Genomic DNA, 57,671 nt, shown 5'->3' on the forward strand with positions numbered 1-57,671 from the left:
CTGACGTCAGGGGAGCAAGCTCCCCATCAGTCCGCTCGACTTGCATGTATTAGGCACGCCGCCAGCGTTCGTCCTGAGCCAGGATCAAACTCTCCATAGAAAGTTTGATGTCTCTGACATCATTTAATTCATTCATTGACGGGATAATTTGTCATTATCCCACGTTTCGCTTGGCTTTTTGTTTAGTTTTCAAAGGTCAAAATGTTTTACTGTGTCGTTTTTCGGCGACTTAACTAATATATCATGTTGTTAAGATCACGTCAACACTTTATTCAAATCTTTTTTAAAGCTGTCTTGCTTGTCACTACGTCAACCGTTGTTGTGTCAGCGACGAATAATAATATACCACGGTTTGTTCAGTATGCGCAACCCTATATTTCAAATTGCAACAAAAATATTTTCACCCATTGTCAGGATCCATATTCAATCATTTTGAAAGGGCTTTACAAATACGTTTAAACAACCTGATTGAGTATATAACGGTCACCGCCAAAGTGCAATATTCTTTTTCGTCTTCTATTTAGAGGCACCGATTAAAAATGAACGCTATCCTCCGTCTGCCGCCCAGGCTGCGCTATTCTCCCAAAAGAAGCAGAGGCGTTCTATCATATAAGCTTCCCTCCCAACCCAGGCCGGAATAGACAGAACCATATTGAGCTGAGCCCGCCTATTCCCGCCCACGGCACTTCTTTCCTTCACTGAGAATGCAAAAAACACCTCCCGCTTTATAACGCGGGAGGTGCCTGCTTTATTATTCTTCTTCAGAAGATTGATGACGCATTTGCGGGAATAATAGAACGTCACGGATGGATTGGGCGTTGGTAAGGAGCATAACCAGACGGTCGATTCCAATCCCGAGACCGCCTGTTGGTGGCATACCGTACTCGAGAGATTCAACAAAGTCATCATCCATCATATGGGCTTCGTCGTCTCCCTGCTCACGCTCTACAAGCTGAGCCTCAAAACGCTCACGCTGATCAATCGGGTCATTCAGCTCTGTAAAGGCATTCGCGTGCTCGCGCCCTACAATAAAGAGCTCAAACCGGTCCGTAAAGCGAGGGTCCTCAGGATTCTTCTTCGCCAGTGGAGAAATGTCCAGCGGGTGACCGTATACGAATGTCGGCTGAATGAGCTTGTCTTCCACAAATGTTTCAAAGAACTCATTTACAACGTGGCCGTATTTCATTGTATCTTTCACAGGAACATTATGTTCTTTAGCCAATGCACGGGCTTCTTCATCGCTCATCTTTTTCCAGAAATCCACACCGGTGTGCTCTTTTACAGCATCGACCATGTGTACTCTTGTCCACTCAGGCTTGAGGTTAATCTCCTGATCGCCGTATTTTACAGTTGTGGAGCCGAGAACATCTTCAGCAATGTGCGCAACAAGATTCTCTGTAAGAGACATGATATCTTTATAGTCTGCGTATGCTTCGTACAGTTCGATCATTGTAAACTCAGGGTTGTGTCGCGTAGATACCCCTTCGTTACGGAATACACGGCCGATTTCATATACTTTCTCCAGGCCGCCTACAATAAGCCGCTTTAAGTGGAGCTCAATGGCAATACGCATATACAGTGTCATATCAAGTGTGTTGTGGTGCGTAATGAACGGTCTTGCCGATGCACCCCCTGCAATAGAATGAAGCATTGGCGTCTCAACCTCAAGGTAGCCATTGTTATCAAGGTAACGGCGCATAGACTGGATGATGCGGCTGCGAAGAACAAATGTGTCCCGCACTTCCGGATTTACGATAAGATCCAGGTAGCGCTGGCGGTACCGTTGTTCAACGTCTTTTAATCCGTGATATTTATCCGGCAGTGGTCGAAGTGCTTTTGACAGAAGTTGAAATTCGTTTACTTTAACAGAGAGCTCTCCAACTTTTGTTTTGAACGCCACACCTGAAATACCGACAATGTCGCCGATATCTACTTTCTTAAAGTGTTCGTACTGCTCCTCTCCCACGGCATCTTTACGGACATAGATCTGCACCTGGCCGGAAAGGTCCTGTACATGGGCAAAGCCCGCTTTTCCTTTTCCACGTTTGGTCATAATACGACCCGCCAGTGTTATTGGGAAACTCTTTTCCTCAAGTTCTTCTTTTGAATACTTATCGTAGGCTTCCTGCATTTCTGCTGCTGTGTGCGTTCGCTCGAAGCGTTGACCGAATGGATCAAACCCAAGGTCGATCATTTCCTTCATTTTTTCCCGGCGGACTTGCAGTTGGTCGTTCAGCTCTAGCTCTTGACTCACCGTTACCATCTCCTGTTTCTATAATTTGCATTTCTGTTCATCTATGTGAAAGTGTAAAAATGAATAATGAAGAAAAGAGGCTGGGACAGAAGTGTTTTAGTCAACGGGAATCCGAACGAATCAAAGCGGCGCTAATAAATCGCTCCTGACATATACTTCGCTTTCCGCAGGAAGCGGGTTACCCTCCTCGTGCTACGCACTGCGGGGTCTCACCTTTGCTTTTCATCCCGCAGGAGTCTACGTATATTTCATCCGCCAGGTTCGCGCAATGTTCGGATTCTCAGCTATACACTTTCTTTATGTCCCAGCCTCTTCCGTTTATCTAAAGAGGTATTATAGGAGATTGCTCCTGTAATGTCAACTTAACCCGCCTGTCCCTCAGCGATTTTTGCAAGGCGTTCTCTTTCTTTTGCTTCTACAGCTTCAACGACGCCGTCGAGCGCTTCTGTAAGATCATCGCGCTTGGTTACCTGGTTGATTTTATCCCGCATACGGGCAGCACCGCGAAGTCCTTTAATGTACCAGGAAGCGTGTTTGCGCATTTCACGAACAGCTACTTCTTCTCCTTTAAGGTCAATGAGTCTGTCCATATGAAGGATTGCAACATCCATCTTCTCTCTCGGGGTTGGTTCAGGAATGTTTTCCCCCGTCTCAAGGTAATGAATGGTACGGTACAGCATCCAAGGGTTTCCAAGTGCTGCGCGCCCGATCATAACCCCGTCCACACCGGTTGTGTCGAGCATCCGGCGGGCATCCTCAGGAGTCTTGACATCACCATTTCCGATAACAGGGATATTAACAGCATCTTTTACATCTTTAATGATATCCCAGTTGGCTGTTCCTTCATACATCTGTACACGTGTACGGCCGTGCAGTGCCACGGCACTTCCGCCTGCGCGCTCAATCATTTTTGCATTTTCAACAGCATAAATGTGATCTTCATCCCAGCCCATACGCATTTTTACTGTAACAGGCTTATCTACAGCTTCTACTACGCAGGAGACCATGTCGTAGATTTTGTTTGGATCGAGGAGCCACCTGGCACCGGCATCACACTTCGTAATCTTCGGTACAGGGCAGCCCATGTTGATGTCAATAATGTCTGCGTTTGTCTGTTTGTCTACGACCTTAGCCGCATCCACAAGGGTCGATTTGTCCCCTCCGAAAATTTGAAGGCTCAACGGTTTTTCCCGCTCATCTACGTAAAGCATCTGAAGGGACCGTTCGTTTTTATGGAGAATCGCTTTATCACTTACCATTTCAGCACAGACAAGGCCTGCTCCGAAATCTTTTGCGATCAGACGAAAAGCAGGGTTGCAGACGCCGGCCATTGGTGCTAAAACAACCTGGTTTTTCATCGTAATATCGCCAATCTTAAGCATGGTGTTCACCTCAATTAATCGATGTTAAATCGTCTATTGTTACTCCGAGTGTGCTCGCTACAGAAGCAATCAATTCGTCGGAAGGTTTACGGTTTCCCCGCTCAATTTCGCCGAGAACAGACACAGAGATGTCCAGTTCTTTAGCGAAACCTTCCTGCGTGTATCCTTTTAACTTCCGAAAGGCGCGGATTCGTCGGCCCCAGATGATTCCTTCCATTTTCGCACACCCTCTTTATCAGTTAAGTCATGTACACATTGTTCAATATGACGCCCGTCCGGAAACCGGAGATCCGGTTCAATTTCACAGAGCGGAACTAAAACAAAACCTCGTTCATACATTCTTGGGTGAGGAACGGATAACCGTTCCAACTTAATATTTTCATCATTATAGAGCAAAATGTCAAGATCTATTGTTCTCGGTCCCCAATGGATGTCTCTCGTTCTCCCGAGGGTGGATTCAATCTTTTGCAATTTATCCAGTAGTGCAAGAGGGGACAGGGAAGTGGCCACCTTGACCACCATGTTTAAGAAAGGCGGCTGATCTGTATATCCGACAGGGTCTGTTTCATAAATTGAAGATTTTTTCTCAATGGTAATATCCGGGTTATCCTCCAGGGTGTCAACGGCTCCCTCTAAATACACGTGTCTTTCCCCGATATTGGACCCGAGTGCAATGTAGGCTTTTTGTCTGTTCATCAGGACCGCTCCCTGGTAATCTCCACAGCTACACTGTCGTAATGCCCGGGAATCGGTGGATCTGGTTTCATTACTTTAACCGTGCACAATTCGACTATTTCAAAAGATTCCAGAATTTTTGCTGCAATCCGCTCACAAAGAGTTTCCACGAGCTTAACAGGCTCGTGTTCCATCACTGCCTTAACCTCGTTATACACATCTGCGTAATTGACCGTTTTCTCCAGGTCGTCCGAAACACCTGCAGGTTTTGCGTCCATTCCGAGCGTCACATCCACATACCATCGCTGGCCCAGTTTGTTCTCTTCAGGAAAAGCCCCGTGATAAGCGTAAAACTCCATGCCCGTTACATAAATGTTATCCATTGTATCCTCCTTTTCCGATCATCGCATCCATCATCTTCACCATTCTGCTAATCGGTTTTACATCATGAACCCGAACAATATCGCATCCTTTTTCAATTCCGTAGCACACTGTAGCCCCCGTCCCTTCCATCCGCTCTTCTACAGGAAGGTTAAGGGTTTTCGCAATAAGGGACTTTCTCGAAGTACCGAGCAGAACCGGAAAGCCCATTTCTGTTATTTTTCCAACATGACGCATGACGAGAAGGTTTTCCTCATAGGTTTTTGCAAAACCAATGCCCGGGTCAAGAATAATCCGCTCTTCTTTTACTCCGGCACTCAGACAGATGTCGATGCTTTCATTGAGGTCGTCTTTAATATCGTTCATCAGGTCGTTATAGTGAGGTGTTTCCCTGTTGTGCATGAGAATAATCGGGACATCGTATTCAGCTGCCACTCTGGCCATATCCGGATCATACTTCGCTCCCCACACATCGTTGATAATATCAGCACCGGCTTCAATGGCAGCTCTGGCTACATCAGCCTTATATGTATCAATGGAAATCGGAACATTCACGTGGGTCCTTACGTCCTTTAACGGCTCAATTACGCGGCGCAGTTCTTCATCTGCCGGTACCATAGTGGCGCCGGGTCTGGTAGATTCACCGCCAACATCAATGATATCCGCTCCTTCTTCAATCATCTGAAGAGCATGTGCCACTGCTTCACTCTTTTGGCCGTGCTTTCCTCCATCTGAAAAGGAATCCGGAGTCAGGTTAAGAATCCCCATTACATACGATTTTTTTGAAAAGTCCAGTGTATGCTGGTTCCACTCCATCCGGTCAATGTTTTTTCTCATGGTTCCTTCACCTTTCTTCCCATTCTTTGCCCGACCAGAGTCGTTCTTCTCTTGTTGCCCGGCCATACAGGGATGTTAATGCTTCGTACAGCTCTCCCCTCACGCCAGGGAACATTTGTTCGCCAACTGATGAAACAGCGACTATTTCCTGAATGGAGTTGGTAATCACAGCTTCATCAGCCTCAAGTAAGGCGTTGAGCATATAGTGTCCTTCATGTACTTTAAAACCTTTTGAACGAGCCAGTCTGATCACAAACTGGCGGGTAACGCCGTTTAATATGCCGCAATCCGGGTCTGGTGTATAAACATTCATGCCCTTTCTCCAAAAAACATTCGAAACGACCCCTTCAGCCACGTGTCCTCTGCCGGTCAGGAAAAGACCCTCCCCTTTCTGGTCAGGGGACATTTCGTATTTACCGAGAATACTGTTCAAATAGTGATGGGATTTTAACCTCTCCGGTCCTTCAGGTGTGTTCCTCTTCTGCTTGAGAACATGGAGTTTTTTTTCCCGGACCCCGTTCTCAGGCAGCCCTTTAACAAAAACCATCGTGTTTGGATTCTTGTATGGTGATGTCCTTAACCCCACAGGCGCATTGCCGGCGGAGACGTTCCACCTGAAGTAGGCATCATCCATATTGTTTGCATCGAGCAGGCTGGCAATGATACGAGCTGTTTCCTGGCGGTCGTACCGGGCATTTTCGATACGCATCTGGTCAAGTCCGCGATGCAGCCTATCAAAATGGTCATCCAGTAGAAATGGATGACCATTGTAGGTGCGAAACGTTTCAAACAAACCCAAACCATACATGAACCCATGATCAAACGGTGATATTACCGCTTCTTCTTCTCGTATGATTTGGCCGTTCAAGTACATCAGCATGAGTACTCATACTCCTTGTATTGTTCAATAAAGTTCTTCAGCAGCTTTTTTCCTTCCGCTGTCATGATTGATTCAGGGTGAAACTGAACCCCCTCAACAGGAAGCGTTTTGTGACGGATAGCCATAATTTCCCCTTCCTCTGTCTGGGCGCTGATGGTAAAACAGTCCGGCAGTGACTTACGCTCCACAATAAGGGAGTGGTACCGGGTAGCCACCATCGGTGAAGGCAGACCTTTGAACACACTTTTTTCGTCGTGGTAAATTTCAGAAGTCTTCCCGTGCATCAGCCTGTCTGCACGAATCACGTTTCCTCCAAACACCTGGGCGATGGACTGGTGCCCAAGACAAACACCGAAGATGGGAATCCTGCCTGCGAAGTGTCTGATCACATCCATACTGATCCCGGCTTCATTTGGAGAGCATGGCCCTGGTGAAACCATAATAAATGCAGGGGCCAGCTCTTCTATTTCCTCTATCGTTATTTTGTCGTTTCGTTTTACTATCAGCTCTTCTCCGAGCTCACCTAAATATTGAACAAGGTTGTACGTAAACGAATCGTAGTTATCTATCATTAAAATCATACTTTTCTCCTCCTCAGCTCAAACTCAGTTTCTCTCTCAGCTCATCTTCGCTCATCTCTTTTGCTTTCCATAAAGCTCTGGCTTTTTTCAGTGATTCCTTGTACTCAGCAGCGGGGTCTGAATCAATGACGATTCCGGCTCCGGCCTGTACGTGTGCCGTTTCATTTTCCACGATCATCGTCCGGATTGAAATGTTCAGTTCCATATCTCCATTATACCCAACCCACCCGAGTGATCCTGTATAAATCCCGCGGCGCACCGGCTCCAGTTCTTCAATGATTTCCATCGTCCGGATTTTCGGTGCTCCTGTAATTGTTCCACCCGGGAAGGTGGCTGCAATCACATCAAAAACAGAATGCCCGGCTGCAAGTTCTCCCCGTACGTTCGAAACGATATGCATCACGTGGGAGTATTTTTCGATTACCATAAGTTCGTCTACTTCTACCGTTCCGTAGTTGCATACCCTGCCCAGGTCATTTCGCTCGAGATCGACGAGCATCACATGTTCAGCCCGTTCTTTCTCGTTGTTTATCAGCGTTTCAGCAAGTTCCTGATCTTCCACCGCGTCTTTTCCCCGCGAGCGGGTTCCTGCGATGGGACGTGTACTTACCTCTTCTCCTTTTACCTTGACTAAAAGTTCCGGAGAAGCGCTGACCAGCTGCATACTCCCGGCCTGGAAGTAGCCCATGTAAGGAGAAGGATTAATTCCCCTTAAGCAGTCATACACATGCAGAGGGTGTGAAGCAAGAGGCTGCGACTCCCTTACACTCAAGTTTACTTGGAATACGTCTCCTTGTGCAATGTACTCCTGAACTTTTTGAACAGCTTCCATAAAAGCGGGCTGGGAAAAGCTCCTTACCGTTGAAGATTCAGATTTCTTTTCACGCCATTCCTTATACCAGTCTTCGGAGTCCGCTGACTGCTCCGCCTTTTCCCATTCCTGTTCAAGGCGGTCAAGGTTTTCGTCTTCCTGTTCCTTGGTTCCGTTTTCGTCAAGGTGGGTAAGGATCCAGAATTTCTTTTCCTCCTTATCGATGACGTAAAGATCGTCAAAAGCAAGGAAGTGAATATCATCGGTGAGAAGGTCGTCTTCTGATTCAGCCGGGATCGACTCAATCTGACGGATCAGATCATAGCTTACATACCCAAACAGTCCTCCCTGACAGTCGGGCAGGTCCGCCACTTTCTCTGTTTTATATTGCTCAAGCCATTCTTCGAGGCTTTTCAGGATAGGTCCTTGATAGACCTTTTCACCCTCTCTTCCACTTACCGTTAACCTGTCGTCTTTCCCCCTGACATCGGCCCAGGGGTTCATTCCGATAATCGTAAACCGGCCGCCCCTGCCGCTTTCAAGAAGAATATATTCATTACTCGTCTCAGCGAGTGTGGTAAAGGTTTTAAACCAGTTTTGTTTAATAGGAGTGAGCTCCCGGGATCTCCCCGCTGCTCTTCGTTTTATCGTCACTGCCGCATCACTCATTTCCGAAACTATAGTACCTGTCATAATTATACGTAGCCTGTCCGGTAACTGCAATCTTCGGGATTATTTTGCCTTGATGTGCTGTATGTATGTGAGCGGGAATAGCAGGGTTTCCATCAACCATGGATCGGTTCATGTGGCATTGTCGTTCTTTGTTCTTTGTGCCCCCGGCTCTGTTCAGGAAGCCCACAAGCACCTCCGCACAAAATAAAGTACAAGCAGGCTGCGCCTGTACCTCCCGAACTGCATCAACATATAAAAAAAGAGCTGCAGACTGTTGCTTGCAGCTCTTTTACATAATGATTTATTCCTGTTCTTCAAACTGATACAAAGGGGTACTGAGGTAGCGCTCCCCGTTACTGGGAATAACCGCAACGACTTTCTTTCCTTTGCCTAGTTTCTTCGCAACTTCCAAAGCTGCATAGATAGCTGCACCGGAGGAAATACCTCCAAGAATGCCTTCTTCACGGGCTGCACGGCGTGCATACTCAAACGCATCTTCCGAAGATACGGTTATGACCTCATCGTAAAGCTTCGTATCAAGAATATCGGGAACAAACCCTGCTCCGATTCCCTGGATTTTATGAGGTCCGCCTTTTCCACCTGACAATACAGGTGAATCCTGTGGTTCAAGTGCTACGAGGTGCAGGTCCGGGAATTTCTCTTTCAGTACTTTACCTGCTCCTGTAATCGTACCTCCTGTACCGATCCCGGATATAAATGCATCAAGCTGATCCCCTGCTTGTTCCAGAAGTTCTTTCCCTGTTGTTTCACGATGAACTTTAGGGTTGGCTTCATTCTGGAATTGCTGAGGCATATAGTAATTATTCTCTCTGGCAAGTTCTGTTGCTTTTCGGATCGCTCCACCCATACCTTCAGGCCCTGGTGTAAGCACAAGCTCAGCTCCGTATGCCCTGAGAAGGTTTCGGCGTTCCATACTCATGGTTTCAGGCATAACAAGAACGGTACGGTACCCTTTGGCAGCAGCAACCATCGCAAGTCCGATCCCCGTATTACCACTGGTCGGCTCAATAATGGTGTCTCCTTCTTTAAGACGGCCCTTTTGTTCCGCATCTTCAATCATGGATAAGGCGATCCGGTCTTTCACACTGCTTCCAGGATTCATAAATTCAAGCTTCAAGTACACATCTGCATGCTCTTCGCTGACGAGTCTGTTCAACTTTACAAGTGGCGTTTCTCCAATAAGTTCAGTAATCGAATTCACTACCTTTGCCATCTGTGATTCCTCCTCCGTTTTGTTCAATACCCGAGTATTTCTCTATGTTTTATTGTATTAAAAACAATCTTAGCAAAACTCAGACAATACGGCAATAGTGATGTTGGCTTATATTCCCTAACGTGGTTTTTTGAAAAATATTTGCTGATTATTACTTCTTTGGCTCGGTTAATCTCCGTTGTTGATTTACGCTCATTGCACTTTTCGCGGGGGCGCCGGTGAGCCTCAAGGAGGTTTATGTCTGTTTCTTCCTCTACCAGTATCGCTACGCAGATATGTGCGTCGAAGCAATTCGCAGCATATTCGTGGCGTACCCGCGTTGCTCCCGCAGGAGTGTACGCATTCGCTGCAATCAACATTTTTTATAAAAAATCAACAATGCTTTTTAATAAAGCCACTTCTTTCTTTAATACAACCCTTACGCTAACTTACTGAGGTTCGTTACCGGCACGTTTTTCGTCTAAAATCTCCTGAAGTTCCCCTTTATCGAATACATACTTTTCGTTACAGAAATGACATTGTGTTTCTGCCCCGCCGTCTTCTTCGATCATGGCGCTGATGTCTTCTTCATTCAGACCCATAATGGCATTGGATATTCTCTCTTTTGAACACTGGCACTGAAAGGCGACGCCCATCTGGTCAAGAATACGAACATTCTCTTCTCCCAAAATCGTATGAAGAAGTTCTTCAGGAGTAAGTCCACTCTGGATTAACTTCGAGATGGGTTCCATGGCATTGAGCTTGTTTTCAATTTCATCGATCACATCATCTGTAATACCCGGCATGAGCTGAATGATAAACCCACCTGACGCAGCGACCGATTCATCCTTGTCGATAATGACACCAAGACCGACGGATGTCGGCGTCTGTTCAGACTTGGCAAAGTAATAGGTGAAATCTTCTCCCAGTTCACCCGAAACGAGAGGCACACTTCCTGTGAAGTTGTCTTTTAACCCGAGATATTTGACGACTGACAGGGATCCGTTTCTCCCTACAGCTTCTGCTACATTTAACTTCCCTTCTTTGTTTCTATCCGGGTCCACATGAGGGTTTGAAACATATCCGCGGACTTCACCGGTGGCATTGGCATCGACAATAATAGGGGTCGCCGGGCCGTCAGCTTCAATTTTCACTGTGATCTTTTCTTCTCCTTTAAGCATGGCACCCATCATTGTTGCAGCAGATAAAGATCTGCCGAGGGCGGCTGTGACTGTTCTCCACGTGTCATGGCGTCTTGCTGCCTCCTGAACCATTGCTGTTGATCGTACTGCATACGCCCGTACTTTCCCGTCATAAGCAAGTGCTTTCACTAAGTAATCTGACATATCAACATACTCCTTCCAAACGTTAATCATTCCCTGTGGGATGTGTTAATGTGTATTGTTTTTTTCGTATATTTCACGAAGCCCCTTAAGAGAAAGGAGAGGATCTACATGATCGATAACCGGTGTCTCATGAGCAATAAGTTCACAGAGTCCCCCGGTAGCTACCACCTTCACACCCGGCTTTGCCTGCTTTTTCATCTGGCTGACAATTCCTTCAACCTGGCCTGTATAGCCGTAGATAATACCCGCCTGCATTGCATGAACCGTATTTTTCCCAATAATGCCGTTCGGTTTGCTAAGTTCTATTCTCGGTAATTTCGAGGCATGGGTATATAGAGCTTCCGTTGCAATTTTTATTCCCGGTGCAATCGCGCCACCTACATAATGAGCATGTTCATTTACATAGCAGAATGTTGTTGCCGTGCCGAAGTCCACGATGATGAGAGGACTTCCATATTCCATCATTCCCCCCACAGCATTGGCAATACGGTCAGAGCCGACTTCTCTGGGGTTATCATATTTTATGTTTAATCCCGTTTTAATCCCCGGGCCGATCACCTGAGGCGTGACATTAATGTAATCCCGGCACATCTGGTTGATCGCATACATGACTGTAGGGGCTACGGAACTCATCATTGCACCGGTGATATCCTTAAACGCCAGACCAGCCTGGGCAAAAAGGGCGCCCGTAAGCATCGCGTATTCATCAGAAGTTTTCCCCGGGTCAGTCCCGATTCGCCAGTGGTGCTTAAGCTCACGGTTATCGTACACACCGATAGCAACGTTCGTATTTCCAACATCGAGTATAAGAAGCACGTTGACACTCCCTCCTTTCAGTCATTCACAACAGACGAAAAGGGTCTCCTGAAAGGTCTTCTCGACTACCTTTCAGGACACCCCCTTTAAAAACAATTACTTGTTATCTTTATCGTCTTTTTCTTTATTGTCATCAAAAGGTTTTTCAACCTGGTCGTCAAGGTAACTGCGTCGAGGAGCTTCCTCGTTGCTATCTTCACGATCCGGATTTTCTTCACCTTTTTTACTTTGAATGTTCACTTTCGGCTCATCGTCTGATTCACCGTTAAGTTTTTTTGCCATGTGGTGACCTTCCGGCATTTTCCCTTCTTCAACAAGGGACTTGATTTGCTCTGCATCAAGTGTTTCATACTCAAGAAGCATTTGGGCAACAAGCTCAAGTTTATCCTTATTGTCAACAAGGATTTGACGGCAACGCTCATAGGATTCCTTGATGATGCGCTGAATTTCCATGTCAATCTCATGGGCAATGGCGTCACTGTAGTTCGGCTCATTGTTAATGTCTTTGCCAAGGAATACTTCACCTTGAGGCTGACCGAACTGAAGCGGTCCGAGCTTTTCACTCATACCGTATTCAGTAACCATTTTGCGGGCAATAGCTGTGGCACGCTGGAAGTCATTATGCGCTCCGGTACTTACTTCTCCGAACATCACTTCCTCTGCCACACGTCCGCCTAAAAGACCAACAATCTTATCAAGAAGCTCAGGCTTCGTCATAAAGTAACGGTCTTCTTTCGGAAGCATCATCGCATATCCGCCCGCCTGACCACGAGGTACAATTGTAACCTTGTGGACCATGTCGGCACTTTCAAGCTTCACACCGACAACCGTATGGCCGGCTTCGTGGTGAGCTACAATACCACGTTCTTTTTTGGAAATAACACGGCTCTTCTTCGAGGGACCGGCAATAACACGGTCAATCGCTTCTTCAACCGATTCCATATCAATTTTCTCTTTATCCGAACGGGCAGCAACGAGGGCCGCTTCGTTCAGCAGGTTCTCCAAATCTGCTCCGGAGAAGCCTGGAGTACGGTAGGCAATCGTCTTAAGATTTACGTCATCAGCCAGCGGCTTATTTCTGGCATGAACCTCAAGAACCTGCTCACGCCCGATAACATCCGGACGCCCTACCATGATCTGACGGTCAAAACGTCCCGGACGAAGAAGGGCTGGATCCAGAATATCCGCACGGTTCGTTGCAGCAATAAGGATAATTCCTTCGTTCGCACCAAATCCGTCCATTTCAACGAGAAGTTGGTTAAGCGTCTGCTCACGCTCATCGTGCCCGCCGCCAAGACCAGCTCCACGACGTCGTCCCACTGCATCAATCTCATCAATGAAGATGATACACGGAGAATTTTTCTTCGCATTTTCAAACAGGTCACGTACACGGGATGCACCGACACCGACAAACATCTCAACAAAGTCGGAACCACTGATCGAGAAGAATGGCACGCCGGCCTCTCCTGCAACAGCACGGGCAAGTAACGTTTTACCGGTACCCGGTGGTCCCACTAAGAGAACACCTTTTGGAATTCTGGCACCGATTTGAGAGAATTTGCGAGGGTCTTTAAGGAAGTCAACAACTTCGACAAGCTCCTGCTTTTCCTCTTCAGCACCGGCTACATCTTTAAAGCGGGCTTTCTTTTTATCTTCACTGTACAGCTTCGCCTTACTTTTACCAAAGTTCATCACTCGGCTGCCGCCGCCCTGTGCCTGGCTCAGTAAAAAGAAGAACAGGATAAAGATAATGATAAACGGAATAATGGCCGTAAAGACCGTCACCCATCCACTCGGCTCTTCAGCCTCCTGGAACTGAACAGAGTCTGCCTGGTTTACAAGGGTCACTACCTGACCGATCATCTCCGGTGTATCAGGAACATTAACGATAAATGAAGCACCTTCCTCAGGCTCTTCTTCGTCGTCCGTTGCACCAGGGACTAAATTCCCACGCAGAATATATACGTCTCCCCCCGGCTGGGCAGTGACATTTTCAATTTGACCATTTTCTAAGTACTCCTGGAACTCATTAAACGTAATCTCTTCGGTGCCATCAGGCTCACCATTAAAGAGGCTTACAATTCCTACAATGACCAGGAAAATCAATAAATAAAAGATCGTATTACGAAAAATCCGATTCATTGTTTACCTCCTCCCGCGTACAAGTACACTTAAAATATAGTACCATACAACCATCCTTCATCACAATGAATTAACCCTGGTATATTTCCGGCTTCAAAATGCCGATAAACGGGAGGTTGCGGTAGCGTTCTGCATAGTCCAGGCCGTATCCGACTACAAATTCGTCGGGCACTGAAAATCCTGCTACGTCCGGCACAAGATCCACTTTACGCCCTTCAGGCTTATCCAGAAGCGTGACAATCTTAACTGTTTTTGCTTTACGGTATTTAAACAGCTCAACAAGGTAGCTGAGAGTCAGCCCGCTGTCGATAATATCTTCAAGGATCAGAACGTCACGGCCTTCTACAGAAGTATTAAGGTCCTTTACAATCTTAACTTCCCCTGATGAGACCATTTCATTACCGTAACTTGAAACGTCCATCAGATCGAGCTCTACATGTGTGTCGATCTTTTTAATGAGGTCTCCCATAAATGGAAGGGATCCTTTAAGAACACCTACGACAAGAGGAAAACGCCCCTCATATTCTTCTGTTAACTGCCTGCCAAGCTCTGCTACTTTTTCCTGAATCTCTTCCTCGGAAATCAAAACTGACTGAATATCATCTCTCATAATGTACGATAAGCCTCCTAGAGTATAGTCCGAACTTTTTCCATATCACAGACAACGATTATGTACCCCAAGTAAAAGAAAAGGGATATCCCTTCATTACTTATGTCACTTCCCTAAAAGAATCGTCGTCTAACTCGCATTCCAAATAAAGCATCTTATCTTTTTTTGGCAGTGCACTCCCGGTTTCCGTATGCACAATGCCGGGAACCCAGATAATCCGGTCCTCCCTGTCCGTAACAACCGGCCAGCTGTCGCGAAGATGGCGGGGGACTTTTTTATTAATAAAGAGGTCCTTCAGCTTTTTTGTTCCTGTCATCCCTTTTGGAACCACACGGTCACCGTTTTTTCTTGTACGTACCGTCAAGGGCAGTGGAAGGTGGCCCGGGTCGCTTTTAAATACCCAGAGACTCCCGGATCCGGCTCTGTCGTTTTCTTGAACAGACGCCTTTATCTTGCCCCTTTTGAAGGTAACCATGCCCGGAACAGGCAATTGTTCATCAACTTTATCCCCCTCTGTTTCCTTCGTATCTCTTTCTGTTGAAAAAAGACATACATCGTAGGATCTCTCAACAAAAAGATCCCCCGGAAAGTCAAGGTGACCGGAAGGGTTTGCCTGTACAAGCAGATCAATAAACACCTTTCTATGTATACTCAATGCCTGTACGCGAATATTGTCAATGGAAAGATAGTTTAATATTAGATGAAAGGCCCTTCTTTGTAAAGGGATGGGCATGTCCAGAAATGCTTTCACAGATATCATGATGCTCTTTTTTGTCCGTTCGGTAATCACGCCGGAAAGTTTCTCTTCCGCAAGTCCCGTTAAATAGGAATCATCTTCATGAAGCCACTCACTTTGACTCTGAAAACGCTGGTGAACATTTGGATTTTCCTCCTTAAAGAAAGGAAGAACCTGCTTTCTGAACCGGTTCCTTGTATACTTATCCTCCTCATTGCTATGATCTGTACGGTATGGAATCCCGTTTTCTTCACAATAAAGAAGGATATCGTCTTTACTTACATTTAGAAAAGGCCGGATCAGCTTCCCTCCTCCAAGACTGCGGGTGACTGGGATTCCGCCGAGTCCCGAACCAGCTCCCCGGACCTGCCTCATTACCATCGTTTCGATCTGGTCATCGCCATGGTGTCCCGTTGCCAGCACATCGGCCTTAAAGCGTGCGATCATCCGCTCAAAAAAATAATAACGGCACTCCCTCGCAGCTTCCTGCACGGAGCAGCTGTGTTCATCTATATAATTTTTTACATTCAGCTTTTCAGTAACGCACTCAATCCCAAACTCGACGCACATCGCTTTTACAAAAGTCATATCCTCTACGGAGTCGGAGCCCCTCAGGCCATGTTCACCATGAAGAGCAACGAGACGAAGATTCCACACCCTTCTTTTTTCAAGTAAATAATGAAGGAGTGCGATGCTGTCAGGACCGCCGGATACAGCAATAAGCACAGTGTTTCCCTCTTGAATCAGACGGTGCCTCTGGATAAATTGATCAACGGTTCGTTTCATAACGGTGACCAATCCCCTTTCCAAATGAAAATACGGCAAGAGCAAAAACAAGCCCTGCTGCAATGGCACCTGCTCTCAGCATTGTTTCAACTCCGTACTCAAGCCCTGTGAGATACTCACCATCTACAAACGCAAGCATGGTGAAATACGCACGGCTTCCCGGTACGAGAGGAAGAATACCTGGAATAGCAAGGGTTGTAACAGGAATCCTCACATAACGCGCAAGGAAATGGGAGATTAATGCGGCTGTTAAAGATGCCAGAGCCGTTGAAAATACAGGAGACGCATCAAAATAAAGGCCGGCACTTAAAATCGTATAAGCAACCACTCCGATCCCCCCGCCTAACAAAAGGGCCCGTTTAGGTACGCTGAAAATAACGCCGAAACCGATCGTTGCAATAAAACAAATAATAAGTTCAATAATAAACAAAAGTCCCGCCCCTTTCGTCAGAGAAATAAGGAGATTGCAAATGCGACACCGCTCGCAATGGATAACGATGTGAGCAGAGCCTCAGATCCTCTGCTCACCCCGGCAACCAGGTCACCGGACATCAGGTCCCTTACGGCGTTGGTCAATGGAACCCCTGGAACAAGGGGCATCAGTGAGCCGATCACAATTTGATTGATATTATCTCCCACTCCGAAAAAAACAAGGGCAATGGCGGCCGTTCCGCCAATAAAGGCAGCCATAAACTCAGCGGCAAACCTCACTTTTAAATACCGTTCAAATTCTACAACCGTCACACTTGTGAGGATTGCAGCAATAAATGCAGGAAGCAGATCGGGCCAGTCCCCTCCAAATAAAAATGAAAAACCGCTGCCGGCTATCCCTGCACTCAGATGGATAAGCCATAACGGGTAAGGAACCGGTGCTTTGGCAATCTCAATAAGTTTCACCTCTGCTGTCTCCACATCGAGTTGTCCGTTAACAAACTCTCTCGAGACCTGGTTCACTTCGGTCACTTTGTTTAAGTCCTGAAGCCTGTCGTCAACACGGACCATCTGCATATGGTCGTCTTTCCCCTCTTCCTCAAAAGAAAGAAAAATACCAGTAGTGGTGGCAAAACAGTGCACATTTTTCATTGTCGCTGCCTTTGCCATCCGCTCTAACGTTTCTTCTACCCGGTATGTCTCTGCACCGTACGTGAGCATGATTTCACCGGCCAAAAGGCAGATATCCATGACCTTGTCCGATTTCCCCATGGTTTGCCTCCTCGTCCTTACGCCTTCACTTCGTTCTCCGCTACATCATTTGTCCAAATAAGTATAGAACATAAGCGAGAAGAAGGAAAGAGGCTACAAGGACCGTTTCCAATACACCTGAGGAGCGCTTTTTCTCTTTTTGTACCTGTCGTTTATATGACTTGCGGTTCACGAGCGGTTTTCTTACAGACGGCGCAATTACTTTCCCTGAGCCGGGATGTACTTCCTGCCTGGTGGAAAAATGTGTTCGGCCGATCACCTCCGCAAGCTCCCTTCGCATATGAAGAGCATCCCGGTAGTGTCCGCCAAGGGCCTTTGTAATAATCGGCACATAAGGTTTGAGCCCCGGCTTCTGCTCAGCCCTGCTCACAAGAAGCTTGAGGTTATCCTTATCTGACCGTTCAAACCTTGAAGGATAGCCAGAGTTGATCATGATCATTCCTACGGAGAACAGGTCATAGGATGGCTCCGCTTTTCTGCTGCCCAGTCCCCAGTAGCCACGGTCAAAAAACTCCGTATACTCCTTGACTGACCGTCCCATCTTGGTAGTTCCTCCTACATCAAACCACCTTACTCTTAGGGGTGGACCTGTAACGAGAAGGTTCTCCGGTTTTAAGTCTCCAAACGTCCACCCTGCACGGTGGAGGCGGTCTAGATCACCAAGAAGCTGGACTCCGATGATCCCGGTCCATTCTCCTCCTCTGTTCCTTAAAAAGGGAAGCACCTCTTCTCCTTTCAGGTACTCCATTACATAAAAAGGGTACGTACCTGAAGGTGTAACAACATCATCCACATCGATGAGAGAAGGCCCAAGGTGATCTCCTTGGACCTTTGAAAAGTGCTTTAATACATTTACTTCCGACGTAATGGACATGGCATCCCGCCCCACCTTAAGTGCGGCCGGCCCCTCTTTTGTCTCGGTCAGATAAACTGTCCCTGTGGCGCCCCATCCCAGTTCTCTTATAATCTTATACCGGTTTTTGTGCCACCTTCCGTTCACGTTCTGTTCCGGATACAGTTTACATCCCTGTTTCTTCGAGATCGGTTCTCTCATCTCGTTCGACCTCACTTCTGTCCATACGCTTATAGAAGATATGAAGAGCTTCCTGAAGCGCCGGTCCTGTCGGTGTCAGTCCGCCAGGCGTAAGCTTTTTAAACACACCTGAAAGGGAGTCCAGGTGCGGGGTCCACCCTAACCGTTTCTCTACGTCTTTTCGTTTTCCCGGGAACGAATAGAGAGAAAATTGGTTAGCCCCTGTACGGGACCGTAAACTTACGCTCAAGTCAATTAACGCTTCCTGCACCATCGGCAGCTTCTTTGTCATACTTGCACTCGTATCGACTAATATCAGCACTTCAAGGTCCATCGTTTCACCAAGGTCATCAACCACTTCAACTACCTGTCCCCTCTTGGCAGGCGATAAGTCTTCCAATTCATGTGCTTCACCAAGAATCTGCTGAAGCTCTTTATTTACCACCCCTTGTATCGTCTGTGTCATTGCTTTTCTCGTAACCATCTGTACCGTCTGGGAGAGCTGCTTTGCATACACAATCTGGCTGATCCCTCCACCGGAGGAAGCGATCTGCTCGACTTCATTTAAACCGTGCTCACCGCTTCGGGATTCTTCCACAATCCCGATTACATTAATGGTAATGCCCTGCTCCTTAGCCAGAGCAGCAATCGCAACAGGGTCTTCACCTGCATTTGAGCATCCGTCCGTTAACAACAATACCTGCCTGAGCGTACCTTTCTTCATTTCTTTCCCCTCCAAATGATAAAACTAGTATCATCATTTACAAGATTGAAAGAGAATATACAAAGAAAGGCGGAATCGAGCGGTCAGACCTGTCATGCGTTGTATTGGGGCCGTCTCCCCTCAATGCCTTAACCGATTACACTCGCCAGATAGATCAGGGGGATTACTCTCACTGTCCCTATTACCAGTTCCCCGGGTGGTCCGACCGGCCAAATCACAAAAAGGCGGTACGTTCCTGATGCAATCAGCTGAATGAACCTGGACTTTACATTCAGGAAGTTATCCTTCACAGACAAAGCACTCTCCCACCCGGGGTAAACCGAAAGTGATTTTTTGCCCGCAGTCGAAACACTTAAACTTTTCGCAGGAGCAGCGTTGGCAAACACCGCATACGTCCGGAAAGCAAACACCCTGATCAACCATTCTCGCAAAGTTAGGAACATGTTGGATTTATCCATACTTTCTTCCACCTCCGAAGGTTTGTCCGCCTTTTGACGGTAAAGCCGTTTGCTTACTTACGATTATCCTTTCTGAATTAATACGGGATACCATGAATCCTCAGGGACTTATCATTGATTTTTCCGGTATATCATGAATCCCCAGTGACTTATCATGATTCTCCCGATTTATTTCCAAAGCATTTATCATGAATCCTGATACATATCTATGAAGTTTTCGTCTTGCTTTTCGGGAGTGATTTCTTCAAAATCATTCTGTGCTCCTGGGTCAGCCGGCTGCCCCCGGCTCCCTTGGGACCTTAATTTGAAAGACTCTCTCCCTTATAAACGTGAACGGGGATGATCCAGCTAGCCTTTATCCAGCCTTTTCTCCATGTACACGCCTCACCTCCCGTTTAGAATGTACCCCCTTTTTTCGCTTACTCTTTATTGGCTCGCATCCGATCATCCGGATGATTTAGCGAACGCCTTTTCTTCAAAGGCGACCGGAATGGTTGCCCATTTTGGCAAGTGGTGGTCAATGCGGGCAACAACCACCGTCATGTCGTCATGAATCCCTCCTCCTTCGCGAATGACCCGTTCCATCAGGAGATCCGCCACCTCTTGGGGATCATTCGTCTTCATTTCGTTAATAACGCGCTTCATCCACACCTCCCTGTTTTCAATGTTAGCCGGGCCGTCAAAGATCCCGTCGCTCATCATGATGAGAAGATCCCCGCTCTTTAACTGCTCATTGACCACATCTACTTCCACATCTGTGATCATTCCAATTGGCAAATTACCCGATTCAATCATCTTCACCTGCCTTCCACGCTTTAAAAAGCTTGGTATCGACCCTACTTTCAAAAACTTGGCCGACGCATCCTGCATATCAATCATCACCAGATCCAGAGTTGAGAACATTTCTTCTTCGGACCTGAGTGCTAAAACGGAGTTTATGGACTTAATAGCTACTGTTTCTTCAATTCCGGAGCGGAGAATATTCTTAAGGAGCTCGATTGTATCGTTACTCTCCAAGTGTGCCCGCTTTCCGTTCCCCATTCCATCACTGATGGCCAAGGCATATTTACCGGCACCTAGCTCCATCGTTGAATAACTGTCACCTGAAATCCATTTGCCCCCCTTAGCTGTCTGGGAAGCTCCGGTTGAAACAACGTATTGCTTTGCCGAACCGAATACGAGTCTTTCCGCCCCTCCTGCAAGAGAAGCCTTCTCAGTATGTTTGACCACGATGGTTTCCTTCAATATATGTGAAAGGAGTGGTGCGATCACCTTTTCTCCTTCGTTGTATTCATTGTGGGAAATGATCATCTCAATATCCACATTACCGTTATCAAGGGAGTACACCTCAACCTGTTCCACCGGAATTCCCGCCTTCAGAAGTGACTCACTGATCTGATCTTCCTGAAGCTCATGAGTCTTTTGTTCCCGCTGAATATCCTTTGCGAAGTCCTCCATGACTTTTGAGACTCCCCTGAGCTGATCGGCAACCAGGCGACGGCTCTCCATGATCTGTTTTCTGAGCTGCTTGTTGGCATGAATCTGGCCGATTTCATCCTTTACCGCCCTGATCACCTTATCGTGCTTAATACAGTGGGCGTGAAGGTCACTCATTAACCGCCTGTCATAAACATCTTTATTGTCTTCAATCTCCTGCATTGTCCGCTCCATGATGTTATAGGTTTCCGAGAACTTTCTCGTCCAGCACTGATGTTTTTTCATACATGTCTGGCACGTTTTTTCCGTGATTTTGCTTAAAAACAAATCCACGTCACGTCCCGGCTCTTTGCCGGGGGCTTCTTCATTTACATCAGAAAAGCTGTTTGAAAGTGTGTAAAAAAGCCGGGAAAACTGCTCTACTTTACCTGCTGTTAAATCGCGGATTTTTCGCAGGTACTGCTGCTGCTCCACCGCATGCTCAGCCGTACCCGGTATATAGCGTGCAAGGTGCTCGATCCACTTCTTGGGTGTTAAAAGGAATATCGCGATCGCAACACCTGTCTCCATCATAGAAACACTGAGTGCGGTCTGGTTGTCACCATACATCCCCATCAGTCCGGTTCCGATTAACAAACCAAGACATACCCCGATTTTTTTACCCTCTTTCAAAAGTCCGCCAAGAAGACCTGAAAAGGCCAGGAGACTCATATGAAACAAATTTGCCACGTTTGCAAGACTGAGAATAAGCCCTACAACCACCCCTACCGTGGACCCAATGGCAGCTCCTCCGACAAAAGCAAATACGAGTACGAGATAGCGTGCAATGATAAATTCCACCGACAGATTATATAAAAGCCATCCGACTGTTCCCGTCATGACCGACGCCAGAAAAATAACGATACTCACAACCTCTTCATGCCTGAGAGACATTTTGTTCTTTCTCTCGAAAAGGATCGGGATGCTTTGGAAAAAGATCAAGGTTACTACTAAAGCAAGACCTGCTTCCACTCCTGCAATCATGGCGCCGTAGCTCGAAATCCCTTCCTGAACTGAAATGACAGAGAACCTGACCGCAGCTACGGTTATAAACACGGTCATGGGAATCATATTACTTTGGGGCCTGAGTACCGTGATGATCCTGTGCAGAATCAGATAAGCAATCGTTGCCCCGACCGCATAAGCCGCAAAAGAAACCGAGATCGTTGCTGCTCCGGCCCATATGGCAAGCAGAGCCCATTTTGCTTTTGATTTCTGCCAGTGAAGCATTACTGCCAAAAATGGTACTGCAAATGGTAATAAATGCATAAGGATGACAGCTCGTCCGAGCAGAAAGCCGATCAGGATAATCCAGAACGTTCTTTTTGCATCTTTTACGCTCGGTTTTTCGAGCCAGGCTACCAACCGCTTGGAAAGGCGGGAGAATGGTTTTGCTGGTATTGGAATCGCCGAGGTTTGGCTGGTCGCACGGTAAGTAAGACGTCCTAACATGTGTAAGCACCACCTGTTCCATATAGTGGTAACATTATAAACATGGATTTCGTACAGAATTTGTCAAAAGAACCCAGGTGGTTATAAAAAGTGTTCGACGGCTTTCAAGTAGAAAGTCACTTGTTTTTCTGTTTTTCCCCACACGAATCAAAACCGGTTTTTTCATAAAATTGAACGATTTTCTTTTTGTAATATACCACCAGCCTCATTTTTACCCGGAATTAAGAGTTGTGAAAATTCTGACAAAAGGTGGTGTAGATTGAAAAACACTTCCCTCCTTTCTCTCTTTTTAGCATAAAAAAATAGTGTTGTTTTTTAAAAAAGGGGTAATTTTTAAAAAAGGGGTAATTTTTAAAAAATGATGCTGTTAAATACTACCTTGAAGAATCAATTTTGGGGTGATTCTTAACCTCTCATCGATATTCTAAGCTTCGTTGAACGGAATACACTCCCTTTCCGCCGACTCGCGTCGAACCCCCTTTTTGGTTTCTACGGGGGTGCCGGCGGGTCTGCCCGCCTTTTAAGAGTGTTAAGCTTATCATTCTGCGTTAACTATATCCCCCACTTTATAACAGACCAATTATGAGAGTGCTCGTATTCCGCACTGAACGAAGAACCGAAATATGAGCAAAACAAAAAACACCCACCGGGTAAGTGAGTGTTTCATATATATTTCAATTAGCAGCAAGAGTTATCGTTTCGTACCGCGACTCCCACGCTTTGATTCCGTTTGACGCTTCAAAGAAGTCAGGCGCTCTTCACTGTCTTTTAAGAAACGATTCATTTTATCTTCGAAAGACATCGTTCTCGGACGCTGCTGACGGGGGCCGCTGCCTCCTCGGCGCTGCGGGCGTCCTTGTCCCTGGCCGTGACCTGAGCTTTGTCCTGCCGGCTTATCTTTTGCTTTGCGGATGGAGAGGCCGATCTTTCCGTCACTTTCCACATTCAATACTTTCACTTCTACTTCGTCACCAACAGTGAGATGTTCATTGATATCCTTGACATAGTTATCCGCTACTTCACTGATGTGGACAAGTCCGGTTGAGCCTCCGGGAAGTTCAACGAACGCTCCAAAGTTAGTAATACCAGTGATTTTCCCTTTCAGCTTGCTGCCTACTTCAATCGACATGTAAAAAATGCTCCTCCTTGTATGTTGAAAAAATTCATATAGTATCATTATACCGATTAGAGAGGAATTGTGTCAATCCGATGACGATCGCGGCAGTTGAAAGAGTGTCTCTCCCGGTTTTGTTAAGAAGTAATCTCTTCTGGCAAGCTCCGCAATATAATCATAATCCTGAAGCAGTTGTTTTTCCTCTTTCAATTCAAGTTCTTCCTTTTCAAGATTTGCGAGGTTCTGGTCAAGCTCTTCCTGTATTTTCTCCTGTTCCTGGATGGTGCTGTGCTGGGAGAAAAGTGTGAAGACAGTAAAAATGAACATCGCAAACATCAGGACGCCAAAAACGGACATGCGGCGGACTAACCCTTTTCGTCTTCTTCTCTTTTGTTCTTTCAACTGCTCCTGCTCCTCAGCATATTCGGAAGCGAGTCGCTCGAAGTTGACTCTGCGATGATCATGCACGTTCTTCACCTCTTTCTTTTTGTAAACCAGTTCAGTAGCTTACTGAACAGATCCCTTATTTTTTCTGAAAATGTATAGAGATTCTTCTTCCATTTCAGAAGGAATGTAAACCGTACTCCGGCTTTTTCGAGTCCCCAGCGAAACGGAGCAATAATAACCTTTAGTAAAAAGTAAACAATTCTCCATATTGTGGATAATATTATCATACATAAGGCCAGTACAACTTGCAATAACCATTTTACCGGAGTAATGACCAGTACAACGATCAGCCTGACTGTAAATCGATAAAAGGCAACGGTAAAGCGGATGAGCGATTCGAGAATGCTGCGGTACACTGTCTGCAGCAGGGCACGGTACGTTGCATAGCCAAACAGCAAAGCGAGAAGAACGTAAAATCTCATCTCACCTTCGTTCACATTGAGAAGAACATAGAAAAGAAACAGGCCCTGAGCACACCAGAAAAAGAGATCATTGATGAGATGAGTCCACTTGAACCGGCGGGGGCTGCCGAGGAACCGGTGATACGTGTCCATCGCCGCCCCAAGCCAGATGCCCATCACTGTCATGATCAGCATCGTCTCAAATTGTACTTCGAGGGTCACTTGAATAACTTCCCGAAGAACCCTTTGGATTTATCACCACTATGCTGATCCAGGTACACAAGATCGTCCACTCTTCCCTGAATGGAAACATTCCCTTCATCAACATCCAGATTTTTCATCTGGAGGTGCTGACCTCGGATTGATAAGTATCCCATTTCCGTTTCCAGAAGGAACTCTTCGTTATCGAAGCTTTCCACCTGCTTTACCCCTGTAATTTCCAGGGTTTTTCTGCCTTTCATCGATATGTTGTGGTCTTTTTGCTGTCGCCCTTGTCCACTTGACATAAATTCGTATGATTGATTCATGGAATTACCCTCCCCAGACTCTTTGGTAAAGTCTATGTGCCGGATCGGGTGAATAGAACAAGCCCCATGGTGGCAAAAAACAAGCCTATGTTATGTAGAACAGCCCCCATATCAGTACCCTTCATCTGATGATATGAAACCCGGGTTTACAGGGACTGCATTTTTTTCTTTTAATGCGATGACTGTGTTAAAGATCTTTGTTGACTTATTAAATTTCAGACTGTTCGTCTCTTAATGACTCTTCTTTTACTAACGTATAAAGGGTCGCCGCTTCATCTTTTCTCGTTGATTCTTCAAGCCTGTCTACTGTTACTGTTACAATTTTCTGGCCGAAGCGGATCGAAATTTCATCCCCTACTTTAACATTCGCACCAGCTTTCACAGTTTGACCGTTGACGGTAATCCGTCCTTGTTCCGCAACTTCTTTTGCCATTGTTCTTCTTTTGATCAGTCTTGAAACTTTTAAATATTTATCGATTCTCATGGTTGCTGCCACTCTCCTCACCCTTCAATATTTGTATGTGCTGCTGTTAAACAGATCCATTATAACCCCTGTTCTTTTGCTCTGTCCCAAAGGGCATCCAGCTCCTCCAGGGTATGCTCTTCCCAGGCAGTCCCTGACTCCTGCAGCGTTTTTTCTATAAAGCTGAATCTGCGGACGAATTTTTCGTTAGTCATACGCAGCGCTTCCTCCGGTTCGATCTTATAATAGCGTGCGATATTCACAATAGTAAACAGAACATCTCCAAACTCTTCAGCTGCTGCTTTTTTGTCTTCCTTCAATAATTCCTGCTCCCATTCAGCCAGCTCTTCCCGGAGCTTTTCGTGCATTGGCTGTGCATCGCCCCAGTCAAAACCAACCTTCGCTGCTTTCTTCTGCACCTTGTATGCCCGAAGAAGACTTGGAAGTGATTTCGGTATACTGTCAAGAAGACCTTCAGACATTCCTTTTTCTTCTTTTTCAGCCTGTTTGATTTTCTCCCACTGCGTCACGACAGCTTCAGGATCATCTGCTTCTGCAGTCTCGAACACATGAGGGTGGCGGCGGATCATTTTTTCCGTAATTGATGTTATCACATCAGAAACCGTGAAATAGCCGCTGTCCTCCCCGATCTGTGCATGGAGCATGACTTGAAGAAGAACATCTCCAAGCTCTTCAGCAAGATGATCCTCATTTTGTTCATCGATCGCTTCAAGAACTTCATACGATTCTTCCAGGAGGTAAGGCTTCAGAGACTCGTGGGTTTGCTTTCGATCCCAGGGACATCCATCCGGACCGCGAAGGGTAGCAATGACACTGCGCAGTTTCCAAAATTCATGGGTAAGCAACGCTTCATCTTTTACCGGCGGTACGTATACTGCAGTCAGGTTGTTCAAAGACGTTACACGGTCAAGCTCGTAAAGGGGAACTTCTGTCAACACTTCCTCCAAGCTTCCCGCTGCTGTTACTACCGTTACAGGATAATCATCAGGAAGAACGTCCATTAATGTAAGTTTAACTTCAGATGCAATAAAGGCATCATACACCTGGCAGATAACGATGTGGTGGCGCAGCTGCAGCTCATCCTGCTTTAAGGCCGTGCCATCCACTAACTGAAACCCTTCAATCGGATCAACCTTAAGAGAAGCAAATACCGGATCAAGAAAACTTTGTCCGCCTTCAACGGTTACAGTCACACCGTGAGCAGATGCACCGTTAAGGAGTCGCTGAACGGTTTCTTCCGCCACTAAAGGGTGACCCGGTACAGCATAGACGATATCTTCATCCTTTGCTTTCTCAAAGAGTACCCTTGTAATTTCCCCGTAAACATCAGAGAATTGGTCTTTTGCTTCATATATATGATCAAAACTTTCCGGATTCAGCCCTTCTTCCTTAAGTTCGCGCAGAACCGGATGCTCTTTTGTGCGTACATATAATGAAGAAACTCGTTTTAACTTTTTGTAAATACCAACAGGTAATTGGTTGAGATCCCCGGCACCGAGGCCTAATACGGTTATTGTGCGGGCCATTGTCAGTCAGCTCCTTTTTTCCGTTCCAATTTTGAAATGATTGAAGATAATTTGGGAATGTCCTTCCACTCTTCATTCCTGAATAGGTTTAACTTAACAGCGGCGACAAGGAAGGCAGTCCCACCAATCACGGATGAAGACAATGCAGTGAAAGCAAATCCTGTTCGCGTATCAACGCCCTCGAGCCAGACAAACTGCCAGGCCGCAGCCGTCGTAATCAGGAGGGCCGCCGCTAAAACCCAGCCTTTTGTTACTGTTTTTTTCTCTATGCGAAGTAATCCTGCTTTTGTTAAATAAACAAGTACAATTATTGCAACTACAAGGTAGCTGATGAGGGCAGCTGCAGCCGCTCCGGTAATATCAAGAAAAGGAACAAGAATAACATTCAGTACCCCTTTAACTATCATTCCTGTGAATACAGCGATCAGTAAAATACGTCCTTTTCCTACGCCGTGGAGGACGGCAGCGGCCGTAAGAAAAACAGAAGCTGGAAAAACGGTCATGCTGAGAATCTGCAATGCCAGTTCCCCTTCTCTGTCTGTGAAAAGCATAGGATTCAAGGACGGCATGATCACTGCAAGTCCTGTAGCAGATGCCCCTCCAAAGATTGTCCCTATTTTTAATGACCGGACAGCATAAAGGCGCATCTTCATTTCATCGTTGTAGTAAGCAGCTTTTGCCACCAGAGGAACAAGGCTGAGAGAAAACGATGTTGTGATGACCGTTCCCATTTGAACCATCGGCCACCCTCTGTCATATATCCCCTTCAATACAGGAATCATTTCTCCATCAATTCCTCCATGTCCCAGCAGGCGGACCATCGTTAATGCGTCAATCAACTGCATCAGAACCAGTGACATAGCGCTGATACAGACAAAAAAACCGCCTGCAGCAATCGCTTTCGTATGTTTCCTCCATTGTACAACGGCCCTCTTATTACTCAAGCCTCTTTTCTCTGACATGGCTGTGAGTACAAAAAGCGCGGCCACTGCGCCAAAAAAGGAACCGAGTGCGGCGGCGACACCCGCTTCATAAGGTCCGTAATGCTGCATTGCCCATGTGGAGAGAAGCAGAATAGCAGCCACCCTGACACTCTGTTCGACAACCTGGGATACGGCTGAAGGAGTCATCCACTGCATTCCCTGGTAGTAACCTCTTAAAACAGAAACAAAAGGCATGATGAGAAAGGGTGCCGCCATTGCTCTGAGAGGCCAGGCCAGTTGATCATCTCCAATCCATCCCGCAAGAGCAGGTGCACTGGAGTAGAGAAGCAAGCCAAGAACCAAATTGATACAAGCCACCACAGTCAAAGAAACAATAAGCAGCCCTTTGACACCTTCTGCTCCTCTTTTCTCCCATTCATCTGCAACGAGCTTCGAAATAATGACAGGAAAACCATATGTAGCCAGGACTAAGGCTATTCCATAAAACGGGTATACTTGCTGGTAGACATAAAAACCAACGTCTCCTGTAATGTTTTGATAAGGGACTTTATATACTGCGCTCAATATTTTTACAATTACAGCAGCAAGGGACAGATATAAAGCGCCCTTAAGAAACGACTGTCTGTTTTGTTTACCGGCGTTTTCTTTTTGTTTCCTGTCTGCTGTCTGATCCATCTTCTGCACACCCGTTCACACTTGCGGGGCTTAGATACCCCTGACTTTTATTTGATTATTATAGCATATTTCCCGGGACATACACGCCGGCAGTACATCGTCAGGGACTGCACAGACGTGCAGGGCAGGTATTTTAAGGACAGACAAAAGAGAGCTACCTTGTTTTGATAGCTCTCTTCCCCTTCAATGATTATGAAGTATTATTGTTCCATTTGACGAGCGAGGAATCCTGCTGCTGTTTCTGCAAGTTTCTTCTCTACATCTCCCATCTTGGCGCTCTCCTTTGCGAGAAGTACCACTGCACCAATCGGATCTCCGCTGGCAATAATCGGGGCAATAACATACCCGCTCAAATTGTCCTTTGCTTCTCCTGCGATGTTGTACTCGCCCGCACTCGTTTCAATCAGGGTTTTACGGTCATTCATTGCTGATTCAACAAGGTCGCCAATGCTTTTATTTGCATAGTCTTTTTTAGAACCGCCTGCCACTGCGATATACGTATCACGATCAGCGATGAGTACAGGATGACTCAGGCTGTCGTAAAGTGCTTCCGCATATTCTTTTGCGAAATCCCCCAGCTCGGAGATCGGAGAGTATTTCTTTAAGATTACTTCCCCGTCACGGTCAACGAAGATCTCAAGAGGGTCTCCTTCACGAATTCTCAGTGTGCGTCTAATTTCCTTCGGGATGACGACCCGGCCTAAATCATCAATGCGACGAACAATTCCAGTTGCCTTCATACATGCGTTGCCTCACTTTCCTTGATGTAATCACGTAGATGTTGTGCAAGCAATGTTTCTTTGCCAGCTTAAGCTTGTACTTATTATCCAACTAATAAAAAGAACTATTCACCAATTGTAGAATAAAATTGCGTATCTGCCTGCTTTCATTGGAAAACATATTCCATTTATCGTTGCAAGGCGTTTATTTAGGAATATAATGGTAAATTTGCGTCCGTGCAGATCCATTTATCGGGAATTAGACAATTTTTTTCAAAAAGAGGGCTAATCATAAGGTGGCACTTATAATTAGCCCTGCTTATTTACCCTACCGGCTCTTTACGGACTTCATCAAGCTGTGATAACGCTTTTTCAAGAGCATTCAGGTATTCATCGTCTTTTAATGTTTTTCTCTTAATGTGAATCGTAATGGAATTGCCTGTCATAGACAGGTTCATCTTCCGGGAGATCTTATTGACGAGGCTGAAAAGCTTCGACCCGTTGATCCCCTTCGTTGCTTCAGGTGACAGGATCACCTTACATTCGTTGTTCTTTTCCACAATGGACTGTACTTGCTCCTGATAGGAGTGTACTTTAATTTTTGCCACTTGAAACAGGAATTTTACCTCTTTAGGATAATCACCGAACCGGTCTATCATTTCATTTTGAAGATCAAGGATATCCCGCTGTGTTTCAAGCTCTTTAAAGCGTTTATACATATCAATCTTTTGCTTGGAATCAGGAATATAGGATTCCGGTATATAGGCATCCACCTTAATATCCACTTCAAGTTCAGGCTTTGCTTTTTTCTTCGTTTCTTCCCTGCCGCCGCTTTTAACCGCGTCTTTGCGCTCGTCGATGGCTTCTTTGAGCATCTGGGAATAAAGATCAAACCCGACAGACGCAATAAATCCGTGCTGCTCTGCCCCAAGAAGGTTACCTGCCCCGCGTATGGACAAGTCACGCATGGCAATTTTAAATCCGCTGCCAAGTTCCGTGAACTCTTTAATCGACTGCAGACGTTTTTCCGCAACTTCCGTTAACACCTTATCCCGCTGGTGGGTGAAGTACGCATACGCTACCCGGTTGGAACGGCCTACGCGGCCACGGAGCTGATACAACTGGGACAAACCCATACGGTCGGCGTCATAAATGAGAAGGGTGTTTACATTAGGAATATCCACCCCGGTTTCAATAATGGTCGTAGTCACAAGGACGTCTGCGTTTCCTTCAAGGAAATCAAGCATCACGTTTTCAAGTTCTGTCTCAGTCATTCGCCCGTGGGCAAAGCGGACGGAGGCATCAGGAACGAGGGTAGCGATCTTATCCGACATTGTTTCGATATCCTCTACACGGTTATAGAGGAAGAATACCTGACCTCCCCTGGCCAGTTCTCTTTCAATCGCTTCCCGGGTAAGAGCCTCGTTGTACTCCACCACATAAGTCTGAACTGGAAACCGGTTCTCCGGTGGCGTTTCAATAACAGAGAGATCACGGACCCCGAGCATGGACATGTGAAGCGTCCGCGGGATCGGTGTTGCTGTTAACGTGAGTACGTCGACATTTGCCTTCAGCTGTTTTATCTTTTCTTTATGGGTCACGCCAAACCGTTGTTCTTCATCTACCACAAGGAGACCGAGGTTTTTAAACTCCATGTCCTTCGATAAAAGGCGGTGGGTTCCGACTACAATATCCATCGATCCTTTTTTTAGACCTTCGACCGTTACCTTTTGTTCTTTCTTTGAGCGGAAGCGGTTCATGAGACCGATATTAATCGGGAAATCCTGAAAACGTTCGCGAATGGTTTCGTAATGCTGCTGGGCAAGGATGGTCGTCGGTACAAGAAAGGCTACCTGTTTTCCATCCATAATGGCTTTGAAAGCGGCGCGAAGAGCAACTTCGGTCTTTCCATAACCAACATCCCCACATAAAAGGCGGTCCATCGGTCGGTCCCGTTCCATATCTTTTTTGATTTCCTCGATAGCTGAAAGCTGATCTTCTGTTTCCTGATATGGGAAAGAGTTTTCAAATTCACGCTGTTCAAGACTGTCTTCTGAGAATGCAAACCCTTTACTGGACTCCCGTTCCGCGTAAAGCTTGATCAGATCGTCTGCAATATCTTCAACAGAGGAACGGACTTTCTTTTTGACTTTTTTCCAGTCGCTTCCGCCGAGAGCATAAAGCTTCGGTTCTTTGTCCTCTGAACCCACGTATTTCTGTACCTGATCAATCTGGTCTACCGGCACATAGAGCTTGTCATCGCCTGCGTAGGTGATGTGCATATAATCTTTATGAATCCCGCCGATATCCAGTGTTTCGATCCCCAGGTACTTTCCGATTCCATGATTGATATGAACAACCCAGTCGCCGACCTTCAGTTCAGAGTAGCTTTTTATCCGCTCTGCGTTAGAAAGTTTCTGACGGCTCCGTTTTGGACGGCGAGATTTCTTCGTGAAAACTTCTTCCTCTGTAATGATGATGATCCGCTGCATCGGAAGCTCAAAACCGGATGTTATCTGGCCTGTTGTAATGAGAGCTTCTCCCGGTGCAGGACGGTTTTCACCGGCCGTGATACCCGCTTCGATGTCATAGTCTGAAAGGACCTGCTTCATCCGTTCTGCACGGTCCTTGTCTCCTGCTACAAACAAAATGCGGGCTTCCGCCTCTTTCCAGCGCTGAACTTCTGTCTTAAGCAGATGCAGCTGACCGTGGAAGTTCTGCATGGACTTGGCCTGGAAGTTAACGATATTCTTCGGGGCCGTTGAAGGTACATGGCGTAAAAACAAACTCATGTACACTCTTGGCACTACCGTTTTTTCCATCAGTTCGCTCCAGGGCTTTGAGATGACAAGATCTGAGACAGTGGCTCCCTGGCTCAGCATCGTTGTCTGCCATTCAGCCTCTTCCTTGTCAAGATTCTGAGCCATTTCCTGTACGCGGCTGATTTCATCAATAAACACTGCTCCGTCTTCGGGGAGGTAATCGAGAAGTGTCGTCTTCTTGTCATAATAAAAAGCCATGTACTTGTACATCGAATCAAATGGTGTTTGTTGTTTCAGCCACCCGATTTCTTCACCGACTTTTTCCGAAGCCAGCTCCTTGGTTTTAGCGTCTTTCATCTTTGTCAGTGTTTTTGACAGAGCCGCTTCAAGACGGGAAGCGCCGTTTGCAAAATGTTCATCATCTACGAGCACTTCTTTTGCCGGGCCGATCCAAACGTGCTGAGTCTGATTCAATGAGCGTTGTGTTTCCACGTCAAAATGCCGAATCGAGTCTACCTCTGTATCAAAGAGTTCAATTCGGATTGGGTGTTCTTCAGTTAATGGATAAATATCGATAATTCCTCCGCGCACGCTGAATTCTCCAGGTGAAGAAACCATGTCTGTGCGTGTGAAACCCATGGAAACAAAGCGGGCGAGAACACTGTCAAGATCCAGGTCTTCCCCTACCTTCACCTCTGCCTGACAGCGCGCCCACACTTCTTTTGGAGGTAACAGGCGCCTCAGGCCGGCCATAGGCGTAATGACAATACCAGCCTTGTTATTTGTCCAGTGATTAAGCGCTTCAATCCGCTGTCCTCTCATTTCAGGAGAAGCAACGGCAATCTCAGAAGCAATTAATTCATTTACAGGGTACAAGAAGATATTCTCATCATTTACTAGAGATGTGAGATCATCGTACAGCTTTTGTGCCTGATACAGATTGTGGGTAACAATAAGCTGCGAACCCTTTGTTTTTTGATAGATTGAAGCCAGTAAAAGAGAGCGTGACGAGCCCGTAAGCCCTGCTACCATCTGTTCTGACAAGCTCGCCTCTATTCCGTCCGTTACGCTTGCTACGTCATCTCCCTGGCCAAATAATTCTATTAAACCTTTCAAGGTGATTTCCCCCCTTGTAATATCCGGGTACTTGCTATTCTAGCAGTCATCCAGTCTTTATCTTAAAGCAGAAAAACGCTTTGGCTTAAGCTGCCAAAGCTTGGAGCCACCGGTATACGGAGGCTGGCCGTTTTATCCCTTATTGGAGAAAGGACTCATACTGGTGGTAATCGGGATGATCCGACAACGTCTTTTCGCAATCTTCACAGATCGTATCCACGTGGATATCTCCACGGTTATCATAACGTATCATATTCTCCCGTTCCTCTTCGTCCAGCATATGAAACCCTAATGTTTTTTCATCCGCCGTCCATTCACTGATGGTTCCCAGCTTAGTACCGCAATGGCGGCATTGATAATGAATAGCCATCATGTATCCTCCTCACAAAACTATGCAGCAACTCCCTGTAATAGTATGAACGGAGAAAATACGGGCTATTCATTTCAACTGCACTTCGGGTATGGTTACTTATTAAATTCGTTCATAACCTGATTAAATGGCTCTTTTGTCCAGGCACCACAGGCGTCTGTTGCTTTCTCTACAGCTTCATCAATCAGTTTCCGGTCATCCGGAGAAAAACGCCCAAGAACATGATCTGTAACGGCCTGTCCGTGATCAGGCCTGCCTACTCCAATCCGGATTCTTTTAAACTGATCCGTACCGAGGTGCTGTATGAGTGATTTAATGCCATTGTGTCCGCCAGCTCCGCCTTTTTGTCTGAGTCTGATTTTTCCCGGGGCAAGATCCAGGTCATCATAAACAACAAGAATATCTTCCGGGGTCATTTTATAAAAATTCATGAGAGGAGCAACAGACTCTCCCGATAAGTTCATATAGGTGAGTGGCTTCAATAAGAAAATCTTCTCTGTTCCCATTCCGGCCGAGCCGTAAATGCCTTTGTGTTTACTCTGGGTAAGGTCAATGTTAAGTTTTTCCTGACACCGGTCAATGACTTCAAATCCTACATTATGCCGTGTTCCGTCATATTTTGTGCCGGGGTTTCCAAGACCGACGATAAGTTTCATAGCTGTGACCTCACTTTCTTCTTCACTGCTTTTGCTGAACCACTTTTTTAAAAACATAAAAGCCTCCTTTGTTCCGGGTTATGTATGGACGTTCAGGTTTTACTTCATGCTTTGATGAACACAGTTAAAGCAGGCTCTGTTAAAGGAAGACATTGATTTCCGCTCCTTTGCACTCCCTTTCCGGGGCACCGGTCAGCCTCCTACTCCCGCTGGAGTGTCAACGACTTTTAAATTAGCAATGACTTTTAGCCAATCGTAAAAAACCAAGCCTGTTTATAAGGTATTGTTTTGCAAAAACACAACTCTAAAACGGTGACATTAATTTCAAAGTTTGACTTTTTGGTTAACCTCCTCCACAACGGCAGGAGTTTCGGGCATTTCGACTGCGTCTTCTTTTTTACAAAAACAATTTTTAAGGATAAAGCTTTTTCATTCAAGGCGAAAAGAGGCATAACCACGTTGGTTATACCTCAGTTCCGCTGATCGTTTATTAAGACTCGTTGTTTTCGCTCTTTTTTTCGTTACCTTCTCCGTCGCCTTCTTCAGCATCCACGAGTTCAGGCTCCGCACCTTCTTCTGCTGCTGGTTCTTCAGGCTCCTCAGTTGGAGGTAATACGGATACAACGACCTCTTCAGGATCATTGTTAAATTCGAATTCTCCGATACCTTTAATGTCTTTAACCTGGATGGAATCGTTAATATCCAAGTCTGAAACATCAAGATTGATGGAGTCCGGAAGGTTGGCCGGAAGAGCTCTTACGGAAAGCTCGTATGCAGCCAGCTGCACGACGCCGCCTTCTTTCGCTCCTTTAGCTTCACCTGTAAGATTTACCGGAATATCAGCATCAAGTTCACTCTTCATATCTACTGCGTAGAAATCGAGGTGAATGAACTCGTTTTTAATACGGTCAACCTGCATGTCATAAATCATAACATCATATTTTTTCCCGTCTTTATCAAGCTTGAATACGCCGGTTTTTCCTACTTCACGGTAAGTTTTGATGAATTCAATTTCATCTACTGTGACAGGAGTTGTATCTAGTGTTTTACCGTATAATACGGCTGGAATGCCTCCTGATTGACGAATCTTATTGAGTCTTGAACCTCGTAAATCCTTTCGGTCTACTGCTTGCAATACTGTTGCCATGTCTAGTCACCTCATCCTTTTCGTATAATACTGTTTTACCCTACTATGAATGATTTGAAACCATACTTTGACTTGATCGCTGTTCTTTCTCAGCTGCTTCGTCGCCCGATAGGCTCTGTTAAAGTCAGATGTTGATTTACGCTTCAATCAACGCTTTTAACAGCTTAATCAAAAAGCTTACTTACAGAACGCTGCTCGTGGACGTGAATGATCGCCTTAGCTAACAATTCCCCAACAGACAGCATTGTAACCTTCCCTGTTTTCTTTTCTTCAGGGAGGTTGATTGTGTTTGTTACAACAAGCTCTTTGATTTTTGAGTTTTCAATGCGCTCCATGGCGGGACCAGAGAGTACAGGGTGTGTACAACAAGCGTACACCTCTTTTGCTCCCGATTCAACCAATGCGTTTGCCGCAAGACTCATCGTTCCTGCAGTATCAATAATATCATCGATGATAATGGCAGTCTTTCCTTCAACATTACCGACAATGTTCATGACTTCTGCTACGTTTGGCTTCGGACGGCGCTTATCAATAATCGCAATCGGCGCTTTCAGTCGGTCTGCCATCTTACGGGCGCGGATAACGCCACCGTGGTCAGGAGAAACGATAACCACATCGTCAAAGTTCTTTCCTTCAAAGTAATCAGCAAGAATTGGTACACCAACAAGCTGATCGACAGGGATATCAAAGAATCCTTGGATTTGCGTAGCGTGTAGATCAAGGGCGATCACGCGCGTTGCACCTGCTGTTTCAAGGAGGTTGGCTACAAGTTTCGCTGTGATAGGTTCACGTGAGCGTGCCTTTCTGTCCTGACGGGCGTATCCGTAATACGGCATAACTACATTGATCGTTTTTGCAGACGCCCGCTTTAGAGCATCGATCATAATAAGAAGTTCCATGATATGCTCGTTTGCCGGAGAAGATGTAGACTGAATCACGTAAGTATCACAGCCACGAATACTTTCTTCTATGTTGATTTGAATCTCACCGTCGCTGAAGCGGGAAACCGAACTCTTCCCCATTTCAATTCCGATATGATTTGTAATTTCGTGAGCGAGTTCCGGGTTTGAGTTTAACGTAAATACTTTAAGCTTTCCATCAACGTACTGAGACATGATAGCACTTACCTCCATAATGTTTAAAAATTTTTGAGTAGGGTTATTTATCTTTCTTTACGTAGTTTTCTTTGTTCGTCTGACGTTCGCGGGCAATAGCCAGCGCTTCACCCGGTACATCCTCCGTTATGGTAGACCCTGCTGCAACGTAAGCCCCCTGGCCTACAGTTACTGGTGCAATGAGGTTTGAGTTGCAGCCGATAAATGCTCCGTCCTCAATTTTCGTAAGGTACTTATTCTTACCGTCATAATTCACAGTAATCGATCCGCACCCTACATTCACACCATCACCGATCTCAGCATCGCCAAGATAACTCAGGTGAGACGCTTTGCTTCCTTGTCCCATCTTTGTTTTCTTAATCTCAACAAAGTTGCCGACCCTGACATTATCAGAGATGTCTGACTCAGGACGGATGTGCGAGAATGGTCCGATCGCAACGCTTTTTCCGACCTCACTTTCATGAACAACCGATTGCTTCACGGTTGTTTCGTTTCCAATCCGGCTGTTTTTAACTTCCGAGTGAGGACCAATGACACACTGCTCTCCAACTACAGTGCTGCCTTCAAGAACAACACCGGGATATAGAAGTGTGTCTTTTCCGATTTCCACGTCTGAGTGAATGTACGTGTTTGACGGATCGATCATTCCGACTCCGGCTTTCATGTGTTTTTCGTTAATTCGTGTTTGCATGACCTGCTCTGCCCGTGACAAAGCAACACGGTCATTTACACCCATCGTTTCATCAAAATCAGGTGTCTGATAAGCTGAAATCAGCTCCCCTTGCTTTTGAAGAATCTCGATTACATCCGGCAGGTAATACTCCCCTTGGACGTTGTCATTATTTACATGGGTAAGTGCTTCGAACAGCGCTTCGTTATCAAAGCAGTACGTTCCTGTATTAATTTCCTTTACACTTCGCTCTTCAGTATTTGCATCTTTATGTTCAACGATTCGTTTGACAGCATCATCTGCGTCTCTCAGTACACGCCCATACCCAGAAGGATCTTCTGCAATGGCTGTAAGCACAGTTGCTTTAGCCTCTTGCTCTTCGTGGTATTGAAGTAAAGCATTAATGGTATCCTGAGTGAGCAGCGGTGTGTCCCCGCACAAAACAACGGTAGTTCCTTTTTCACCCGCAAGTAAAGACTCGGCTTGCATAACAGCGTGACCCGTTCCGAGCTGCTCTTCCTGAAGGACATACTCAGCATCAGCGCCAAGCCGTTCTTTTACAAGTTCAGCTCCATGACCAATAACAGCAATTGTCTTTTCAACCTCACAGCCCTTAAGCTGGTCAACCACGTGCTGAACCATCGATTTCCCGCATACAGGGTGCAGCACTTTGTACAAATCGGATTTCATTCGCGTTCCTTTACCTGCGGCTAAAATAACCGCGAACCGTTTACTCATAAAATACCTCCAGGGTGCGTTTTTCCACTAATGAATATATCTTAAAACTAGCGATATTTCAAGGAAGCTTACTAGATTACCGGGTTTTCCATGATCTTCTATGTACCTGATATCGAATACCTCGCACTTAAGGCAAAATCAAATTGTAGCAGAATTATTTTCATCATAAAATTACATCGCTTCTTCTCTGCGTGATTTCCTTATGACAGAATTAATAGGATTTTCGGTAGAATTTTTCGCTTTTGCGACAGAATTATTTTCATTATCGATTGAATTATACCCGGTTTTGATCGAATTACAGCGCTTCTTCCTCTGACAGTAAGACTTTGATACTGTCTCCAGAAAACAGCCTGCAGAAAGCGTACAAAAATAACCCGGTCTCCTGAGTGACCGGGTTATATCCGTTGCAATAATTTTAAGAAGCACCTGCTTCTTCGTATTCTACTTCTTCCTCTCCAGCGCGTTCGTACTCTGCAAGAACAGCTGACTGGATTTTCTCTCTTGTACGAGAGGAAATCGGGTGCGCGATGTCTCTAAACTCACCATCTGGAGTACGCTTGCTCGGCATTGCTACAAACATGCCATTATTTCCGTCGATTACGCGAATGTCATGCACGACAAATTCATCATCGATGGTAATAGATGCGATAGCGAGCATACGACCTTCCGTGTTTACACGGCGCAGTCTCACATCTGTTACTTCCATATCTGCCACCACCTTTTCCGTATAATAAATTCTTGATTAACAAATTCAACGTTTGTTGGAAAATTCCTTCTATTTTTCCTAATTAAATTTGAAAAAATGTAATCGCTTTAATTTTCCGCCTCTAAAACCTTTGGCTTACATCGTTTTTACTATAAATTAACCCCGGCAAATGCCATTTGGCAGCCGGGGTTGCATATCATAGTCATCGACTTAAGGAAAAGCTATAGGATTACTTATTATCAACGAATGTAAACCGGAAAGGTGCTGCTTAAATAACCACACCGCCGTCAACACTTAAAATTTCACCGGTAATAAACCTTGCTTCATCAGAAGCCAGGAACAAATAAGCGCAGGCAATGTCCTCGGGCTTGGCAAGATCTTTAAGTACGGACTTTTCTTTCATCATTTCAAGAACCTTTTCAGGCATTTTTTCTGTCATTGGTGTGAGGACAAATCCAGGTGCAACCGCATTTACCCTTATATTGAAACGTCCCAGTTCCTTGGCCCACGTCTTGGTCATCCCGTTTACACCCCATTTGGTGGCTGCGTAGTTTGTCTGTCCGAAATTGCCGTATGTGCCGACAACAGAAGAAGCGTTAAGGATAACCCCGCCCTCCTGCTCTTTCATTACAGCAGCTGCTGCCTGGGCTGCGTTAAACACTCCTTTTAAGTTTACATCGATCACCCGGTCCCACTGGGACTCTTCCATTTTCAGAAGCTGCGCATCGGCTGTTATGCCTGCATTGTTGACGAGAATGTCAACACAGCCCCAGGAATCTTTTGTCTTATTAATCATTTCCTGCACGGCTTCCCGGTCCGTGACATTGACTGCTTCCGCAATAGCAGTCCCACCGGCTTTCTCAATTTCCTTTACAACTTCAGAGATATCCTCTTCATTGAGATCTGCTACAACGATCCGGGCTCCTTCTCTTGCAAATATAAGAGCTGTTTCTTTCCCGATTCCTCGGCCCGCTCCTGTAATAATGGCTGTTTTATTTTCAAGTCTCATCATGATCTCTCCTCATTCTTTACTTGTGTATTTAACTTAAAGCAATCCCACGATAGATACGAGAATCGCAACAAAAACAGATATGACCGGAATAACAACACCGACGACGAAAATGTCTTTATACGATTCCTTGTGACTCAGTCCCGTAATGGCAAGAAGCGTCAGAACCGCCCCGTTATGAGGCAGGGCATCCAGCCCCCCAGATGCAATGGAGGCGACACGGTGGAAGGCTTCAGGCGGAATGCCTGTTGCCATACTGATTTCGTAATACTGCTCTCCGAGAGCTTCAAGGGCAATCCCCATTCCCCCTGATGCAGAGCCCGTGGCCCCTGCCAGAACGTTGATTGCTGCTGCCTGGGAAATCAGTGGATTACCAGGAACACTCAACACAAGCTCCGTCATCCGTTCAAAGCCCGGAACAGCCCGTACGACCGCACCAAAACCAACTGCCGCACTTGTATTAATAATGGCAATAACAGAGCCGCTCGCTCCTCCATTAATCGCCTTAGTGAAATTCTTGAACTTCGTAATGTTTAACAGCATAATCGTTAAAATACCGATAATAAGAGCAATAACAATATCCAGCCCAAACACGTTTAATGTGCCGACTACGATTACAAGAGGAAGAAATGATAATAAAACGTTCGGGATTTTCCCGTCTTCCTCTTCCTCAACAACCTTCTTATCTTTCGGCTCTGTATAGGTTTCCCCTGCAGCTGTGAGCTTCTGTTCACGCCAGCGGAGGTACAGATAGCCGCCTACTGCCATTACGATGGCAGCAGATATCCCCATAACCGGAGCCGCCATGGCCGTCGTTCCGTAGTACGTTGTAGGAATCAGGTTCTGAATCTGCGGTGTACCCGGCAGTGCTGTCATTGTAAAGGTAAAGGCACCAAGGGCTACTGTTGCCGGGATCAGACGTCTTGTAATGTTCGCCTCCCTGAACAGCGCAAGAGCAAGAGGATAGACAGCGAATACAACAACGAACAAGCTCACACCACCGTATGTAAGAACAGCGGCAGACACGAGAACACCGAGGATGGCTCTCTGAGTCCCAATCACTTTCGTTAACGCAATGGCAACGGACTTGGCCATTCCGGTATCTTCCATCAACTTCCCGAAAATGGCCCCGAGCATAAATACCGGAAACCACGTCTTGGCAAAGTCAACAAACCCCTGCATGTACGTATCGGTATAGGCATCCAGGAGATCAAGCCCTCCTGTTAAAGCCACTACACCTGCTGCAATAGGAGCCACCCAGATAATTGACCAGCCCCGATAGGCTAAAAACATCAGTAATGCTAAACCTAGTAAAATACCAAACATTGCTTTTCCCCTCCCTGTTATCGTTTATTTTTTACACTTCGCTTAACGTTTTTTTCGGTGTACAAAGAGTACCGAGTCCCATCTTTTCATTATGAAAAATACTCATATCCATCGGTTTCAGTTCTTCGGAAATAACCGGCTCAAAATCCATCTGATTCAGGATGTCCTTTTCAAGGTCAACACCCGGTGCGATTTCTTTTAATACAAGCCCGTCGGGACCTAGTTCAAAAACTGCCCGCTCCGTGATATACATAACCGGCCGCTGGGTTTCAAATGCGTAAGGTCCGCTGAAGGTAACCTGCTCAACGTTACGGACAAATTTTTTAATCTTCCCTTCTTGGAGAATCGACAGTTTTCCGTCTTCGATGGAGACGTTAAGCCCTCCCGCTGTAAACGTACCGCAGAAAACAACTTTTTTAGCATTCTGGGTAATGTTGATAAACCCTCCTGCACCTGTTACTTTTGTCCCGAATTTGCTTACGTTGACGTTTCCTTGCTGGTCAAGCTGGGCCAGTCCGAGAAAAGCAAGATCGAGACCGCCTCCATCATAGAAGTCAAACTGATAAGGCTGGTCCACAATGGCATCAGGGTTAGTAGAAGCTCCAAAGCTCAGACCCCCTGCAGGGATCCCCCCGATCGGCCCTGATTCCACAGTAAGACGCATGTTATGAATAACACCCTCCTCACTGGCAACCGACGCTACTCCCTCAGGTACACCGATTCCGAGGTTTGTAATCGCATTTGGAATCAGTTCCATAGCCGAGCGTCTGGCAATGATTTTACGTTCGGACAAAGGTAGTGGCTTTAATTTATCCAGTGAGACTCTCACTTCTCCTGAATAGGTTGGGTTATAAGCTTCCGCAAACGTCTGCATATGGTTCTCCTGCTTCGCTTCCACCACTGCGTCCACCAGAATCCCGGGCACCTTCACCATGCGGGGATCAAGAGTTCCGTTTTCCACCACTTTTTCAACCTGCATAAGGACAATCCCGCCTGAATTTTTTGCAGCCTGGGCCATTGATAAAATCTCAAGGCTAGCTACCTCTTTTTCCATGGTGGCGTTTCCAAACTCATCCGCGTAGGTAGCACGGATGATTGCGACATGAACAGGGAACGTCCGGTAAAACAAATACTCCCGGTCCCTTACAGTCATAAGTTCAACCAAGTCCTCACTTGTGCACTCATTAATTTTCCCTCCGCCGTTTCTCGGATCTACAAATGTTCTGAGCCCGACATGGGAAAGTGTCCCCGGCTTTCCGGCTGCAATGTCACGGAAGAGGTGAGTAATAACCCCCTGGGGAAGGTTATACGCTTCGACTTTGTTTTCAATAGCAAGCTTTTGAAGTTTCGGTGCAAGCCCCCAGTGACCGCCGATGACTCTTTTTACAAGCCCCTCATAACCAAGGTGGTTAAGCCCCCGGTCTTTGCCGTCACCCTGTCCCGCAGCATAGACGAGAGATAAATCTCTTGGTGCTCCTTCTTCAAGAAAACGCTCTTCCAGTGCCTGGGTAAGCTCTTCAGGGTGCCCGTTTCCGACAAATCCCCCCGTGGCAATCATGGAACCGCTTTCTATTTTCTTTACGGCTTCTTTAGCTGTCATCACTTTACTCATGTGCATGGCCTCCTGCTCATTTTGGTTGTGCCCAAATAATATGCAAGATCAGTGCCAGCTTTTTTAAACAAAAAAGCCACAAAACGTTCACAAAATGATAAAAAACCAACGCAATTGTAAATAATTCCGAACATTTATTTAAACGCTTTCATTTTTAGTGTTCGTTTTTCTTTACAATAATGAACCGTTTTTATGTTTATGTTCACTTTACATTACACTTTTACTGGTGAAATGGTTATTTCGGTCTTATTCCGACAAAATAATTTATCTTTTTTATTTATTCCTTGTTTACAGGTACTTCTAACGTCAATATTTTAATCATGAGAACCAATTTTGCACAAAAAAAGCGCCTCATCAGGTATACTGTCACCTGATGAGACGCTCTCGTTACTTCATTCTGGCTATTTTTTCATACAATGCTGTTCTGCTTACACCGAGAAGTTTGGCTGCCTGCGATTTGTTTCCTTCTGTATAGCGAAGTGCATGTAATATCGCCTGTTTTTCCGCCTCCCGCATTTGTTCGCTGAGAGGCTCAGGCTTTTCCTTTACTTTTACGCCGGTAAGTTTATCAGGCAGGTGTACAGAGGTGATCGTCTGATAGGAATCAACCACATTCGCCGTCCGCTCGATCACGTTTTCAAGCTCCCTCGTGTTACCCGGCCAGTTGTATTTGACGAGGGTATCCATCGCCGTGCGGTCTATATATTTCACTTCCTTGCCAAGCTTTAACGAGAGCTTTTTCAGGAAATAGGGGACAAGCTGTTCAATGTCTTCCGGCCGCTCCCTTAAAGGAGGGATGTGAATGGAAAATACATTTAACCGGTAAAACAAGTCAAGGCGGAAATCCCCTTCTCCGATCATTTTTTCGAGGTTGCGGTTAGTGGCAGCAATGACACGGATATCCACTGGTTTTGCCGAAGTAGCACCGACCTTCTCTACCTCCCGCTCCTGTAATACCCGGAGGAGCTTTACCTGCATATGAATCGGCAGCTCACCAATCTCATCAAGAAAGATCGTACCTCCGTCAGCAGCTTCGAACTTCCCTTTCTTTCCCCCGCGCTTTGCCCCTGTAAACGATCCTTCGATGTAACCGAACAATTCACTTTCAATCAGATCATTCGGGATCGCAGCACAGTTCACTTTTACAAACGGACCCGGCGAACGTGGACTGGCATTATGAATCGCATGGGCAAAAAGTTCTTTCCCCGTCCCGCTTTCTCCAAGGAGTAAGACACTGGATTCCGTTTCAGATGCCTTTAACGCCAGCTCTTTTGCTTTCGTCCATTCAGAGCTTGTTCCGATGAGCTGATCAAACTGATACTTCGCCCGGTTTGTTTCGTTCCAGTCTCCCCGGTAGTTCGCGAGCTCCTTTTCAAGCTTTTCCATCCGCTTTTTCAAAGCTTTAAATCCACCGAGGTTTTTGAACAGCACCTTCCCAACTGCTCCCTCAAGCTTGCCGTCCTTAAAGATCGGCAGCCTGGTGGCCACCATATAATCCCCTTTAATCGGCTGTATGTCCGCGATTTCCGGTTTTCCTGTTTCAGCAACAATATGCATGCGGGTATGTTCGATCACATCCGTCACGTGCCGCCCGATGATGTCTTGTTCATCCATTTCCAGAAAAGAAGCATATTCCTTACTGATCATTGTAATGACTCCGTGCCTGTCCACCATAATGATGCCGTCGTAGGCAAGCTCGAGGATGGTTTCCATCTGCTCTGCTTTTTCTTTCCAACCCTCTTCTTCTCCATTCGTAAAAGAAGGGGCCATTTCTTTGAACCAAAGAGCAATAAACGTTTTTTTACCGGCTGTAATCGTTTGCTTTTTCACACGCATCTTCTTATCTTTTACATAAAAAGAATAAGTCTCTTCTGATAATTGATCAGATAATACATCTGTGATCTTGTTTTTATCCAGCACATCCGTGATCCGGTCTCCGGAATGAATAGAGAGGAGCTTTTCGGCCTGCCTGTTGGAGAAGATCACCTTGTGGCCGTCCCCGATTACGACAACTCCTTCCTCTTCGCCGTTCAGGAGAGCTTCAAGAATATCCCTTCTCTGTTTTGCGTCTTTTTCCACCGCCGCAAACCATTCTTCAGGATATAAAATCCCTGTTAGATTTCGCGATTCATTTACAACCGGTATCGTTGCCGGATTCCACTTAAATGACGGAAGGGGCAGGTCACCTTCCAGAACAGCAGATACCTGCCTTTCCATCATCTCTTCTACTTTCGTCTGAGGTGAGAGCCCTTTCATCATTGCTGTCATAAGCGTATCACCAGACAAGCTTCCTACCACATGGCCTGCATCATCAATTACAGGGGCATCGTAATTTTTCATGTGATACATCTTTGCCGCTGCTTCCTGCATGCTTTCATCTGTGTATAAAATAACAGGGGGTTTTTTCATTGCTGCTTTTGCCGGTACGCCCTCGTTCATGCTCCCACCTCCTCAGTCCGTCAAAATCAGTATAGCAAAAAACGGGTTCTTTGGCCCTGCTTTATGTTAACGGCTCACAATCAGAGAGGTCCCCTGGCCACCGCCAATACAAAGAGTCGCAAGTCCGCGTTTGGCATCACGGCGTTTCATTTCATGCAGCAGTGTCACAAGTATCCGCGTTCCTGAAGCTCCAATTGGATGCCCCAGAGCAATCGCGCCTCCGTTCACGTTCACTTTTTTCCGGTTCATTTTCAAGTCTTTTGTCACCGATAGTGACTGTGCAGCGAAGGCTTCATTCGCTTCAATCAGGTCCATATCGTCTATTGAAAGGCCCCCCCGTTTTAGCGCCTTCTCTGTAGCCGGAACGGGACCGTATCCCATAATATCCGGATCCAGCGCTGCATTGCCGTAGGATGTGATGGTGGCAAGGGGTTCAATACCGAGCTCGTCTGCCTTATCTTTTGACATCACAATCACCATTGCAGCCCCATCGTTAATACCCGACGCATTCCCTGCAGTCACTGTTCCGTCTTTTTTAAAGGCCGGACGGAGCTTTGCGAGCTTCTCCAGCGTCATTCCGTGCTTTGGAAATTCATCGTCTTTGACGATCAGCGCTTCTTTTTTACGCTGGGGAATTTCTACAGGTACGATTTCTTCATCAAACCGCCCCTCTTTTTGAGCTGCTTCCGCCCTTTGCTGGCTCGTTAGTGCATACTCATCCTGGTCTTCACGGGACAGCTCCCAGCGCTCAGCAATATTTTCTGCTGTCATTCCCATGTGAATATCCTTAAATGCATCGGTGAGCCCGTCACGAAGCATCGTGTCAATCATTCTGCCGTCACCCATGCGCTGTCCCCACCTTGCATTTTGCAATACATAAGGGGCATTACTCATGCTCTCCGTTCCTCCGGCTAAAATAACGTCTGCATCCCCAAGTGCAATAAATTGGGCTGCCATACTGACCGTTCTCAGTCCCGAACCGCAAAGTTTGTTTATTGTTGTAGCCGGCGTCGTATCCCGGAGTCCTGCGTGCAGGGAGATCTGGCGTGCAACATTCTGCCCAAGTCCCGCTGAAAGGACATTCCCGATCAGTACATCATCAATAATTGAAGGATCGATCCCCGCTCTTTCGATGGCACCTTCAGCAGCGATGGTTCCAAGCTCCACGGCTGACTTATCTTTCAGTCCTCCTGCAAAATTTCCGATCGGGGTCCGTGCAGCACTTACAATAACAACGTCTCTCATATTAGATTCCTCCTGTAGATTAAAAGTGAAGTTTCACCCTGTATTTAATGCAAGTTTTGTGCCAGAAAAACAAAAAGACCGCTCCTCATTTTAAAGGAACGGTCTTTGTTTTGCCGGTCAGAAAATGTTTCCGATTTCAGCTTTAATTGTTTTTTCTTTTGCATTCACCTGAGAAATCTTCGTTAATGACACATAGTCTGCCACAAGGGGCTCCTCATCATGAGTCGCTTCGGTCAGGACACCGATCCCCGCCACCGTTGACTGGAATTCGCTCACAAGCTCCATCATTCCCCGGATCGTTCCCCCTGCCTTCATGAAGTCGTCAATGATCAGCACGTTGGACTGGGGCTTTAAGCTTCGTCTTGCCAAAGACATTGTCTGGATCCGCTTTTTAGAACCTGAAACATAATTGATGCTCACAATAGAACCTTCTGTAATTCTGTGTTCATGGCGCACGATACTCACCGGTACATTGAGCTGTGCAGCTACTGCATATGCAAGAGGGATGCCTTTTGTAGCCATTGTCATGACGGCATCAACCTCCCCGTCACGATAGCGTGAGGCGAAAATACGTCCGATTGACTGAACCAGAGACGGATCTCCGATAATATCCATCATGTATAAATAGCCGCCGGGAAGAATCCTTTCCGGATCCTCCAGCCGTTCGCACAGGCCGTTAAGAAAGGTCGTTGCTTCCGATTTATCCACCCTCGGAATAAACGTAACTCCTCCCGTAGCTCCTGCAGCCGTTTCCAGAGTGCCAATCTGTTTAGCTTCAAACATCTCTTTTACAATTGACAAATCTTCACTGATGGACGATTTAGCCGCATGGTAACGCTCAGAAAAATAAGTAAGAGGCACCTGCCGGTGGGGATTATCCATTAAATAATGGGTCATATCCACCAGCCGCCCGCTTCTGCGAAATTTCATCGTTACCCTCCTTGTAAAACCCGAATATTTATAGTTAATATATCATTATTGTACGGATTTTACAAACGCATATCCGATTATTCGTGACGGGACCCCAACAGACGCACAACAAAAACCTGATCCACAAACCCTTTCAGTCCATTATAGATCCGGTCTGCCCGGGACTGATTTTGAACAAGGGCATAAATCGTCGGCCCGCTCCCGCTCATCAGTACACCGTTGGCGCCAAATCCCTTGACCCGCTTCTTCAAGTTGAGTACTTCGGGATTCAAAGAAAACGTCGCTTCTTCCATGGCATTTCCAAGCTCTTTGCAAATACGGTTAAAATCCTTTTCTTTGATCGCCTCAACCATGCTGGCTGTATCCGGATGTTTCAGTGAATCCACTTTTAACTTTCCATATATATCCTTGGTTGATACACCCATCGGCGGTTTAACAAGGACCACCCAGCACGGCGGCGGCGCAGGGATGTGTTCAAGCTTTTCGCCTCTCCCCCTTGCAATGGCTGTACCACCGTAAACACAGAAAGGAACATCGGAACCAATTTCAGCTCCAAGTTCCGCGAGCTCATCGAGACTGAGACCGAGATTCCATAAATCATTCAGGCCTCTTAACGTCGCAGCCGCATCTGTGCTTCCACCCGCAAGCCCCGCTGAAACCGGGATGTTTTTTTCAATATAAATATGTACACCTTCCTGAACGTTAAATCGTGTTTTCAGAAGTTTTGCAGCTTTGTAGGCAAGGTTTTGTTCATTGCTCGGAACAAATCCCTTATCCACATCAATGGTCATCGTTCCTTCCGATAAAACAGTTAAGTGTATACGATCGGCCAGATCCACAGTTGTCATGACCATTTCAACTTCATGGTAACCGTCGTTACGTTTTCTTAATACATCAAGTGTCAAATTAATTTTCGCTGGTGCTTTCACAATTCGATGCACGTCATCCACCTACTTTTTCTGGCATTTTCCCGAACGTTGTCGCTTTCGCTATTTTACCATTACTCGGTTAGGTGAACCAGTTTTGCCGGAAAAATGGCGTAATTATTTCCTTTGTCAAAGGCTCTGTTAAACTCAGGTGGTGATTTCTACTCATTGCGCTCCAATCAACACTTTTTTAATAACGAGACTTTGACTTTTTCAGTGGACGCACTGCGGGGTCTTGCCTGGCCCCCACTACCGCAGGAGTCTCAGGCACTTCGGCTTCATCGATCTTGTCAACAAAGGCAACAAGCTTTGATAGAAAAGACGTTTTGAAGCGGGATGCAGCCGGAAGATCCTTGCTTTCCGCGGAGGACACCTGCAATATTCTCCTGTTAAAAAAAGAGGCCCAAAAGACCAGTCGGTCTTTTGAACCTCATGTCACTGTTACGTTCGTTTTTAGTGTCTGTTCTGGTTTTGTCCGGTCAGCTGCTGTTGGGCTATCTCAACTGCCCGCTTGGTCATGTTTCCGGCGTCCCGTGAACGGATGCCGCCCCAGCCTTCACGTTGAACAGTATCATAGAAGCCTAAATCTTTTGCCAGCTCTTCTTTAAAACTTTCTGACATAACGCCTCTTCTTCTTCTGCCCATAGTTAAACCCTCCCATTAACAGTGACGCTTATAGTGTTACCTTGTGAGCACCTTAACTTTCATGCGTCTTTTGGCTTCAATGGAAGAATTTCGGACAAATAAAAAACGATTATCCAAAAAATTTCCTAAGATCGTTCCCTTAGACGTTTTTTTGAATAATCGCATGTTAAAAGACACTTCTCGAGTGACAGTTAAACAGACTCTGTGGTTGCTTCTTCTTCTGGAAGTGACAGTTGAACCGTATCTGTCAGTACATCAGTATAGCTGTATGATACGCGTTCGAATGCGTGGGCATCCTGATCAAGCTTGATAATAAACACTGAAGGATACGTTCCCTCCAGCAGACCAGAACGTTCAATCGTCTTTCTTCTTCCGCCATTTGCTTTAATCGTGACTTTTTTCCCGACGTTTGCGTCTAATGTGCGTTTAATTTCAATCAACGTTTTTCCCATTCCACTCCACCTCACTGTATATACAATACCACCATTCGACATCGTTGTCAAATTAAAATAAAGTTTAAATTATAACAATGTATCATAGTGACTGTCAACAAAAGATTCCCTTGCCTTTTCGGCAATTTTTGCACACCTTACTGACATTGAAATCCTTGTTTACGTAGTTTGTGCAAACTTCTCATTTTTATGTAAACAGAAGGGGATTTGCCCTTCTCAGGATAAATTGTCGATTGTTCAGGATAAACTACCGCCCAAACTCTCCTGACAATAAAAAAAGAGCTCCAGGTCCTTCACACCCGTAACTCTTTTTACGCTATTCTTCGATTTCTTCCTGTTCCACTGGTATGCCTCTTCTGAGAGATCCTTTTGTTTCAATGCCTCCCATTCCCCGCTCCCCGGTTAACGTATGCTTCAGCATATCCCATAATGCCACACGCTCCATAAATGGAGTGAGGCTGATCTTGGAAACCACATAAACGGGATCGAGTGCGTGTATATTGATTCGTTCAGGTGAACTTGCAAAATTGGCACCGGCTCTTAAAATCGCTTGAAAGTACGACTGGCACGCACCTGCAAAAATAACAAGGTGGTCCATGTAGGGAACAACCTTCCTTGCTTCTTTAACGGCATCGACAAAATACCGGGAGTTTCTGTACGCCTTCATGTCCGTTTTTGAACCTTTATTTTTCATGTAAGCATCATGTCCTGTAATAACCAGAATATCAGGACGGACCATTTCAATCAGAGAGGCTACTTGAAGAGGCATTTCTTTTTCTGCAATATGAACGCCGTATACAGGCACACCCAGACGGTCATACACTGCCGTACACTTTTTAAGGTAGAGAGGGTCACCGTCTATATGGAGGATTCGTCCCGGCAGCTCAAAAAAAGACTGTTTCTCTGTATAACCTGAGGTAATTTCGTACTCCGTCTGCTCCCGTATGAGCTTTCGATCCTGTCGAAAAAGATGATAACAGCTCTCCTCTTTTTCTTTAAACTGGTTACTATGACGCTTTCGATCCGTTTCTTCCATAACGACTAAATCGTCGATCGGGGCATCCGCTACTAAACGCATCTCTTCCCCGAAAAGTTCGACAACATCCCCGTTGATGGCCACAACCCTGAACAGGACATCACACTTGTAGGATGCCCTCCCAACGACCTGGCCGATTTTAATCCCTCGCATGACAAACGCCTCCTCACACGATAACGTATGCGAGAGAAGGCGTATCAGTTCCCCTATTCAAATCATTCGTTCAGACTGTAATGCTCGACAAAAACATCGCTCAATCGTGCGAATTCTTCCATGGACAGCGTTTCTCCGCGTCTCTTCGGATCAATACCAGCCTGTTCGCACAGTTCAATAATCAATGCTTTTTCCTTTTTCGCATCAAAATGGTGAACCAGGTTGTTTAAAAGCGTCTTTCTGCGCTGGGTAAATGATCCGCGGATGATTCTGAAAAAGAACCCCTCGTCCTTAACCGATACCGGCGGTTCTTCACGGATTGTCAGGCGGAGAACTGCCGAATCAACGTTTGGCTGAGGAACAAAAACCGTCTTCGGTACAGTGAGCACCGTTTCAGCTTTTGCGTAATACTGACAGGCAATGGACAAAGAACCGTAATCTTTTGTCCCCGGCTTTGCAGCAATCCGCTCAGCTACTTCTTTTTGTATCATGACCACAATAGCCCTGAGAGGAAGTTTCTCTTCAAGAAGTTTCATTAAAATCGGTGTCGTGACATAGTAAGGAAGGTTCGCCACCACAACAAGATCATCTTTCTTTTCGATCTGTTCATTTATCAGCGTATGAAGATCTGCTTCAAGCACATCTTTATGAATGACATTTACATGAGGATAAGGAGCCAGTGTATCCCTTAAGATCGGCAGAAGCCTCTGGTCGATTTCAAGGGCTGTGACAGACCCTGCTCTTTTTGCGATCTGTTCAGTCAAAGCTCCGATACCGGGTCCTACTTCAATTGCTGAAGTGTTCTCTGTCACACCCGCAGTATCGACAATGTTCCGGAGAACGTTCGTGTCAATAAGGAAGTTTTGCCCCAGGCTTTTCTTAAAGGAAAAACGGTGTTTTTCGAGGATCTCTTTCGTCCGTTTCGGCGTTGCAATATCTTTATTATTCATAAAAGGTCACTCTTCTTTCTCTTCACTGTAGTCAAGGGCACTGATAAATTCCTCCCTGGTGATGTGAAACTGCATCAGTCTTCTGTGAAGCTGCTTCCCGTTGGCATATCCGATCTTCAGCTTCTGCCCGAGCTCTTCTCTCTTCTCTTTTGATCCTGCGCCACCGATTAATCCAGCAGTCATCAGATCATCCATTGTAATCTCTTCACCGGGCTCCTCGCCCGGACTTCGGACATGTTCAAGAGCTTCAAGGAGCGCTTCATCCGATGCATTTTCAACTCCGATTTTTCCCCGGTGGTTTTTGGCAAGCTCCTTTGGCAAAAAGGCATGCTTACACCCAGGAACAGCCGCTTCAATCGTCCGGCGGATCTTCTCACCGGGATAATCAGGGTCTGTAAAAATAATGACCCCTCTGCGCTCTGCTGCCAGCCGGATTTTTTCGATGGTCACGTCATTTAACGCAGATCCGTTCGTTTCTATCGTGTCGCACCGGGCCACTCTGTTTAACGCTTTTGTGTCGTCTTTTCCTTCGACAACGATCATCTCTTTTATAATCACAATAAACCTCTTTTATTATCGCTTATTTCTTAAAAATTGCTGCATATAGGATATAGCTGTATCATCTTCTTTATTACAAACTGTTTTCGAATAAACTGCTGTTATTCATACTTCATTCAGGGTAGAAATGAAGCCTCCATACCCTTCGTTTTCCGTGGCGGTGCCGGCAAACCTCCTCAAGCTAAAGCTTTGCGGGGTCTTGCCTGGCCCCCTCTGCCACAGGAGTCTCAGGCATTCCGGCTTCATTACCTTTTCCAGCAAAAGCAACAATCTTTAAAGAACCAGCTTTATTACAAGGAAAATTTAGAATTAGGTGTTGAATTCCGAGTCTTACGCTCCCTCTGATCAACCGTAAACCAAGAATACCCTCTTTACACAGCAATGTTTAGGAATACAGCGTTGATTACTTTCGTCACGCAGAAATAGACACAGGATAATTCCTGTGTCTATTTAGTATATCATGGTATAGGTTAATCTAAAATCCGCACTTCTACAGACCTTCTCCCGAACGAGCCCGCTCCACTCGGCATAAAGATATCAATCTTGCGCCCCTGGATCGCTCCGCCCGTATCGCCTGCCAGATACGTTCCATACCCTTTGACTTCAACCCGGGATCCCAATGGGATGACACTCGGGTCAACTGCAATTACCCTTGCATCCGGATTATCCTTCAGGTTAATACCTGTAGCAGTAATCCCTGAGCATCCGGTACAGTTCGCTGTATAGGCAGTGGCTTCAAACGTCTGCCAGCTCCCTGATGAAGACGATGAGGAGGAGGACGAACTTCCTGAACTTGAAGATGAACTATTCGACGCCGCGGAACTTGAAGAGCCGGATGACGACGAAGATGAGCTGGAAGTATTGCTTGATGTATCACTTGATGTATTGTTTGAAGAACCGTCCGCTGATGCACTGGTTGAGCTGCTGTCGGAAGAGGCGGAAGAATTAGAGGAAGAACCACGTGACACCGTTGTGGTTACAGGAGCCGGTGATTTCGTCCCAACTGCCACGATACGGTCTTCACTTTCTTCGACCATCTCTTCTTTTACTAATTCTCTGGATACTTCTTCTCCGTCTTCAAAAATAACTTCATAATGTTTTTTCAGTCTTCCGTCTTTTCCGCTGTTTACGACCTTCTCATTTCCCTGATCAAGAGATGAGTCGTTTTTTCTTACTGTTGCAAAATCAACAGCTTCTTCCACGACATCGGTGACCTTTTCTACGCGGACAACCGTAAGGTCCGTCTCGTTGTTCAAACGCTCTTCGACAGCCGGCTCAATTTTATCCAGCTCGTTCAGCATTATCTCATGTTGTTCTAAAAAGTCAGCGACAGTCGTCGAAGTGGTCATGATATTCTCTTCTTTTCCGTCTATGTATACCGTGACTTCAAAGGCCGGTTCGTACACAATATCGGTTTCAGAGGTGATTTTAGTTTCTGTTGATGGTGAGAGAAAATCGTGCTCACCTATGTCGAGGTCAACCTCCCGGAGTAGCTCCTCCACGGTTGTGGCAGTCGTCCAAACGACCGTTCGCTCTCCGTCAATCATCATCGTAATTTGATTGGCTCTTATTATCGTTATGTCAGTTTCGTCGGTGATTAAAGTATCAAGTGATGGCTCAATGTGATCATGAAAGCCTACTTCTATTCCTTGTTCTACCAAGACCTCTTCTACTGTACCTGCGTGGGTGACTGCTTCATGCTCCACATCCTCCGCATAGATCGTGACACTTGTTTTCGTAATTTCATAGAATACAAATCCAAGTGCGGCCAGCACAATAGCAAGGCCGACGCCGGATATGGCCAGCTTCTTCCATGTGAATAACCTGGAAAAAAACCGCTTCATCCTATCATTCATAGTCAGAACGCCTCCTTCAATTTTCACATTTTACCCCTATCCACCTTTCTTGTCAATTCGGTTCTGAGAACCATTTCCTAGTATTATCGTCGACCTTTGATGGGAAAGTAAAGAATTATCACTCGACATTCACGACAAAAGTATGAAAAAACGGTGTAGAAAAATAGGTCTCGATTCATTACTTTGACAATCCTGCCTATCCTTCGACACCGAATCATGTCAGTTTATGTTAAAAAGTCTTTTCGCATTTATTCGTGTTTCTTCTATCAATTCCTCATAGGAGACACCTTTTAATTCAGCAAGCTTTTCGGCAACAAGAGTCACATAAGCCGGTTCATTTCTCTTTCCCCGGTTTGGGTGGGGGGCAAGAAAAGGGCTGTCTGTTTCAATAAGAAGACGCTCCATTGGAATCTGTGCTGCAACTTCTTTTGGAAGTCTGGCGTTTTTAAACGTAACCGGACCGCCGAAGGAAATGTGAAAGTTCATATCCAGACATTGTTTTGCAATCGCCATGTCCCCTGCAAAGCAGTGCATAATTCCTCCCACTTCCCCTGCATCTTCTTCTTTCAGCACATCCACAACGTCCTGGTCCGCTTCCCGGTTATGAATAATAATTGGCATGTTGAGCTTTTTGGCGAGGCGGATCTGCTTTCGGAACACCTCTTTTTGAACCTCGGCAGGTGACTTGTCCCAGTGATAATCAAGACCCATTTCACCGATGGCTACCACTTTCGGATGGGCAGAGAGTTCTTCGATCCAGGCAAGGTGTTCATCTGTCATATCAACAGCGTCGACGGGATGCCAGCCGACGGCCGCATATAAAAAGTCATATTGTTCAACAAGTGCCATTGCCTTATTGATTGTTTTTTCATCAAAACCTACAACGACCATTTCTTTCACGCCTGCCTGCTGCGCACGTTCGATTACATCATTTACATCGTCTTCAAACTGATCGGCGTTCAAATGCACGTGGGTATCAAATAACATGTGTATCATCCTTTCTTTGCTTATTGCTTTTGTTAAACTCTGGTACTAATGCGCCGGTAAGCCATGTTTCACATGAAACAATCAACTTATTTAAAAATGATCTTTAACACAGCATGCTTATTAAGGACGTCCGATCTGCGGATTCAGGAATTCTGTTTTTTTTCAGGGATCAGCCAGCTGAATTCAATTTTCAGGAAAAAATAGACGGTTTAAGGAATAACAGCACATCTTCAGGGATTTACCTTCTGTTTCAAGGAATCCAGCCTCTATAGTAAGGAATCGCCTCGCTTTACACAACGCTACCCCAAACAATTCCTCCTGCCTGCTTCAGGCAAGCCCTGAATGCCGATGAAAAACCATCGTGCATTCAGGGTTCAAAGCAGCATTTACGAAAAAGACCCGGCAACTCGTGCCGGGCTCATCTTCTTATTTTACTTGAGCCCCGTTAGGAAGAGACTGATCGATCGTAGCAAGTTTTAAGTCTTTCCCTTCAGAACCTGCAAGCACCATCCCTTGTGACAATTCACCGCGAAGCTTCACGGGCTTCAGGTTTGTCACGCAGATCACTTTCTTGCCAACAAGCTCTTCAGGCTTATAGTGTTTAGCTATGCCGGATACGACCTGGCGCTTCTCAAAGCCGAGATCAAGCTGAAGCTTTAACAGTTTGTCGGCTTTTTTCACCGGCTCAGCTTCTAAAACTTCGGCAACCCTAAGCTCAACTTTTGTAAAATCATCGATCGTGATTTCATCCACTTGCGGAACATTCTTTTCTTTCTTTTCAGCTTCCCGGTTCTGCTCTTCCTCCGTAAGCACCTGTCCGCCCATGGATTCCACGATGTAGGCCACTTCCTCTTTTACATCAAGGCGCGGGAACAAAGGTTCACCTTTTTTCACGACACGGGACCCGTTCTTTAAGCGGCCGAATTGATGGAGACTCTCCCACTCTGTATCTTCCTCGGCTACTCCGAGCTGATTCCAGATTTTCTGAGGTGTTTCAGTCATGAAAGGCTGGATCATGATGGAGACGTGGCGGAGAGACTCTGCCAGGTGATACATCACGGAACCAAGCTGCTCTTTCGCCTCTTCATCTTTTGCCAGGATCCACGGCTGTGTTTCGTCGATATATTTATTTGTTCGGCTCACAAGCTGCCAGATGGCTGTCAGGGCAACGGAAAATTCCATGTCTTCCATGGCCGCTTCTACTTTTTCCACCGTAGCCTCTACAAGGTCAACAAGGGGTTCGTCGTAGGAAGTCGCATCTTTAACGTAATTCGGCACTTCACCGTCAAAATATTTATTGATCATGGCAACCGTACGATTCAGAAGGTTGCCAAGGTCGTTTGCCAGGTCATAGTTCAAGCGGTCAACGAACCCTTCCGGTGTAAAGACCCCATCAGAGCCGAAAGGAACTTCACGAAGGAGGTAATACCGAAGTGCGTCCAGTCCGTAGCGGTCAATTAAAGGAACGGGGTCCACAACGTTCCCTTTCGACTTGGACATTTTGCCGTCCTTCATGAGAAGCCATCCATGACCGAACACTTTTTTTGGCAGGGGAAGATCCAGCGCCATCAGCATAATCGGCCAGTAAATCGTATGGAAACGGACAATTTCTTTTCCTACAAGATGAACGTCTGCAGGCCAGTGCTTCTTATAGAGGGAATCGTCATCACTTGCATACCCAAGAGAAGTAATATAGTTGGAAAGAGCGTCGATCCATACATACACAACGTGCTTTGGATTACTCTTTACTTTTACTCCCCAGTCAAATGAAGTACGTGAAACGGCTAAGTCCTCCAGACCAGGTTTAATGAAGTTGTTGATCATTTCTTTTTTGCGTGATTCAGGCTGGATAAACTCAGGATTATCTTCATAATACTTCAGCAGTCTGTCAGCATATTTACTCATTCTGAAGAAGTAGGACTCTTCCCGGACTTTTTCAACAGGGCGTCCGCAGTCAGGGCAGTTTCCTCCTTCTGCCTGACGTTCCGTAAAGAATGATTCACACGGCGTACAGTAAAGGCCTTCGTACTCGTCCAAGTAGATATCTCCCTGTTCAAGGAGCTGGTCAAAGATTTTTTGAACCACGTCTTTATGCCGAGGTTCTGTTGTGCGAATAAAGTCATCATAGGAAATGTCCAGTTTACTCCACAGGCTTTTAATATTTTTAGCAGCTTCATCTACATAAGCCTGTGGACTGACTCCCTCTTCCTTTGCTTTCAGCTCAATTTTCTGCCCGTGCTCATCCGTTCCTGTAAGGTAACGCACATCGTACCCCCGAAGACGCTTGTAGCGTGAGATCGCATCACCCGCCACTGTTGTATACGCGTGACCGATGTGAAGCTTTCCGCTCGGATAATAGATCGGTGTTGTAATATAAAACGTTTTGTTTTCACTCATGTTTATCTTCCTCCTTCACCTTTGCGAGGCGTTTTTTTCCATAAAAAAAGCACCCATCCCTCAATTGGGACGAGAGCATCATACTCACGTGGTACCACCCAGATTCCCCTGTTTTTTCACAAACACAGGGCTCTATCGGTTACATTGTAACCAGTGCCTGTAACGCAGGCGTACGTCGCCCCCTTATGGCCAATGCCACTCGAAAGCGGAGCTCCTCTCCGGACCATATTCAAAAGGGCTGTTCATACCGGTTTTCAGCTGCCCCGGCTCTCTGGAAATGAATGCTCTCTTTCTACTCATCCGATCATTGGAAAACATCGTGTATTCTCATTAAAATATAACCAATGCCCCTGCCACTGTCAAGAAATCATAGCCCGGCAGATGGCAATACTTCTATTCAGTAACAAGTATTGACCAGACCTCCTTTAACTAAACCTTCTGTTAAAAAGTTCACACACACTTTACGCACCCAAAGTAATTTACCTTATTTTATGAAAAAAGGTGTCATTTTCCGTCAAACAGGGTAAAGGAATAATCAGGTGACCAGTATTACACCAACGTCTGA

51 protein-coding genes and 1 rRNA gene are annotated in these 57,671 nt (G+C 46.0%); all 52 read right to left on the bottom strand.

The genetic code is table 11. From position 1 onward, the window contains the following. A 16S ribosomal RNA gene (locus EBO34_RS19860) occupies positions 1–100 on the bottom strand; the annotation flags it as partial. 651 nt (positions 101–751) lie between these two features. Then, positions 752–2,254: a lysine--tRNA ligase gene (gene lysS / locus EBO34_RS19865; RefSeq protein WP_249414163.1), complete on the bottom strand. Its 1,503-nt coding sequence runs from the start codon at positions 2,252–2,254 to the stop codon at positions 752–754. Between the two features lie 362 nt (positions 2,255–2,616). After that, positions 2,617–3,636, bottom strand: coding sequence for a tRNA dihydrouridine synthase DusB (dusB, locus tag EBO34_RS19870; RefSeq protein WP_122901913.1), 1,020 nt, complete (start codon positions 3,634–3,636; stop codon positions 2,617–2,619). 10 nt (positions 3,637–3,646) lie between these two features. Continuing rightward, positions 3,647–3,853: a helix-turn-helix domain-containing protein gene (locus EBO34_RS19875; protein WP_122901915.1), complete on the bottom strand. Its 207-nt coding sequence runs from the start codon at positions 3,851–3,853 to the stop codon at positions 3,647–3,649. Continuing rightward, entirely contained in the window at positions 3,805–4,332 is a 528-nt protein-coding gene (folK, locus tag EBO34_RS19880; protein WP_122901916.1) for a 2-amino-4-hydroxy-6-hydroxymethyldihydropteridine diphosphokinase, read from the bottom strand. Before folK ends, EBO34_RS19875 begins: the two co-directional genes overlap by 49 nt. Continuing rightward, positions 4,332–4,694, bottom strand: a complete 363-nt coding sequence (gene folB / locus EBO34_RS19885; RefSeq protein ID WP_122901918.1) for a dihydroneopterin aldolase — start codon at positions 4,692–4,694, stop codon at positions 4,332–4,334. Before folB ends, folK begins: the two co-directional genes overlap by 1 nt. After that, the gene (gene folP, locus EBO34_RS19890) at positions 4,687–5,529 is read right to left on the bottom strand and encodes a dihydropteroate synthase (protein ID WP_122901920.1); all 843 of its coding nucleotides are present in this window, start codon (positions 5,527–5,529) and stop codon (positions 4,687–4,689) included. Before folP ends, folB begins: the two co-directional genes overlap by 8 nt. Before the next feature lie 7 nt (positions 5,530–5,536). Further along, positions 5,537–6,409, bottom strand: coding sequence for an aminodeoxychorismate lyase (gene pabC / locus EBO34_RS19895; RefSeq protein WP_122901922.1), 873 nt, complete (start codon positions 6,407–6,409; stop codon positions 5,537–5,539). Further along, complete coding sequence (gene pabA, locus EBO34_RS19900; protein WP_122901924.1) at positions 6,403–6,990, bottom strand: aminodeoxychorismate/anthranilate synthase component II; 588 nt, start codon at positions 6,988–6,990, stop codon at positions 6,403–6,405. The genes pabC and pabA overlap by 7 nt, the downstream gene beginning before the upstream one ends. A gap of 13 nt (positions 6,991–7,003) precedes the next feature. After that, the gene (locus tag EBO34_RS19905; RefSeq protein WP_283234604.1) at positions 7,004–8,494 is read right to left on the bottom strand and encodes an anthranilate synthase component I family protein; all 1,491 of its coding nucleotides are present in this window, start codon (positions 8,492–8,494) and stop codon (positions 7,004–7,006) included. Positions 8,495–8,774: 280 nt separating this feature from the next. Then, positions 8,775–9,707: a cysteine synthase A gene (gene cysK, locus EBO34_RS19915; protein WP_122901930.1), complete on the bottom strand. Its 933-nt coding sequence runs from the start codon at positions 9,705–9,707 to the stop codon at positions 8,775–8,777. Between the two features lie 428 nt (positions 9,708–10,135). Beyond that, positions 10,136–11,032 (bottom strand): Hsp33 family molecular chaperone HslO, encoded by an 897-nt coding sequence (gene hslO / locus EBO34_RS19925; protein ID WP_122901934.1) that lies wholly within the window; start codon positions 11,030–11,032, stop codon positions 10,136–10,138. Positions 11,033–11,077: 45 nt separating this feature from the next. Next, entirely contained in the window at positions 11,078–11,848 is a 771-nt protein-coding gene (locus EBO34_RS19930) for a type III pantothenate kinase (protein ID WP_122901936.1), read from the bottom strand. Positions 11,849–11,944: 96 nt separating this feature from the next. Beyond that, positions 11,945–13,990, bottom strand: a complete 2,046-nt coding sequence (ftsH, locus tag EBO34_RS19935) for an ATP-dependent zinc metalloprotease FtsH (protein WP_122901938.1) — start codon at positions 13,988–13,990, stop codon at positions 11,945–11,947. Between the two features lie 70 nt (positions 13,991–14,060). Further along, on the bottom strand, positions 14,061–14,600 hold the full coding sequence (gene hpt / locus EBO34_RS19940) for a hypoxanthine phosphoribosyltransferase (RefSeq protein WP_122901940.1): 540 nt from the start codon (positions 14,598–14,600) through the stop codon (positions 14,061–14,063). A 100-nt stretch (positions 14,601–14,700) separates the two neighbouring features. Further along, the gene (gene tilS, locus EBO34_RS19945; protein ID WP_122901942.1) at positions 14,701–16,122 is read right to left on the bottom strand and encodes a tRNA lysidine(34) synthetase TilS; all 1,422 of its coding nucleotides are present in this window, start codon (positions 16,120–16,122) and stop codon (positions 14,701–14,703) included. Further along, positions 16,106–16,552 carry a threonine/serine exporter family protein gene (locus EBO34_RS19950; protein WP_122901944.1) on the bottom strand — a complete coding sequence of 149 codons (447 nt, stop codon included), beginning with the start codon at positions 16,550–16,552 and terminating at the stop codon, positions 16,106–16,108. The genes tilS and EBO34_RS19950 overlap by 17 nt, the downstream gene beginning before the upstream one ends. A gap of 17 nt (positions 16,553–16,569) precedes the next feature. After that, on the bottom strand, positions 16,570–17,325 hold the full coding sequence (locus EBO34_RS19955; RefSeq protein ID WP_122901946.1) for a threonine/serine exporter family protein: 756 nt from the start codon (positions 17,323–17,325) through the stop codon (positions 16,570–16,572). A gap of 40 nt (positions 17,326–17,365) precedes the next feature. After that, on the bottom strand, positions 17,366–18,379 hold the full coding sequence (locus EBO34_RS19960; protein WP_122901948.1) for a protein kinase domain-containing protein: 1,014 nt from the start codon (positions 18,377–18,379) through the stop codon (positions 17,366–17,368). Then, entirely contained in the window at positions 18,345–19,082 is a 738-nt protein-coding gene (locus tag EBO34_RS19965) for a vWA domain-containing protein (protein WP_122901950.1), read from the bottom strand. The genes EBO34_RS19960 and EBO34_RS19965 overlap by 35 nt, the downstream gene beginning before the upstream one ends. Before the next feature lie 128 nt (positions 19,083–19,210). Further along, positions 19,211–19,540, bottom strand: coding sequence for a hypothetical protein (locus EBO34_RS19970; RefSeq protein WP_122901952.1), 330 nt, complete (start codon positions 19,538–19,540; stop codon positions 19,211–19,213). Positions 19,541–19,984: 444 nt separating this feature from the next. Further along, positions 19,985–22,468 carry a stage II sporulation protein E gene (spoIIE, locus tag EBO34_RS19975; protein ID WP_122901954.1) on the bottom strand — a complete coding sequence of 828 codons (2,484 nt, stop codon included), beginning with the start codon at positions 22,466–22,468 and terminating at the stop codon, positions 19,985–19,987. 691 nt (positions 22,469–23,159) lie between these two features. Further along, positions 23,160–23,597, bottom strand: coding sequence for a S1 domain-containing RNA-binding protein (locus tag EBO34_RS19980; protein ID WP_122901956.1), 438 nt, complete (start codon positions 23,595–23,597; stop codon positions 23,160–23,162). A gap of 72 nt (positions 23,598–23,669) precedes the next feature. After that, complete coding sequence (locus EBO34_RS19985; protein WP_122901958.1) at positions 23,670–24,050, bottom strand: FtsB family cell division protein; 381 nt, start codon at positions 24,048–24,050, stop codon at positions 23,670–23,672. Between the two features lie 5 nt (positions 24,051–24,055). Then, positions 24,056–24,652 carry a spore cortex biosynthesis protein YabQ gene (yabQ, locus tag EBO34_RS19990; RefSeq protein ID WP_122901960.1) on the bottom strand — a complete coding sequence of 199 codons (597 nt, stop codon included), beginning with the start codon at positions 24,650–24,652 and terminating at the stop codon, positions 24,056–24,058. Then, positions 24,649–24,957, bottom strand: coding sequence for a sporulation protein YabP (gene yabP / locus EBO34_RS19995; protein ID WP_183163968.1), 309 nt, complete (start codon positions 24,955–24,957; stop codon positions 24,649–24,651). The genes yabQ and yabP overlap by 4 nt, the downstream gene beginning before the upstream one ends. Before the next feature lie 208 nt (positions 24,958–25,165). Further along, positions 25,166–25,441 carry an RNA-binding S4 domain-containing protein gene (locus EBO34_RS20000; RefSeq protein ID WP_122901962.1) on the bottom strand — a complete coding sequence of 92 codons (276 nt, stop codon included), beginning with the start codon at positions 25,439–25,441 and terminating at the stop codon, positions 25,166–25,168. 59 nt (positions 25,442–25,500) lie between these two features. Beyond that, positions 25,501–26,967, bottom strand: a complete 1,467-nt coding sequence (gene yabN / locus EBO34_RS20005; protein WP_122901964.1) for a bifunctional methyltransferase/pyrophosphohydrolase YabN — start codon at positions 26,965–26,967, stop codon at positions 25,501–25,503. Between the two features lie 2 nt (positions 26,968–26,969). Further along, a complete protein-coding gene (locus EBO34_RS20010; protein WP_122901966.1) occupies positions 26,970–28,586 on the bottom strand; it encodes a putative polysaccharide biosynthesis protein in 1,617 nt (538 codons plus the stop codon). 200 nt (positions 28,587–28,786) lie between these two features. Then, the gene (gene spoVT, locus EBO34_RS20015; protein ID WP_122901968.1) at positions 28,787–29,326 is read right to left on the bottom strand and encodes a stage V sporulation protein T; all 540 of its coding nucleotides are present in this window, start codon (positions 29,324–29,326) and stop codon (positions 28,787–28,789) included. Between the two features lie 302 nt (positions 29,327–29,628). Continuing rightward, on the bottom strand, positions 29,629–33,183 hold the full coding sequence (mfd, locus tag EBO34_RS20020) for a transcription-repair coupling factor (RefSeq protein WP_122901970.1): 3,555 nt from the start codon (positions 33,181–33,183) through the stop codon (positions 29,629–29,631). Positions 33,184–33,322: 139 nt separating this feature from the next. Then, positions 33,323–33,553 carry an anti-sigma-F factor Fin gene (gene fin, locus EBO34_RS20025; protein ID WP_122901971.1) on the bottom strand — a complete coding sequence of 77 codons (231 nt, stop codon included), beginning with the start codon at positions 33,551–33,553 and terminating at the stop codon, positions 33,323–33,325. 95 nt (positions 33,554–33,648) lie between these two features. Further along, entirely contained in the window at positions 33,649–34,209 is a 561-nt protein-coding gene (gene pth / locus EBO34_RS20030; RefSeq protein WP_122902030.1) for an aminoacyl-tRNA hydrolase, read from the bottom strand. Between the two features lie 490 nt (positions 34,210–34,699). Continuing rightward, a complete protein-coding gene (locus EBO34_RS20035; RefSeq protein ID WP_122901973.1) occupies positions 34,700–35,356 on the bottom strand; it encodes a 50S ribosomal protein L25/general stress protein Ctc in 657 nt (218 codons plus the stop codon). A 164-nt stretch (positions 35,357–35,520) separates the two neighbouring features. Further along, complete coding sequence (locus EBO34_RS20040; RefSeq protein ID WP_122902032.1) at positions 35,521–36,474, bottom strand: ribose-phosphate diphosphokinase; 954 nt, start codon at positions 36,472–36,474, stop codon at positions 35,521–35,523. Positions 36,475–36,514: 40 nt separating this feature from the next. Continuing rightward, entirely contained in the window at positions 36,515–37,879 is a 1,365-nt protein-coding gene (gene glmU, locus EBO34_RS20045) for a bifunctional UDP-N-acetylglucosamine diphosphorylase/glucosamine-1-phosphate N-acetyltransferase GlmU (protein WP_122901975.1), read from the bottom strand. 415 nt (positions 37,880–38,294) lie between these two features. Next, entirely contained in the window at positions 38,295–38,585 is a 291-nt protein-coding gene (spoVG, locus tag EBO34_RS20050) for a septation regulator SpoVG (protein WP_122901977.1), read from the bottom strand. Between the two features lie 268 nt (positions 38,586–38,853). Next, the gene (gene fabG, locus EBO34_RS20055; RefSeq protein ID WP_122901979.1) at positions 38,854–39,594 is read right to left on the bottom strand and encodes a 3-oxoacyl-[acyl-carrier-protein] reductase; all 741 of its coding nucleotides are present in this window, start codon (positions 39,592–39,594) and stop codon (positions 38,854–38,856) included. Between the two features lie 36 nt (positions 39,595–39,630). Beyond that, positions 39,631–40,920 (bottom strand): GntP family permease, encoded by a 1,290-nt coding sequence (locus EBO34_RS20060; protein ID WP_122901981.1) that lies wholly within the window; start codon positions 40,918–40,920, stop codon positions 39,631–39,633. Between the two features lie 31 nt (positions 40,921–40,951). Then, positions 40,952–42,532: an acyl CoA:acetate/3-ketoacid CoA transferase gene (locus tag EBO34_RS20065; protein WP_122901983.1), complete on the bottom strand. Its 1,581-nt coding sequence runs from the start codon at positions 42,530–42,532 to the stop codon at positions 40,952–40,954. Positions 42,533–42,919: 387 nt separating this feature from the next. Then, entirely contained in the window at positions 42,920–44,971 is a 2,052-nt protein-coding gene (locus tag EBO34_RS20070) for a sigma-54-dependent Fis family transcriptional regulator (RefSeq protein ID WP_122901985.1), read from the bottom strand. Between the two features lie 66 nt (positions 44,972–45,037). After that, positions 45,038–46,216 (bottom strand): acetyl-CoA C-acetyltransferase, encoded by a 1,179-nt coding sequence (locus EBO34_RS20075; RefSeq protein WP_122901987.1) that lies wholly within the window; start codon positions 46,214–46,216, stop codon positions 45,038–45,040. Between the two features lie 117 nt (positions 46,217–46,333). Further along, entirely contained in the window at positions 46,334–47,146 is an 813-nt protein-coding gene (purR, locus tag EBO34_RS20080) for a pur operon repressor (protein WP_122901989.1), read from the bottom strand. A 77-nt stretch (positions 47,147–47,223) separates the two neighbouring features. Then, positions 47,224–48,087, bottom strand: coding sequence for a 4-(cytidine 5'-diphospho)-2-C-methyl-D-erythritol kinase (gene ispE, locus EBO34_RS20085; RefSeq protein ID WP_122901991.1), 864 nt, complete (start codon positions 48,085–48,087; stop codon positions 47,224–47,226). A gap of 438 nt (positions 48,088–48,525) precedes the next feature. After that, a complete protein-coding gene (locus EBO34_RS20095; protein WP_122901995.1) occupies positions 48,526–48,717 on the bottom strand; it encodes a small, acid-soluble spore protein, alpha/beta type in 192 nt (63 codons plus the stop codon). Positions 48,718–48,908: 191 nt separating this feature from the next. Continuing rightward, positions 48,909–49,169 (bottom strand): biofilm formation stimulator Veg, encoded by a 261-nt coding sequence (veg, locus tag EBO34_RS20100; protein ID WP_122901997.1) that lies wholly within the window; start codon positions 49,167–49,169, stop codon positions 48,909–48,911. A gap of 316 nt (positions 49,170–49,485) precedes the next feature. Beyond that, positions 49,486–50,358, bottom strand: coding sequence for a sporulation peptidase YabG (gene yabG, locus EBO34_RS20105; protein ID WP_122902000.1), 873 nt, complete (start codon positions 50,356–50,358; stop codon positions 49,486–49,488). A gap of 62 nt (positions 50,359–50,420) precedes the next feature. Beyond that, positions 50,421–51,308: a 16S rRNA (adenine(1518)-N(6)/adenine(1519)-N(6))-dimethyltransferase RsmA gene (rsmA, locus tag EBO34_RS20110; protein ID WP_122902002.1), complete on the bottom strand. Its 888-nt coding sequence runs from the start codon at positions 51,306–51,308 to the stop codon at positions 50,421–50,423. A gap of 6 nt (positions 51,309–51,314) precedes the next feature. Further along, complete coding sequence (rnmV, locus tag EBO34_RS20115) at positions 51,315–51,866, bottom strand: ribonuclease M5 (RefSeq protein WP_183163970.1); 552 nt, start codon at positions 51,864–51,866, stop codon at positions 51,315–51,317. Positions 51,867–52,336: 470 nt separating this feature from the next. Then, positions 52,337–53,722: a ubiquitin-like domain-containing protein gene (locus tag EBO34_RS20120; protein ID WP_249414164.1), complete on the bottom strand. Its 1,386-nt coding sequence runs from the start codon at positions 53,720–53,722 to the stop codon at positions 52,337–52,339. A gap of 219 nt (positions 53,723–53,941) precedes the next feature. Further along, on the bottom strand, positions 53,942–54,709 hold the full coding sequence (locus EBO34_RS20125) for a TatD family hydrolase (RefSeq protein WP_122902004.1): 768 nt from the start codon (positions 54,707–54,709) through the stop codon (positions 53,942–53,944). A gap of 426 nt (positions 54,710–55,135) precedes the next feature. Beyond that, entirely contained in the window at positions 55,136–57,106 is a 1,971-nt protein-coding gene (gene metG / locus EBO34_RS20130; RefSeq protein WP_122902006.1) for a methionine--tRNA ligase, read from the bottom strand. Between the last annotated feature and the right edge of the window lie 565 nt (positions 57,107–57,671).

This window comes from Alteribacter keqinensis (genome assembly GCF_003710255.1).
Classification (GTDB): domain Bacteria; phylum Bacillota; class Bacilli; order Bacillales; family Salisediminibacteriaceae; genus Alteribacter; species Alteribacter keqinensis.

Coding starts and splice junctions, on each gene's coding strand:
- dusB (WP_122901913.1), bottom strand. CDS start 3,636: ATGCTTAAGATTGGCGATATTACGATGAAAAACCAGGTTGTTTTAGCA.
- EBO34_RS19875 (WP_122901915.1), bottom strand. CDS start 3,853: ATGGAAGGAATCATCTGGGGCCGACGAATCCGCGCCTTTCGGAAGTTA.
- folK (WP_122901916.1), bottom strand. CDS start 4,332: ATGAACAGACAAAAAGCCTACATTGCACTCGGGTCCAATATCGGGGAA.
- folB (WP_122901918.1), bottom strand. CDS start 4,694: ATGGATAACATTTATGTAACGGGCATGGAGTTTTACGCTTATCACGGG.
- folP (WP_122901920.1), bottom strand. CDS start 5,529: ATGAGAAAAAACATTGACCGGATGGAGTGGAACCAGCATACACTGGAC.
- pabC (WP_122901922.1), bottom strand. CDS start 6,409: ATGCTGATGTACTTGAACGGCCAAATCATACGAGAAGAAGAAGCGGTA.
- pabA (WP_122901924.1), bottom strand. CDS start 6,990: ATGATTTTAATGATAGATAACTACGATTCGTTTACGTACAACCTTGTT.
- EBO34_RS19905 (WP_283234604.1), bottom strand. CDS start 8,494: ATGACAGGTACTATAGTTTCGGAAATGAGTGATGCGGCAGTGACGATA.
- cysK (WP_122901930.1), bottom strand. CDS start 9,707: ATGGCAAAGGTAGTGAATTCGATTACTGAACTTATTGGAGAAACGCCA.
- hslO (WP_122901934.1), bottom strand. CDS start 11,032: ATGTCAGATTACTTAGTGAAAGCACTTGCTTATGACGGGAAAGTACGG.
- ftsH (WP_122901938.1), bottom strand. CDS start 13,990: ATGAATCGGATTTTTCGTAATACGATCTTTTATTTATTGATTTTCCTG.
- hpt (WP_122901940.1), bottom strand. CDS start 14,600: ATGAGAGATGATATTCAGTCAGTTTTGATTTCCGAGGAAGAGATTCAG.
- tilS (WP_122901942.1), bottom strand. CDS start 16,122: ATGAAACGAACCGTTGATCAATTTATCCAGAGGCACCGTCTGATTCAA.
- EBO34_RS19955 (WP_122901946.1), bottom strand. CDS start 17,325: ATGGGGAAATCGGACAAGGTCATGGATATCTGCCTTTTGGCCGGTGAA.
- EBO34_RS19960 (WP_122901948.1), bottom strand. CDS start 18,379: ATGAGAGAACCGATCTCGAAGAAACAGGGATGTAAACTGTATCCGGAA.
- EBO34_RS19965 (WP_122901950.1), bottom strand. CDS start 19,082: ATGAAGAAAGGTACGCTCAGGCAGGTATTGTTGTTAACGGACGGATGC.
- EBO34_RS19970 (WP_122901952.1), bottom strand. CDS start 19,540: ATGGATAAATCCAACATGTTCCTAACTTTGCGAGAATGGTTGATCAGG.
- spoIIE (WP_122901954.1), bottom strand. CDS start 22,468: ATGTTAGGACGTCTTACTTACCGTGCGACCAGCCAAACCTCGGCGATT.
- EBO34_RS19980 (WP_122901956.1), bottom strand. CDS start 23,597: ATGTCGATTGAAGTAGGCAGCAAGCTGAAAGGGAAAATCACTGGTATT.
- yabP (WP_183163968.1), bottom strand. CDS start 24,957: ATGAATCAATCATACGAATTTATGTCAAGTGGACAAGGGCGACAGCAA.
- EBO34_RS20000 (WP_122901962.1), bottom strand. CDS start 25,441: ATGAGAATCGATAAATATTTAAAAGTTTCAAGACTGATCAAAAGAAGA.
- yabN (WP_122901964.1), bottom strand. CDS start 26,967: ATGGCCCGCACAATAACCGTATTAGGCCTCGGTGCCGGGGATCTCAAC.
- EBO34_RS20010 (WP_122901966.1), bottom strand. CDS start 28,586: ATGGATCAGACAGCAGACAGGAAACAAAAAGAAAACGCCGGTAAACAA.
- spoVT (WP_122901968.1), bottom strand. CDS start 29,326: ATGAAGGCAACTGGAATTGTTCGTCGCATTGATGATTTAGGCCGGGTC.
- fin (WP_122901971.1), bottom strand. CDS start 33,553: ATGGCTATTCATTATCAATGCCGCCATTGCGGTACTAAGCTGGGAACC.
- pth (WP_122902030.1), bottom strand. CDS start 34,209: ATGAAACTTATCGTCGGTCTTGGAAACCCCGGCACAAAATATGACGGA.
- EBO34_RS20035 (WP_122901973.1), bottom strand. CDS start 35,356: ATGGCAACAGTATTGCAAGCAGTAGACCGAAAGGATTTACGAGGTTCA.
- glmU (WP_122901975.1), bottom strand. CDS start 37,879: ATGAGTAAACGGTTCGCGGTTATTTTAGCCGCAGGTAAAGGAACGCGA.
- spoVG (WP_122901977.1), bottom strand. CDS start 38,585: ATGGAAGTAACAGATGTGAGACTGCGCCGTGTAAACACGGAAGGTCGT.
- fabG (WP_122901979.1), bottom strand. CDS start 39,594: ATGAGACTTGAAAATAAAACAGCCATTATTACAGGAGCGGGCCGAGGA.
- EBO34_RS20060 (WP_122901981.1), bottom strand. CDS start 40,920: ATGTTTGGTATTTTACTAGGTTTAGCATTACTGATGTTTTTAGCCTAT.
- EBO34_RS20065 (WP_122901983.1), bottom strand. CDS start 42,532: ATGAGTAAAGTGATGACAGCTAAAGAAGCCGTAAAGAAAATAGAAAGC.
- EBO34_RS20070 (WP_122901985.1), bottom strand. CDS start 44,971: ATGAACGAGGGCGTACCGGCAAAAGCAGCAATGAAAAAACCCCCTGTT.
- EBO34_RS20075 (WP_122901987.1), bottom strand. CDS start 46,216: ATGAGAGACGTTGTTATTGTAAGTGCTGCACGGACCCCGATCGGAAAT.
- purR (WP_122901989.1), bottom strand. CDS start 47,146: ATGAAATTTCGCAGAAGCGGGCGGCTGGTGGATATGACCCATTATTTA.
- EBO34_RS20095 (WP_122901995.1), bottom strand. CDS start 48,717: ATGGGCAGAAGAAGAAGAGGCGTTATGTCAGAAAGTTTTAAAGAAGAG.
- veg (WP_122901997.1), bottom strand. CDS start 49,169: ATGGGAAAAACGTTGATTGAAATTAAACGCACATTAGACGCAAACGTC.
- yabG (WP_122902000.1), bottom strand. CDS start 50,358: ATGCGAGGGATTAAAATCGGCCAGGTCGTTGGGAGGGCATCCTACAAG.
- rsmA (WP_122902002.1), bottom strand. CDS start 51,308: ATGAATAATAAAGATATTGCAACGCCGAAACGGACGAAAGAGATCCTC.
- EBO34_RS20120 (WP_249414164.1), bottom strand. CDS start 53,722: ATGAATGATAGGATGAAGCGGTTTTTTTCCAGGTTATTCACATGGAAG.
- EBO34_RS20125 (WP_122902004.1), bottom strand. CDS start 54,709: ATGTTATTTGATACCCACGTGCATTTGAACGCCGATCAGTTTGAAGAC.
- metG (WP_122902006.1), bottom strand. CDS start 57,106: ATGAGTGAAAACAAAACGTTTTATATTACAACACCGATCTATTATCCG.